Here is a 57671-nt window from a genome sequence, read left to right as displayed (position 1 = left end):
TCGAAGTCGGCCAGGACGTCGTCGCGGGTGCGCATGAGGCTGCCGGAGAAGGAGAGCGTCTCGTCGACCCGGCCGCGCAGGGCGAGGGTGTTGACGAAGAAGCCGGTCAGGCCGTGCAGACGGGCGTCCTCCCGGCCCGCCGTGACGGTGCCCAGGACCACGTCGTCGTCGCGGGTCCAGCGCGCCATGGCGATCCGGGCGGCGGTCATCAGGACCATGTAGAGGTTGGCGTTGTGCTCGCGCCCCACCCGGGTGAGCCGCGTCACCAGGCCGGAGGGCAGGCGGAAGGCGTGGCCGGCCCCCCGCATGCTCCGCGCCGGTGGACGGGGGCGGTCGGTGGGCATCTCCAGCGGCCGCGCGCCGTTCAGGCGCTTGCGCCAGTGGTCGAGCGAGCGCTCGTAGGCGTCCCCGCTGAGCCGGCCGCGCTGCCAGGCGGCGTAGTCGACGTACTGGAACGGGAGCGGCTCCAGGGTCGCGGCGAGGTCGGCGCCGGTCAGGCCGGGATGCTCGCACGCGCTCGTGTACAGGCGGTCGAGTTCGCTCTGGAGCGTGCCCAGCGACCAGCCGTCGGTGATGATGTGGTGCAGGACGGCGAGCAGGACGTGGCGGCGCGGTCCGGCCCGCAGCAGGCGCACGCGCAGCGGCGGCCCGGCCGCGAGGTCGAAGGGGGCGGCGTAGTGGTGGTCGACGAGGCGGGCGAGCTCGTCCTCCCCGCCGTGGACCTCCGTGACGGGGAGGGCGACCGGCGCGGGCGGGCCGACGACCTGGCGGCCCTCCCCGTCGACCTCGGTGAACGTGGTGCGCAGCGACTCGTGCCGGTGCACCAGGGCGGTCAGGGCCAGGCGGAGCGCCACGGTGTCGAGGTCGCCGCGCAGGTCCAGGGCGAAGCCGGAGTTGTAGTCGGCCCGGCCCGGCTCGATCCGGTCCAGGATCCACAGCCGCTGCTGGGCGAAGGACAGCACGGCGGGGGCGTCCCTGTCGACGACGGGAACCTCGTCGGTCCGTCTGCCCCGGTCGCGCAGCCTGCGCCGGACCTCTTCCCGCAGCCGGGCCCGATCGGGGTCCGTGCCGCTGGCGTCTCCGTGCGCGTCGTTCATGGTTCGTGCTCCTGCCGTGGTCGGAGTGTGTGGCTGGGAGGATGCGGGGACAGGGCGCCGGACGCGGACCGGACGGCCCGCGCCGCGAGGGGTCAGTCCGCCGGTTCGCTCATGAGCGCGTCCTCGACCGCTGCCGCGTAGGCCTGGACGGTCTGGTGGTCGAACAGGGCCCGGGTGGGCACGGTGACGCCGAGGGCCTCCCGGATCTCCCCGACGACCTGGATGCTCTTCACCGAGTCGCCGCCGACGTCGAAGAAGTTGTCGCCGCGCCCGACGCGGTCGAGCTTGAGCACGTCGGCCCAGACCTCGGCCACGAGTTCCTCGGTGGGGGTGCTCGGCTCGACGTACCGGCTCTCGGTGATCCGCGCCCAGTCCGGCTCGGGCAGCGCCCGGCGGTCGACCTTGCCGTTGGCGTTGAGCGGAAGCGACGCCAGGACGGTCAGGACCGAGGGGACCATGTACGCGGGCAGTGACCGGGCGAGCTCCTCGGTCACCGCCGCGGTGTCCACGGCGCCGGGCGCGGACTCGGTCAGGTATCCGGCCAGGACCCGGCCGCCGGAGGGCGGGGCGACCACGGCCGCCGCGGCCTGTGCGACGCCCGCGCCCGCCGCCAGTGCGCTCTCGATCTCGCCGAGCTCGATCCGGAACCCGCGGAGCTTGATCTGGCCGTCGGCGCGGCCGACGAAGTCGATCTGCCCGTCCGCCTGCCAGCGCACCAGGTCGCCGGTGCGGTAGAGGCGTCCGCCGGAGCCGAAGGGGTCGGCGACGAACCGCTCGGCGGTCAGTCCCGGCCGGCGGTCGTAGCCGCGTGCGACGCCGTCGCCGGCGATGTAGAGCTCGCCGACCGCGCCGACGGGGACCGGCCGCAGAGCCGCGTCGAGCACGTGCGTGCGGGTACCGTCCATCGGTCGGCCGATCGGGCAGTCGGCGTCCCGCGCCCGGTCCGGGCCGATCGGGGTGCACGTCGCGAAGGTGGTGGTCTCCGTCGGTCCGTAGACGTGCACGACCTCGGTGTCCTCGCAGGCCTCCAGCACACGGGTGAACGAGGCCGGGTCGGCGGCCTCGCCGCCGGTCCACACCTGTCGCAGCCCGGCGAAGCAGCCGGGGTCCTGCTGGGCGAAGAGGTTGAACAGGGCGGTGGTGAGGAACACCGCGCCCACCCCGTGCTCGGCCACGCCCTGCCGGACCATGTCGGAGGTGACACCGTGGTCGGGGGCCACCACGACGGTGCCGCCGTTGAGCAGGGGCACCCAGATCTCGTAGGTGGCCGCGTCGAAGGCGTGCGGGGAGTGGAACAGGATCCGATCGTGCGCCCCCGGCCACCGGCCGTCGCGCGTGAGGGCCACGATGTTGCGGTGGTCGACCACCACGCCCTTGGGCGTGCCCGTGGACCCGGAGGTGAACATGACGTAGGCGGCCGAGGAGGGCAGGGACCGCACCTGTGCGGCGGTGGCCGGGGTCCCGTCCGCCCGGTCGGCGCGATCCGCGCCGCCGGTGGCGGCGGGCGGGCCGGTGCGTTCCATGGCCACGGCGGTGATCCCGTCGGCGTCGTACCGGTGCACGGTGATCGGGGCGGCCCCGGTGAACAGGTCCAGGGCCTCCGGGTCGGCGATCGCGGTGTCCACGCCGTTGTCGGCGGCCAGGGCCGTGATCCGCTCGGCGGGGACGGTGTCGTGCAGCGGGACGTAGGCGGCCCCCGCCTTGAGGACCCCCAGCATGGCGGCGACCACACGCGGCGAGCGCGGCATCGACAGGAACACCCGGGACTCGTGGGTGGCCCCGTGGGCACGCAGGTGGTCGGCCACCTCCTCGGCCCGCCGGTCCAGTTCGGCGTAGCTCCACTCCGCGCCGTCGCCGATGAGCGCGGGGGCGTCGGGGCGCAGCCGCACCTGTTCGGCGAACAGTTCGGTCACCGTGCGTTCGGGCACGTCCAGTGCGGCGCCGTCGGTGAAGGCGGCGGTGGCGGAGGCGTCCGCGCCGCCCACGGCCCCCAGGGGGCGGTCCGGATCCTGGACCAGTGCGTTGAGGATCTCCGACAGGTCGTCGAGCAGCCGGTCGGCGGTGTCGGCGTCGAAGTGGTCGGGCTCGTAGCCGATGAGCAGACGGATCCGGTCGGTGGAGTACGCGCTGAGCGCGAGCGGGTAGTTGGTGGCTTCCTCGGCGTCCGTGTCCACCACCGTGATGCCGTGCTCCTGGGCGGCCCGTTCGTCCACGGGGTAGTTCTCGAACACCACCAGGCTGTCGAAGAGCTGGGTGTCACCCGGCAGCCCGGCCTCGCCCTGGATCCGCGACAGCGGCAGGTAGTCGTGCTGCCGAGCGGTGACCTGCTGTTCCTGGAGTGTGTGGAGCCAGGTGGTGACGGGTGTGTGGGGGGTGATGTGGATGCGGACGGGCAGGGTGTTGATGAAGATGCCGATGGTGTTTTCGACGTCGGGTTGGTCGGCGGGGCGTCCGGAGGTGGTGGCGCCGAAGACGATGTCGGTGTCGCCGGAGTGTGTGGAGAGCAGGAGGGCCCAGGCTCCCTGGACGAGGGCGTTCACGGTCAGGCCCTGCTCACGCGCGAACCGGTGCACGGCCGCGGAGCGCTCCTCGGACAGGTGCGTCTCGACACGGACCCTGGAACGGGCCGTCCGTACGTCCTCCGGTGCGCGGTCGTAGGGGAGCGGGGTGGGGGATTCGATGCCGGTGAGGGTGTCGCGCCAGTGGTGGAGTCCGGCTTGTTCGTCCTGCCGGGTGATCCAGGCGAGGTGGTCGCGGAAGGGCGGTCGGGTGGGGAGGGGTGTGCCGCGGTAGGCGGTGAAGACGTCGGACAGGACGAGCGGCAGGCTCCAGCCGTCCAGGAGCAGGTGGTGGAAGGTCCACACCAGCGCCACCCGGGCCGGGGCCAACCGCACCACGGTGATGCGCAACAGCGGTCCTGTCCCGAGGTCGATGCCGGTTCGCTGGTCCTGGGTGAGCAGGTCGGCCAGGGCGTGTTCCTGGTCGTCGGGGTCCAGGTCGCGCCAGTCCAGGACGGTGACGGGCAGGGCGGTGTGTTCGTGGACGAGTTGGACGGGGGTGTCGAGTGCGTCCCAGGCGGGGACGGAGCGGAGGGCGGGGGTGGAGTCGACCACGTGCTGCCAGGCGCGGGCGAGTCGTGCGGGGTCCTCGATCCCGTCCAGACGCACGGTGATCTGCTCCAGGTACGAGGAGCCCTCGTCCAGCAGGGAGTGGAAGAGCATGCCCTGTTGCATGGGGGTGAGGGGCAGGATGTCCTGCACTCCGGGTGCGGCGAGGCGGTCGACCGCGGCCTGGTCGAGGCGCACGAGCGGGAAGTCGGAGGGACTGGCGCCGCCGACGCCCTCCCCCCGACAGAACTCCACCAGGTCGGTCAGCGCCCCGGCCAGGCCGTCCGCCAGGTCCTGGACGGTGCCTTCGTCGTGCACCAGGTCGGAGTAGGCCAGGTCGAGGACCAGCCGCTCGTCGACCACCCGGCCCACCACGTCCAGCAGGTGCGCCCGGTCGGTACCGGGGGAGTCTGCGCCGCCCAGGGCCATGGCGGTGTAGGGCGCTCCGGTCTCCGTTCGGGTGTCGAAGCGGCCGAGGTAGTTGAAGCTGATGTGTGGTTCGGGGATGCGGTGTAGTGCGGTGCGCTGGTGGTCGTAGCCGAGGTGGCGCAGGGCGCCGTAGCCGAGGCCGTGGTTGGGCAGGGCGCGGAGCATGTCCTTGGTGGTTCTGATCCGGGTGGCCCAGTCGGGGGCGGTGTGCAGTGCGATGGGGAAGAGGGTGGTGAACCAGCCGATGGTGCGGGAGAGGTCGGTGTGGTCGAAGAGGTCTTCGCGGCCGTGGCCTTCGAGGTCGATGAGGAGGCGGTCGTGTCCGGTCCAGGAGGTCAGGACGTGTGCGAGGGCGGCGAGGAGGAGGTCGTTGACCTGGGTGCGGAAGACCGGTGGGATCTCGCGCAGAAGGGCTTGTGTGGTCTCGGTCGAGAGTTGTGCGGACACGGTGTGCTGTGAGGAGACGGGGCCGTTGTCCTGGCTGGGGTGGTCGCGGGGGATGTCGGCGGGCACGTCCGCGAGGGACGTCCAGTGGTCGGTTTCGTGGTCGAAGCGGCCTTCTCTGGTGGCTTCGGCCAAGCGGTCGGCCCAGGTGGGGAAGGGTGTGGTGCGGGGGCCGAGGTCGATGGGCTGTCCGCTGGTGGTCTGGTGGTAGGCGGTGGTGAGGTCTTCGAGGAGGACGCGCCAGGAGACGCCGTCGACGACGAGGTGGTGGGCGGTGATGAGCAGGCGTGGGGTGGTTGTTCCGGTGAAGAGCACCATGCGCACCACCGGCCCGGACACCAGGTCGATCTGCTCACGGAGGCGCTCGGTGTGCTCCTCCACCGCCGTCACGCCGGAGTCCGTGACCGTCGTCAGGACCGCTTCGACCCTCTCCTCAGGAAGGATCCGGGTTCCGTCGCCGGAGAGGCGCAGGCGGAGCATGTCGTGGTGCTCCAGCAGGGCCGCGGCCACCCGCGGCAGGGCGCCGGCGTCGAAGTCCGCCACCAGGTCCAGCAGCACCGACATGACGAACCCGTCCGGGCCCTCCGCACGCGAGTCCAGGAACCACCGCATGATCGGGGTCGGGGTCACCGGCCCGTGGACCGGTCCGGTCGGAGCGGGTGCCGCGCCGCTCTCGGGTTCGGCGACCTCGGCCAGGGCCGCGACAGAAGGGTGGGAGAAGACCTGTGTGGAGGTGAGCGTGACCCCGGCGCGGCGGGCGCGGGAGACCAGCTGGATGCTCAGGATCGAGTCGCCGCCCAGGGCGAAGAAGTCGTCGTGCACGCCGACGCGGTCCACACCGAGCACGGAGGCGAACACCTCGGCCAGTACCCGCTCCGACTCCGACCGCGGGGCCACGTACGCAGCGGCCATCGCCGCCCAGTCGGGTGCGGGCAGCGCCCGGTGGTCGGTCTTGCCGTTGGGCGTGAGCGGCATGGTCTCCACCGGCACGATGACCGCCGGGACCAAGTGCGCGGGCAGCGTCCGGACGAGCCGGTCCCGCACCTGGGCGGGGTCGGCCTGTCCCGCCACGTAGCCGACCAGGGCCGCGCCGCCGGGAGCGTCCCGGCGAACCGTGACCGCGGCCTGCCGGACCCCGGGCAGGGCGACCAGTGCCGACTCCACCTCGCCGGGTTCGATGCGCAGGCCCCGGATCTTGACCTGGGCGTCGGCGCGGCCGACGTACTCCAACTGGCCGTCGTGATTCCAGCGCACCAGGTCGCCGGTGCGGTAGAGGCGTCCGCCGGAGCCGAAGGGGTCGGCGACGAACCGCTCGGCGGTCAGTCCCGGCCGCCCCCAGTACCCGCGCGCCACACCCGCGCCACCGACGTGGAGCTCACCGACGACACCGGTCGGGACCGGCCGCAGGAGACGGTCGAGGACGTGCAGCCGCGCGCCCTGGACGGGACGGCCGATCGGCGGGGCGTGCCCCGGTGCCAGCGGGTCGCTGAGCGAGGCGGCGATGGTGATCTCCGTCGGCCCGTAGGCGTTCACCATGCGGCGGCCGGGCGCCCACCGGTGGACCAGTTCGGCGGGGCACGCCTCCGCGCCGACCACGAGCGTGCGCAGGTCCGGGAAGTCCCCGGGCGGCACGGAGGCCAGCACGGACGGCGGGATGATGGTCAGGTTGACGCCGTGGCGCAGCAGCGCCTCCGCCAGTTCCTCGCCGACCAGCGGGCCGGGCTCGGGCACCACCAGAGCGGCCCCCGCGCCGAAGGCCATCAGCACCTCCATCACCGAGGCGTCGAAGCTGGACGAGGCCAGTTGCAGGACCCGCCAGCCGGGTTCGGTGCCGAAGCGGTGGGCCATGGACGCGGCGAACGCGCCGATCCCCCGGTGGGTCACCATGGTGCCCTTGGGGGTCCCGGTCGACCCGGACGTGTAGATGACGTAGGCGAGGTCGTCCGGGCCGGGCGCGACGGCCGTGTCCGCCGCGGGCACCGGCCGCTCGGCCAGGTCGGCGAGCGTGAGGCGTGTCGGCACGGCGGCGTCCGGCCGCTCCTGTGCGCGCTCCGTGTCCTCCTCGGTGATCAGCAGGCGCACCCCGGAGTCGCGCACGATGAAGTCCTGGCGCTCGGCCGGGTATTCGGGGTCGACGGGCAGGTAGGCGGCACCGGCCTTGACGATCGCGAGGAGGGCGGTGATCAGGCCGGGTCCGCGCCGGAGCGAGGCACCGACGATCGAGCCGCGCCCGGCGCGGAGCCCGCGCAGGCGGGCGGCCAGGGCGTCGCTGCGCGCGTCCAGTTCGGCGTAGCTCCACTCCGCGCCGTCGCCGATGAGCGCGGGGGCGTCGGGGCGCAGCCGCACCTGTTCGGCGAAGAGGTCCACGAGTGTGCGTTCGTCCCGCGAGGGTCCGCCGTCTCCCCACGCGGTGACGACGTCGCGCTCGGCGCCGGTCTGCGGCGGCAACTGCCGCAGCGGCCTCGTGGGGGCGGTGACCAGGGACTCGACGTGGAAGGCGAGGCGGGCCAGTAGACGCTCGGCCGTCGCGGCGTCGAAGAGGTCGGGGTCGTAGCGGAGCTGGGTGTCGATCCGGTCGCCGTCGTAGGCGACCAGGGTCAGCGGGTAGTTGGTGGCCTCGTCGGCGGTGACGCCGAGGACCGTGATGCCGTGGTCCTGGGCGGCCCGTTCGTCCACGGGGTAGTTCTCGAACACCACCAGGCTGTTGAACAGGGGCGTGTCGCCGGGCAGGGGTGAGAGCGCCTGGAGCCGGGTGAGGGGCAGGTGCTCGTACTGGCGGGATTCCGTCAGTGTGTCCTGGAGGGTGTGGAGCCAGGTGGCGACGGGTGTGTGGGGGGTGATGTGGATGCGTACGGGCAGGGTGTTGATGAAGATGCCGATGGTGTTCTCGACGTCGGGTTGGTCGGCGGGGCGTCCGGAGGTGGTGGCGCCGAAGACGATGTCGGTGTCGCCGGAGTGTGTGGAGAGCAGGAGGGCCCAGGCTCCCTGGACGAGGGCGTTCACGGTCAGGCCCTGCTCACGCGCGAACCGGTGGACCCGATCGGTCAGGCCGGCGGACAGGGTGTGCCCGGTCCGGGCGGAGGAGCTGGTTCCGTGGACCTGCGCGGGTGCGCGGTCGTAGGGGAGCGGGGTGGGGGATTCGATGCCGGTGAGGGTCTCGCGCCAGTGGTGGAGTCCGGCTTGTTCGTCCTGCCGGGCGGTCCAGGCGAGGTGGTCGCGGAAGGGCGGTCGGGTGGGGAGGGGTGTGCCGCGGTAGGCGGTGAAGACGTCGGACAGGACGAGCGGCAGGCTCCAGCCGTCCAGGAGCAGGTGGTGGAAGGTCCACACCAGCGCCACCCGCGAGGGTGTGAGGCGGGCGACCGCGACGCGCATGAGGGGGCCGCGGGCGAGGTCGATGCCGGTTCGCTGGTCCTGGGTGAGCAGGTCGGCCAGGGCGTGTTCCTGGTCGTCGGGGTCCAGGTCGCGCCAGTCCAGGACGGTGACGGGCAGGGGGGTGTGTTCGTGGACGAGTTGGACGGGGGTGTCGAGTGCGTCCCAGGCGGGGACGGAGCGGAGGGCGGGGGTGGAGTCGACCACGTGCTGCCAGGCGCGGGCGAGTCGTGCGGGGTCCTCGATCCCGTCCAGGCGGATGGTGAGCTGTTCGAGGTAGGCCGCCCCGGAACCCTCCTCGGCCAGGGAGTGGAAGAGCATGCCCTGCTGCATGGGGGTCAGGGGCAGGATGTCCTGTACTCCGGGTGCGGCGAGGCGGTCGACCGCGGCCTGGTCGAGGCGGACGAGGGGGAAGTCGGAGGGTGTGGCGCCGCCGACACCCTCCCGACGGCAGAACTCCACCAGGTCACGCAGGGCGTCGACGAATCGCTCCGCGAGAGCGGCCATGGTCGCCGGGTCATGGGCCCGGTCGGAGAAGATCCAGTCGAAGACGAGGGCGTCGTCCTCGATCCGGCCCACCACGTCCAGCAGGTGGGCGCGTTCCTCCCGAGGGTCGTACTCGCCGCCCGCGTTCAAGCGCAGACCGGTGTACACGGTCTCTGTGCGGGTGTCGAAGCGGCCGAGGTAGTTGAAGCTGACCTCGGGAGCGGGGATCCGTTCCAGGTGGGCGCGCCGGTCGTCGTCGCCCAGGTGGCGTAGGGCGCCGAAGCCGAGGCCGCGGTCGGGGACGGCGCGGAGGGCCTCCTTGGTGGCCTTGATCTGGTGGGCCCAGTCGGGGACGCCGCCCACCGCGTGGGGGAAGAGGGTGGTGAACCAGCCGATGGTGCGGGAGAGGTCGGTGTGGTCGAAGAGGTCTTCGCGGCCGTGGCCTTCGAGGTCGATGAGCAGGCGGTCGTGTCCGGCCCAGGCGGTGAGGACCCGGCCCAGGGCGGCGAGGAGGAGGTCGTTGACCTGGGTGCGAAAGACCGGGGGGATTTCGCGCAGGAGGGCCTGGGTGGTCTCGGCCGGGAGGTGGGCGGAGACGGTGCGCTGGGAGGAGATGGGGCCGTTGCCCTGCCCGTCGAGGTCGCGGGGCAGGTCGGTGGCGACGTCGGCCAGGGCGGTCCAGTGATCGGCCTGGTCGTCGAAGCGGCCCTCGCGGACGGCCTCGGCGAGCCGGTCGGCCCAGACCGGGAAGGGGGTGGTGCGGGGGCCGAGGTCGATCGGTCGGCCCTCGCGGACCTGGCGGTAGGCGGTGGTGAGGTCTTCGAGGAGGACGCGCCAGGAGACGCCGTCGACGACGAGGTGGTGGGCGGTGATGAGCAGGCGGGGGGTGGTTCCTCCGGTGAAGAGCACCATGCGCACCACCGGCCCGGACGCCAGGTCCAGGGAGGCCTGCGCCGCGTGGACGCGTTCCGACAGCACCTCCTCGGCCCGCTCCCCGGGCAGGTCGGACAGGTCCACCGTCTCGATGGGCGGCTCGGTGCCGTCGGCCCCGGCGATACGGAAGGCCCCGGAGGCGTCCATCCGGAGGCGGAGCATGTCGTGGTGCTCCAGCAGGGCCGCGGCCACCCGCGGTAGGGCGCCGGCGTCGAAGTCCGCCACCAGGTCGAGCAGCACCGACATGTTGAAGTGCCCCGGTGCGACGGGGTGTGTCCGCAGGAACCACCGCATGATCGGGGTCGCGGTCACCGGCCCGTGGACCGGTCCGGTCGGAGCGGGTGCCGCGCCGCTCTCGGGTTCGGCGACCTCGGCCAGGGCCGCGACGGAAGGGTGGGAGAAGACCTGTTTGGACGTGAGGGCGATCCCGGCGCGGCGGGCGCGGGAGACCAGCTGGATGCTCAGGATCGAGTCGCCGCCCAGGGCGAAGAAGTCGTCGTGCACGCCGACGCGGTCCACACCGAGCACGGAGGCGAACACCTCGGCCAGTACCCGCTCCGTCTCCGACCGCGGGGCCGTGAAGCTCTCACCCCCGCTCTCGGCGGACGGCTCGGGCAGGGACCGCCGGTCCACCTTGCCGTTGGCGTTCAACGGCATCGCCTCCAGCGCCACCAGCACCTGGGGCACCATGTACGCCGGCAGCTCCCGGGCCAGTGCGGCCCGCACCTCCTCCGCCGCGTCCTCGGACAGGCGTCCCCGCTCGCCCACGACGTAGCCGACCAGACGTCGCACGCCCGACTCCGAACGGTGGACGAGCACCACCGCCTCGGCCACCTCGGGACGGCGCAGCAGCGCCGACTCGACTTCGCCGAGTTCGATCCGAAAGCCCCGCAGCTTGACCTGGGCGTCGGCGCGGCCGACGTACTCCAGTCGGCCGTCGCGGTTCCAGCGCACCAGGTCGCCCGTGCGGTAGAGGCGACCGCCCGACCCGAACGGGTCGGCGACGAACCGCTCGGCGGTCAGTCCCGGCCGCCCCCAGTACCCGCGCGCCACACCCGCGCCACCGATGTACAACTCGCCCACGGCACCCGCGGGGGTGCGTCGAAGCAGCCCGTCCAGGACGTGCAGCCGGGTGCCGTCGAGCGGACCGCCGATCGGTACCGGCTCCGGGACCGGTCCCGTGCCCTCCAACGGGAACCGGGTGACGTACGTGGTCGCCTCGGTCGGTCCGTAGACGTTGGCGACCAGGGTGTGCGGACACGCCCGGCGGACGCGCTCCAGAGCACCGGGGTTGGCGGCCTCGCCCCCGGTGAGCACCTCCCGGAGCCCGGCGAAGCAGCCGGGTGCCTGCGAGGCGTACAGGTTGAACAGCGAAGAGGTCACGAACGTGCCCGTGACACCGTGTCGCTCGACCACGGCGGCGAACCCCTCGGCGTCCAGGCGTTCGGGCGGGGCGACCACGACCGTCCCCCCGTTGAGCAGGGGTACCCAGATCTCGTAGGTGGCCGCGTCGAAGGCGTGCGAGGCGTGGAAGAGCACCCGGTCGTGCCCGCCACCGCGCCAGCGCCGGTCGCGCGCCAGCCGGACGATGTCGTCGTGCGTGACGGCCACGCCCTTGGGTACGCCCGTGGAGCCGGACGTGAACATCACGTAGGCCAGGTGCTCCGGAGCCACGTGGACCGCGTCGGCGTCGGCGTCCGCGGTGGAGGCGGTGCCACCGGGGTCGGACCCGTCCTCCGCCGGAACGGTTCCGGCCACGCCGTCGAGGCGCACGACGGGCAGGCCGAGGCGGTTCGGCAGGCGTTCGGCGGACACCGCGTCGGTGACCGCGCAGACAGCCCCGGTCTCCTCCGCCAGCCGCCCCACCCGCTCGGCCGGGTCGTCCGCGTGGACCGGGACGTAGGCGGCACCCGCGCGCAGTACCGCGAGCATCGCCGTCACCACGTGCGGTCCCCGTTCCAGGACCAGCAGGACCGGGGACTCGGCTCCCGCTCCGTGCACGCGCAGGCGCACGGCCAGGTCGGCCGAGGCCGCGTCGAGTTCGGCGTAGGACAGCTCCCCGGCCGGACCGGAGACCGCCACGCCCGCGGGATCGCGGGCGACCTGTTCGGCGAACACGTCCGGGACCGAGGCGGTGGCACCCACCGGGCCGTGCCCCTCCCAGGAGGTGAGGGCGCGCCGCTCCGACTCCGGGCGGACGTCGATCCGCGCCACCGGCAGGTCGGCGTCGGCCACCAGCAGGCCCGCGATCAGCCGCAGACCCTCGGCGAGCCCGGCGACCCGGTCCCCGTCGTACAGGTCGGTGTTGTACTCGACCGTGAGCCGCAGCCCCCCGTCCCGCTCCGTGAACTCGAAGACCAGGTCGAACAGGGAGGACGTTCGCGGCAGGTCCAGAGGGCGCGCGTCCAGTCCGGGCAGGCCGAGTTCCCCGGAGTGGGCGTTCTGGAGCACCATGAGGGCCTGGAAGAGCGGGGTCCGGCTCGGGTCGCGGTCGGTGGCCACCGCGTCCACGACCCGTTCGAAGGGCAGTTCGTGGTCGAGCGCGGCCAGGACGGTGCGGCGCACCTGGTCGAGGAGGGTCCCGACCGTGGCGGCGGGATCGATCCGGGATCTGACCACGACCGGATTGACGAAGAACCCGACCATGTCGTCGACCTGGTGGTGGTCGCGCCCGGCCGAGGCCACACCGAGGGTGACGTCCCGGCTGCCCGAGGCGCTGGACAGCAGCAGTTGCGTGAGCGCGGTGAGCGTGGTGAACAGGGTCGATCCGCTGCGCCGCCCCAGATCCTTGAGCGCCCCGGTCAGATCGGGGCCCAGGTCCAGCCGGTGCACCGCGCCCGCGGTCGTCCGCGTGGCGGGGCGGGGCCGGTCGGTGGGCACCTCCAGAGGGCGTGCCCCGTCGAGTTCGCGCGTCCAGTACGCCAGGCGGTCGCGCACCTCGTGCGCGCTCCAGCGGCCCTGTTCCCAGACCGCGAAGTCGGCGTAGTCGACCCGCTCCGATCCGGCCGCCCCGCTCGGTGCCCCGTCCGCCGCGGCCCGGTACAGCTCCGCCAGGTCCCGGCCGATGATGTCCACCGACCAGCCGTCACAGGCGATGTGGTGCGCGCTGAGCACGAGCACGTGCTCGTCCTCGTCGAGCCGGACCAGCAGGGCGCGGAAGGGGGTGCCGTCCACGAGGTCGAAGGGCCGCTCGACCTCGGCGGTGAGCACCGCGGCCAGCCGCTCGCCTCCCGGCCGGTCCGTGCCGCTCAGATCGCACCGCGCCAGCAGGTCGTGGCCGTCCCACGGCTCGCGGACCAGCTGCACGGGTCCGTCGTCGGTGGTGGCGTAGGTGGTGCGCAGGGCCTCGTGCCGGCGCTGTAGCGCGGTGAGGGCGTCCCGCAGCGCGCGGACCGAGAGCCGCCCGGTCAGCCGGTAGGCGCTGCCCGTGTAGTACTCGGTGCTGCCCGGGTCGTGCTGGTGGAGGAACCACAGGCGGCGCTGCGCCGCCGACAGGGGCAGGGGCCGGTCCCGGTCGGTGCGGGCGATCGGCCGCACGGTCCCCGCGGCGCCCACGCCCTGGGCCGCCAGCAGGGCCGGGGTCGGCAGAGTGAACACCGACCGGCGGTCCAGGGCCGTGCCCAGGCGGGCCTCGACGCGGGACAGGGCGCGGACGGCGAGGATCGAGTCGCCCCCCAGCGCGAAGAAGTCGTCGTGCGCACCGACCCGGTCCAGTCCCAGGGCGGAGGCGAACTCCTCGGCGACCACCCGTTCGGCGCCCTCGCGCGGGGCCACGTACTCCGGTCCCGCGACGGCCTCCTCCGGGACGGGCAGCAGGGCGCGGTCGATCTTGCCGTTGGGGGTGGTGGGCAGAGCCTCCAGCGCCACCACCGCGGACGGCACCATGTGGGCGGGCAGCGCCTCGGCCAGGGCCGCGCGCACCCGCTCCCCGACCGGCACGGGCCGGTGGGGGTCCCCGGCCACGTAGGCCACCAGGCGGCGCACGCCGGGGCGGTCCTCGCGCACCAGGACGGCGGCGTTGGCCACTCCCGGGACCCGGGTCGCGGCGGTCTCGACCTCGCCCGGCTCGATCCGGAAGCCGCGCAGTTTGACCTGGTCGTCGCTCCTGCCGCGGAACTCCAGGTCGCCGTCCGGGCGCACGCGCACGACGTCGCCGGACCGGTACATCCGCGACCCCGCGGGCCCGAACGGGTCGGCGACGAAGCGGGCCGCGGTGAGACCGGACCGGCCGTGGTAGCCGCGGGCCAGTCCGGCACCGGAGATGTAGAGCTCCCCGGTGCCGCCCGGCCCGACCGGGCGGAGCCGCTCGTCCAGAACGTGGACCGTGGTGCCGTCGACGGCCCGGCCGATCGGAGGCACCGCGTCACCGGACAGGGGCGCGCTCATCGTCGCGCACACGGTCGCCTCGGTGGGCCCGTAGCCGTTGTACATCCGGCGTCCGCGGGCCCACAGGTCCACGATCTCGCCCGGGCAGGACTCGCCCGCCACCATCACCGCCCGCAGGTCCGACAGGCCCTGCGGCGAGAGACCCGGCAGCACGGCCGGGGGCAGGGTCACGTGGCTGATCCGGTGGTCGCGCAGGGTCGCCACCAGCGCCTCGCCGAGCAGCAGGTGCCGGGGCAGGACGACCAGGGCGGCCCCGTTGAGCAGGGCCATGCACACCTCGAACACCGAGGCGTCGAAGCTCGGCGAGGCGAACTGCAGGACCCGGGACTCGGGGGCGACCTCCATGCGGACCCGTTGCGTGGCGGCCAGGTCGGCCACGCCCCGGTGGGTGACCAGCACGCCCTTGGGACGGCCGGTGGATCCGGAGGTGTAGATGACGTAGGCGACGTCGTCGGGCAGGGGACGGGTGTCGGGGAGCGGCTCGGCCCCCTCGACCTCCGAGGCGGTCAGGGCCCGGACCCCCCCGGGCAGCGACGCGGCCGAGGCGGCGTCGGTGAGGACCAGGTCCGTCCCGGAGTCGGAGAGCATGTACGCCAGGCGCTCGGCCGGGTAGGCGGGGTCCAGGGGGAGGTAGGCGGCTCCGGCCCGCATGGCGGCGAGGAGGCAGACGACCAGTTCGCGACCGCGGTCGAGGCACACCCCGACCGTGTCCCCGGGGCGGACGCCGTGCCGGGCGAGTCCGCGGGCCCGCCGCTCGACGAGGGCGGAGAGTTCCGCGTAGGTGAGCGTCTCATCCTCAGTCGACAGCGCGACCGCCTCGGGGCGCTGGGCGGACCGCTCGGCGAAGAGCGCCGGGAAGGTGCGGTCGGACGAGTCCTGGGGGGACAGCACGATCTACTCCTGGGGTTCTGGAGGGAGGAGGCCGGCCGGTGACAGGGGCCGCGGGGCGAGGGGGACCTCGGTGGCCGGAAGCGGCGCCAGGGCGCGGCGTCAGGCGCGGGAACGGACCGGCAGCGGGGTCCGGCGCAGGGCCCGGCCGTTGTACTGCATCGACGCGATCGAGTCGGGCTCATGCGGGTCGCGCAGGAACCGGCCGCTGAACGACATGCCGCCGGCATCGTCCATGGAAACGGAGAAGTGCAGGTCGGAGGTGGTCGTCATCGGTCCGGAGAAGCCGTTGGGCAGGCTGAACCAGAACTCGTCGGAGCCGAGCCGGGTGACGTCCACCGCCAGGTCGCCGTTGACGTAGCGGCCGGTGATCGCCTCAGCGGGGGCCGCCGATCGGTTACGGGGCGTCGGCTGCCGGTAGTGGCCCACGTCCAGGCCCAGCTCGCGCAGACCGGTGACCAGCTCCTCCCAGAAGCGCAGGCCGGACGTGCCGTTGGTGGTCAGGGCCAGGGCCGTGCGTCCGTCGGGGTCCACCCGGACGTTGCAGGTACCGCCGTCGAGCGTGCCGTCGTGGCCGTACCAGAGCCGGTCGCCGGCCAGGTGCAGGGCCCAGCCCGCGCCCCAGCCGTCGGCCAGCCCGAACGGGTCGGCGGCGGGGACGGAACGCCCCATCTCGTGCAGCGTCCGCGGGTCGGCGATGTCGATGTCCAGCGCCGCGTCGTCTGAGGTCATGAAGGCGCGGCCGAAGTTGACCAGGTCGGTGGCGCTTCCGGCCAGGCCGCCCGCCGGGGCCAGCGCGGGCTCGACGTAGAAGTCCACCGGCGTGACCGTCCGAGAGGGGAGGTCGACGGTGTGTCCGCTGACGGTCGCCGGGACGGCGTCGGGGTCGCGCGCGTCGTGCACGAAGGCCAGATCCAGTCCGGAGGGCAGGACCAGATGCGATTCCAGCGTCTCCCACCAGTCCTGTCCGGTGACGGCCTCGACCAGGTAGGCGGCCAGGGAGTAGGCGCTGTTGGAGTAGGAGAAGGCGGTGCCGGGGGTGCCGACCGGGCCTTGTTCGAGCAGGGAGGCGGCCTGGCGGTGCAGGGACGCGGAGCGGAGCGGGCCCTCGTCGTGGTCGGAGACCAGGCCTGCGGTGTGGCTGAGGAGCTGGCGCGCGGTCACCGCACCGGCCGGGCGCCCCGCGGCGGGCCGGCGGGCGGGGAGGTACTCGCTCACGGGAGTGTCGAGGTCGATCTCCTCGTCCTCGGCCAGCTGCATGACCAGGGCGGCGGTGAAGATCTTGGAGACCGATCCGTAGGCGAAGCGCGAACGGGGGGTGACGGGGCGCTCGGTGCCGGCCCGCTCGACTCCCGTGGTGAACTCGTGCAGCTCACCGTCCTTGTAGATGGACAGCTGGGCCCCGGGGGACAGGCAATCTCGGGCCAGGTCCTCGAACAGTCGCGAAACGTTTTCGATCACGTCATCTCCCGTCGTGTTTTACGAATGAGTGTTTACCTCGGGATGTTTGTCGCAGGGGGTGTAGTCAGCGATACCGGCGGACAGATACTTCCCCATACCCCGGGCACGCGTCAAGGGATGCGGTTGGCGCCTCACTGCACAGTTCGCGAGCTCCGAATCAAATTCGGATAATGCCGGTGTGATGGCGCTCGTCGCGCTTCGATGTGTGTCTCCGAGCGCCGAAGCTCGGCGTGCTCGACCTCACGCGCAAAAGTCGAAGTCGTGCTTAACGTGGCGCTGGAGAAATGGTTGATAAAGGGATGCCTGTGTGACTCACGTTGCGCATGTGAATCCAGGCAGCGTCCTGGCCTGCGATGACGTGTGGATGGCCGGGGGGCTCTGCCGGTGCGGCCACAGGTCGATGCCGCTCGGTCTCCGGTTCGGGGGCTCGTTTCGGATCCAGGTTTGGGAGCGCATCCATGGTCGCGTGGTATTCCGTGCTCCGGATACTGTCCGAGAGTGCCATAATGGAGGGTCAGGGCGTTGCGGAGATCGGCGCCCTGTCCTTGTGTCGCCCCGGGTTCGTTACTCTGTGAAAGGTTTCATGAGAGTAGGGTGAGGGTTTACCGCAGGATGTGGCCTGTATTGGCCAACCGTTGGTGAAGACACAAAAAAATCCGCCCGATATACGGGCGGAGTAGTGAAGATAAAAGGATGTACTTAATACGGTACGCGCCTCGCCGTCCTACTTGCGGTGGCGCACGTGGTGCACGACGAGAAGGACGATGCACAGGACCGTCAACAGTCCGAAACCCACACTGATCAGCGGATGGAAGCCGCCGAAGGACGTGACCGCGTTGGCCGTGGCGCCGAGGAGGATCAGCAGCCACAGTACGGCCCTCACCGCGAACCGGCCCCCTGCCGGAGCGTCGTCGCGACGCCCTCCGGCGTCGCCTGGGCTCTGCGCGAAGCGGTAGGGGTCGCTCATCTGCCATCTCCTGGGAATCGGAGCCTGCGGTCCGGTGGGGGTACGGTCGGGACGTCCTCGTCGGGACACTCACGACCCTAGGAGCGCCGGCCTCGGGGAGCCATCCCGCACGCTGAACAGCACTGGTACAGCAGGCTGTACTCTTTCGGGCCGCCCGCTCCGCCGAGCCCCCGTGCCGGTAGGGTTTCGCCGAGTCGGAGCCGGCCAGGAAGTGGACATGCCCCCCAAGGACAACGACGCCAAGCCACTGCGGGAACTCGTGGTGACCGGGGTCAACGCCGTGTTCCTGAGCCTGGAGCGCCTCGCCGGCGGACTGGTCACCGCCCTGATGGCGCTGTTCGCCCTCACCGCCCTCACCGTCGTCCTCCTCACCTGTCTCCTCGGCATCGGCCTGCTCTTCCTCCCCGCCGCCCTGCGGGTGGTCCGGGCGGTCGCCGACCGCGAACGCCACCGCCTCACGCGGTGGGGGCCGCCGGTGCCGTCCCCGGGCGGGGACGACGGACCGCGCACCGCCGTGGCGGCACTCGTCTCACTCGTCAGGGACGTGCGGGTCAGACGCGACCTCGCATGGCTGGCCTGCCACTCCACGCTGGGACTCGTCACGGGGCTCCTGGGAGTCCTGCTCCCGGTGATCGCGGTCAGGGACAGCACCTTTCCCCTGTGGTGGTGGCTGCTGCCGCCGGACACGGCCGGGGCCTCGATCGGCGTCCCGGTCCACGACTGGTACACGGCCCTGGCCGTGGGTCTGATGGGGGTCGCCTGGGGGGCGATCATGTTCGGGTTCGAGCCGGGTCTGGCCTGGCTCCAGTCGTGGCCGGGCCGCCGCCTGCTGGGGCCGCACTCCCGGATCGTCCTCAACGAGCGGATCGCCGAACTCACGGTCACGAGGGCCGCCGCCCTGCGGTCGCACACCTCCGAACTGCGCAGGATCGAACGCTCGCTGCACGACGGTGCGCAGAGCCGCCTGGTCTCGGTCATCATCCAGCTCGGATCCGCGCGCCGGATGCTGCAGACGGACCCGGCCCGGGCCGACTCGGCCCTGGAGCGCGCGCAGACCGCGGCGGAGGACGCGCTGGCCGAACTGCGCGGGCTCGTACGCGGCATCCTCCCCCCGGTGCTGGAGACCCACGACCTGGAGGGGGCGCTCAGCGCGCTCGCCGCGGGCTGCTCGGTCCCCTGCACGGTCGAGGCCGGAGACCTCGGCTCCGTCGCCTCGTCCATCGAGGCGACGGCCTACTTCGCCGTGGCCGAGGCGGTGACCAACATCACCCGGCACAGCGGGGCCGGGCGCGCCGGCATCCGGATCGACAGAGAAGGGGACACCTTGTACGTCCACATCCACGACGACGGCGGAGGCGGTGCCACCGAGAGCGGGGGGACCGGAATGTCGGGCATCCGGCGCCGGGTCGAGGCGCACGACGGCACCTTCGCTGTGGACAGTCCGGTGGGCGGGCCGACACGGATCCGGGTGGAGCTGCCGTGCGCATCGTGATCGCCGAGGACGACGCCCTGCTCCGCGAGGGGATGGCCGCTCTGCTCCGGGACGAGGGCTTCGAGATCGCCGCGGCCGTCGGGGAGGCCGACGCCCTGCTCCGGGCCGTGGCCGACCAGGAGCCCGACCTCGCCATCATCGACGTGCGGATGCCCCCCACCCACACCGACGAGGGCATCCGGGCGGCGGTGCGCGCCAGGGAGATCCGTGAGGGGCTGCCGGTCCTGGTCCTGTCCGCCTACGTCGAGCAGTCGTTCGCCACCGAGCTCATGGAGACCGGGACGTCGGGGATCGGCTACCTGCTCAAGGAGCGGGTGGGCCGGGTCGAGCGGTTCGTCGACACCCTGCGCCGGGTCGCGGACGGACAGACCGCCATCGACTCGGAGGTGGTCGCCCAGCTGTTCGCCCACAAGCGCACCGACGACGCGCTGTCCCGGCTCAGCCGCCGCGAGCGCGACGTCCTCGCCCTCATGGCCGAAGGGCTCGGCAACGGGGCGATCGCCGAGCGGATGACCGTCACGGACGGCGCGGTGCACAAGCACATCCGCAGCATCTTCGGCAAGCTCGGCCTGGCCCCGGACGACCGGTCGGACCGGCGGGTGGCCGCGGTCCTGCGCTACCTGAACGCCACGGCCCGCTGAGGCCGGCCCGCGCCCGGTGGTGGCCGGCCCGTGTGCGCACTCCGGGCGCGACGGACCGACCGAACCCATCCGACTCCGCGTCACCGGCCGTCGCCGCGTCCTCCTGAGGGCAGCCGGGCCACAAAGGCCGTTCGGCCGCCGCGGTCCGGCCGCTCACCGTGCGGCGCCCGCCGCGGTCGACCGGTGGCCGGACACAGCGAAGGGCATGTCCCGGATCTCTCCGGTCCATGCCCTGAACTGGCCAAACGTGGTGGGCGATACAGGACTCGAACCTGTGACCTCTACCGTGTCGAGGTAGCGCTCTAACCAACTGAGCTAATCGCCCGCGTGAAGCGTTGGAGGTGGAGACGGGATTTGAACCCGTGTAGACGGCTTTGCAGGCCGCTGCCTCGCCTCTCGGCCACTCCACCGAGTGCACGTGGAGTGACTGCTCACTCCCGCCTTCTCCGAGCGGACGACGGGATTCGAACCCGCGACCCTCACCTTGGCAAGGTGATGCTCTACCAGCTGAGCCACGTCCGCTTGCTGCCTGGCCGGGCCCCGTTTCCGTTGCCCCCGCCGTGCTGCTGATAAGAACTCTAGCGGAAAGTCCGCAGACGGCAAATCGGCGCTGGAAGCGACCGGTGCGCGGGTGCCGCGGAGCATTCCGGGCGCCCGCCTCCTCCGCGGACGGGCGCCCTGGTGGACAATGGGAGCACGCGCACGACGGGGAGACCGCATGAGCTGTAGCGACCACGCCTCCCGGGCCGGGGATCCGCCCGGCGCGCACAGGGAGTGGCCGCGGGCCCGCGAGGCCGCCGGGCGGCTCGGCGCGGAGCTCGCACCGGCCCCCCGTGACCTGCCGCTGGGCCGGGCCCTGGGCGGTGTCCTCGGGGCCGACGTCACCGCACTGGTCGGCCTGCCCGCCTTCGACGCCTCCGCCATGGACGGCTACGCGGTGGCCGGGCCCGGGCCCTGGCGGCTGGTCGGCAGGCAGCTCGCCGGAGCGCCGAGCACCCGTGAGGCCCTGCGGCCGGGGGAGGCCGTGGAGATCGCGACCGGCGCGCGGGTACCCAAGGGCACGGAGAGCGTCCTGCCCTACGAGCGCGCCGCGCTGGACGGCGGCGTCGTCGGGGGCGAGATCGAGCGCGGCCGGCACGTGCGCTGGGCGGGGGAGGAGACCGGCCCCGGGGAGACCGTCCTCACGCGTGGCGCCCGGGTGACGCCCGCCGTGCTCGGCCTGGCCGCCGGGCTGGGCCACGACACCCTTCCCGTGCTCCTGCCACGGGTGTCGGTCCTGGTGACCGGCGACGAGCTGACCACCTCAGGCCTGCCGGGCGAGGGGCGGGTGCGCGACGCCATCGGCCCCCTGGTGCCCGGGTTCCTCGGCTGGGCCGGCGCCGAACTGTGTGAGGAGCGCCATCTGGGCGACGACCGCGCGGCGCTGGCGGAGGCGGTCTCCGCCGGCGGGGCGGACGTGGTCGTGGTGTGCGGTTCCTCGTCCAAGGGACCCGCCGACCATCTGCGCGCGGTGCTGGAACAGGTCGGCGCGGACACCGTGGTGGACGGAGTCGCCTGCCGTCCCGGGCACCCCCAGGTCCTGGCGCGCCGGGGCGGCACCGCAGTGGTGGGCCTGCCCGGGAACCCGGGCGCCGCGCTGGTCGCGATCCTGACTCTGCTGGTGCCCCTGGTCAGCGCCCTCGCGGGCCGCCGGGACCCGACGCGGTCGGCGGGCGCGGTCGCGCTGGACGGCGACGTCGCCGCGCATGCGAGCGACACCCGCCTGCTGCCGGTACGCCTGGCCGGGGGACGCGCGCGGGCGGTCGGCCACGACCGCCCCGGCAGCCTGCGGGGCGCGGCCCTGGCCGACGCCTACGCGGTGGTCCCGCCCCGGTGGGACGGTGCCCCCGTCGAACTGCTGCTCCTGCCCTGAACGCACGCGCGGCGGCCCCGGGGAGTCCCCGGGGCCGCCGTCGAGCCGGTCGGACGGCTCACCCGTTCCTGGTCGGGCCCGTCGGCGCGGCACCCTCCCCGGCGGGTTCCCCGGTGCCGTCGGCCGCGGGTGCCGGCACCGCGGCCCCGGGTTCCGCGGCCGTGGACCCTTCGGCCTGCGACGCCGTGGGTTCGGACGCCACGGCCGGGTTGCCGTGGCCGCGCAGCAGCAGCCACGCCTGGACCGCGGCCGCCAGCACGATCACCACGGCGATCCCGCTGGTGAGGTGCATGCCGCTGGTGAACGCGTTCTGCGCGGCCGTCATCAGTTCGGCCCCGGCGGACCCGCTCAGCCCGGCTGCGGCGTCGGCCGCACCCCCCAGGGTCTCCCGAGCGGTGTCGGTCGCACCCGCGGGCACGCCCTCGACCCCGGTCAGGTTCGCCCGGTAGTAGGCGGTCAGCACGCTGCCGAGGACCGCGACGCCCAGGGCCCCGCCCAGTTCGTAGGCGGTCTCGGAGATCGCCGAGGCGGCCCCGGCGCGCCGGGGCGGGGCGGCGCTCATGATCGCGCCGTTGGTCAGCGTCTCGGCGAACCCGGCCCCGGCGGCGATGAGCGCGAAGCCCAGCGCCACCAGCACCACACCCGTGGTGGCGTCGTCGGCCGAGGTGAGCACCAGCACGGCGAAGCCGGACGCGGTGACCACCAGCGCCGAGGCGATGACCGCGGCCAGGCTCAGCCTGCGGGCGACCCGCACGGCCACGAAACTGGTCAGCACGGACAGGACCAGCCCCGGCACCAGGACGTACCCGGCGTGCATCGGCGACATGCCCAGGACCAGCTGCAGGTACTGCGTCAGGAAGAACAGCGACGACACCAGCGAGAACACGATCATCAGGTTGGTGGCGACCGCCACGCTGAACACGCGGGACCGGAACAGGTCCACGTCGATCAGCGGGTCGGCCAGCGTCGTCTGCCGACGCACGAACACGTATCCCAGCACCAGACCCAGCACCAGCGCCGCGAGCGGGACCAGGGTCGGCCCCTCGGTGGCCAGCTTCTTGACGCCGTACACGGAGGGCAGCATCGCGCCCAGCGACAGCGCCACGCTGGGCACGTCCAGCCGGCCCGGCGACGGGTCGCGCGACTCGCGTACCAGCAGCGGGACCAGGACCAGGATCAGCGCCATCACCGGCAGGTTGATCAGGAAGACCGATCCCCAGAAGAAGTGCTCCAGGAGCCAGCCGCCCAGGATCGGGCCGAGGGCGGCCCCGGCGGAGAAGCCGGACGCCCAGATGGCGATGGCCAGCAGCCGCTGGCGCGCGTCCAGAAACATGTTGCGCAGCAGGGACAGGGTGGAGGGCATCAGTGACGCGCCCGCCACACCGAGCATGGCGCGGGCGACGATGAGCACCTCGGGCGTGGGCGCGAGGGCGGCGAGCAGGGAGGCCGCGCCGAAGGCCGCCGAGCCCGCCATGAGCAGTCGTCGGCGGCCGACGCGGTCACCGAGCGAGCCCATGGTGACCAGCAGTCCGGCCAGGACGAAGCCGTAGATGTCGATGATCCACAGCAGCTGTCCGGAGGTGGGCCGCAGTTCCTCGCTCAGTTCGGGGACGGCGAACCCGAGCACGGTCATGTCGACCGAGATCAGGACGACGGGAAGGACCAGGACGGCGAGCGCGGCCCACTCGCGCGGTCCGGCGAGGGCCGGTCCGGCGCCCTGGGCGCCGCGCGCGTCGGTGGTGCCGTGCCCGGCCTTGGCGGTGCTCATCATTCCTCGTTTGCGTGTCGCTGGTGGGGCGGCGCCCGGTTCCGGGTGCGCCGGCCGCCGGGGCGGGAGGCCGCGGGCTCCGGTCCTGGCGGGGGACGGTACGGGAGATGGATCTCCGGCCATTGTGAACCGTCCAGACGGTACAGTACCGTCCGGCCGGTACAGTGTCAATCGTGAACGTTTCCACCACACGCGACCGCATCCTCGACGCGCTCCAGGACATCCTCATCGACGAGGGCCACTCCGGGGTGACCCTGGAGGCGGTGGCCCGCGCGGCCTCGGTCTCCAAGGGCGGGCTGCTCTACCACTTCCCGTCCAAGGCGGCCCTGATCACCGGCCTCATCGAGCGGCTCTCCGCCCTGGCCGAGGAGGAGTTCCGCGAGGCGGTGGAGAGCGGCGAGGGCGTCGTCCGCGTCTTCCTGCGCACCTCGCTGCCCCGCAGCGCGGAGGAGCGCGAGCTCTACTGGTCGGTCATCGCCGCCCTGCGCAGCAAGGAGGACATGCCGGAGGAGGCCGCCGAGCTCGTGCGGTACCTGTTCACCCGGTGGGGCGAGCTGCTGCACGAGGAGCTCACCGACCCCGTGCTCGCCGAGATCATCCTGCGGGCCGGGGACGGCCTGTACATGGCGGCCATCGCCGGGCTTCCCCAACCCGACCCCCAGCTCACCCAGGACGTCTTCGACCGCCTCGTCGAGGCCTCGGACAAGGTCCGCCGGCCGCGCTGACGCGTCGTCCGCGCCACCGGTCCGGGCGCCGACCGGTCCCGCGGGGCGGCGGCGCAGGTGTCCGCCCGCCGTCCCGGGGAAAGATCACGACCAGGAAACGGTACGCGCGGCGGCCGGGGTGCGGCCACTGGTTTTCCGTGGCCCCGGAAGGGCCCGGAAGACCTGTGCGCAGGGGTCTCCGTCGTGTGCGGGCGGTCCAGGGAAGGTGACCATGTGGTGCTTTTCACGTGTTGGGGATCGTGATTTACTTCCCAGTAACTTCTTGGTCGTGACGAGGGCCCGCGGTCGTCGGGTGCTGGCCCGACCGAGGAGGTGAAGTGTGCACTACCTCTAGGAGTAGGGCGTGCCGTGTCGATCAGGACTGAAGCTGTTCGCGAGACTGTTCCCACCTCGCTCGGGGACGTCGGCGGGGTGAGAACGCGCAGACGGGAAAGCGGGGGGCGGATGCACAGGCTCACCAACCAGGTACGGCCGTACGCCTGGGGTGCCCGCACGGCCATCCCGAGGCTGCTGGGAACGGAACCGGACGGCACACCCCAGGCCGAGCTGTGGCTGGGCGCCCACCACGGCGCGCCGAGCACCGCGCACTGCGAGGACGGGCCGCGGTCCCTGCCCCGGCTGATCGCCGACGACCCGGACCGGGTCCTGGGGCGCAGCGCCGCCGAGCGCTACGGCCCGCGGCTGCCCTTCCTGCTCAAGTACCTGGCCGCCGAGGCCCCGCTCTCCCTCCAGGTGCATCCGGACGCCGCCCGCGCCCGCGCGGGATTCGACGCCGAGGAGCGCCGGGGGATCCCCGTCGACGCGTCGCACCGCAACTACCGCGACCCCCACCACAAGCCCGAACTCCTGCTCGCGCTCGAGCCCTTCGAGGCCCTGTGCGGATTTCGCGAGCCGGCCGCGGCCCAGGCGGATCTGCGTGGCCTGACCTGCGAACTCGCGGCCCGGCTCCGCGCGGGTCTGGCCCTGCCCGACACCCACGACGCCCTGCGCGCGGCCCTCACCCTGCTGCTCACCCTGCCCGACGCCGACCGCGCCCGCCTGATCGGGGACTTCGTCGCGGAGTGGTCCTCCGCCGGGCCCCGGGGCGCGCACACCGACATCGTCGTCGACCTCGCCGACCGCTATCCCGGCGACCCCGGCGCCGTCGCGTCCCTGCTGCTGAACCGGATCACCCTCTGGCCGGGGCAGGCGCTGTACCTGCCCGCGGGCAACCTGCACGCCTACCTCCAGGGGACCGCGGTCGAGGTGATGGCCAGCTCCGACAACGTGCTCCGGGCGGGCCTGACCGCCAAGCACGTGGACGCCCCCGAGCTGTTGGACGTGGTGGACTTCGCCGTCCTGCCGATCCCCTACGCCCGTCCCGCGTTCCTGGACGGCCGACGGGAGTTCCGGCCCTCGGCCCCCGAGTTCGCGCTGCACGAGATCGGCCCGGGGCGCATCACCGCGCACCTGCCCGGGGAGGGGCCGTCGGTGGTGCTGGCCCTGCACGGCCAGGTGGAACTGGTCGCCGAGGTGGGGGAGGGGCTCGTCCTCCAGCGCGGGGAGTCGGTGTTCGTGCAGGCGGGGAGTGGCCCGATCAAGGTCGAGGGCCACGGGCACGTGGTCGCGGCCACGGTCGGAGAGTCCTAGCCTCCGATCCGGCCCGTCCGCACCGGAGAGCGTGCGTACGCAGATAGCCTGGGCCCCTCTGTTCCCATAGCACTGACAAGGGGTTGCACCATGGCGCTCGAGCGTCCCGAGATCGACTTCATCGACGGCCCGCCGCCCGCCGACCTGGTCGTCACCGACGAGAAGGTCGGTGAGGGCGAGCAGGCCGGGCACGGCAGCACCGTCGAGGTGCACTACGTGGGCGTCGCCCACTCCTCCGGCGAGGAGTTCGACGCCAGCTGGAACCGCGGCGAGCCGCTCCGCTTCCGCCTGGGCTCCGGCCAGGTCATCAGCGGCTGGGACCAGGGTGTCATGGGGATGCGCGTCGGCGGACGCCGCAAGCTGGTCATCCCGCCGCACCTGGCCTACGGCGACCGCGGCGCCGGCGGCGTCATCAAGCCGGGCGAGACCCTGGTGTTCGTCGTGGACCTGGTCGGCGTCAGCTAGCACCGGCCCCGCTCGTCGCCCGCCGTCCCGCTCGCTCTTCGAGCGGGACGGCGGGCGAAGTGCTCTCCAGGCGGTGGAGGGCGACGGGAGGGGGCTGCGCCGGAGGCGTCCGTTGAGGGTGGTAGGCCCGCTCTGCCGCGTAGCGGCCCCCGGGGCGGTGGAGGGCGACGGGAGGGCGGGGCTGCGCCGGAGGCGTCGGTTGAGGGTGGTAGCCCGTCACGCGCGAAGCGCTCCCCGGGCGGTGGAGGGCGACGGGAGGGCCCGTGCCGTGCTCCCACACACGGCACGGGCCCCTTCCTGCTCCCGCTTCCTACCCGAGGGTTGCGCCCACCGTCACGTGGCCCTTGAGCAGGTCGCGGGCGATCGTGCGGCGCTGGATCTCGTCGGTGCCCTCGAAGATGCGCAGCAGCCGCAGGTCCCGGTACCAGCGCTCGATCGGCAGCTCGCGGGTGTACCCCATGCCGCCGTGGATCTGCATCACCCGGTCGACGATCTCGTTGGCCTTCACACCGCCGAAGAGCTTGGCGATGGACTGCGCGTGCCGGGAGTCCCGGCCCTGCTCGACCTGCCAGGCGGCGTGCAGCACCAGCAGGCGCAGCGCCTCGATCTCCATCTGGGAGTCGGCGATCATCCACTGGATGGCCTGGCGGTCGGCGATCGGCGCGCCGAAGGTCTGCCGTGACTTGGCGTGCTCGATGGCCATGCCCAGCAGCCGCTCACAGCCGCCCAGCGCGCGGGCGGGCAGCAGGTAGCGGCCCTTGCCGATCCACTTCATCGCCAGCGTGAAGCCGTGGCCCTCCTCACCGAGGATGTTGGCGTGCGGCACGCGGACGTCCTGGAAGACCAGCGACGCCGGGCGGCGCTCACCCATGGTGTCGATCGGCTCGGAGGTCCAGCCCATGTCCCGGTCGACGAGGAAGCAGGTCACACCGCCGTTGGCGCCCTTGTCCTGGTCGGTCACGGCGAAGACCATCGCGAAGTCGGCCTCCTCACCGCTGGTGATGAAGGTCTTCTCCCCGTTGATGACCCACTCGTCGCCGTCGCGGACCGCGCGGGTGCGGATGGCCTTGGCGTCGGAGCCGGCGCCCGGCTCGGTGATGGCGAAGCAGGATCTGCGCTCACCGGCGATGGTGGGCAGTAGGTAGCGCTCCTTCTGCTCCTCGTTGGCGTAGTAGAGGATGTTGTCGGCCTCGCCGCCGAACTTGAAGGTCAGGAAGGTGCGGCCGAGTTCGGTCTCGATGATGGCCGCGGTGATGGGGTCCAGCCCCATGCCGCCGTACTCCGTGGGCGTCTCCACGCCCCAGAAGTCGGACTTGCGGGCCAGGGCCTGCAGGTTCCGGCGCTCGTCGCCGTTGAGCCCCGGGGGGTGCCCCTCCCGCTCGCGGCGCAGCACCTCGTTCTCCAGCGGCATCAGTTCCCGCTCCACGAAGGTCCGGACCCAGTCCCGGACGGCGCGCTGCTCTTCGCTCAATGAGAAATCGATCACGGCCTGCTCCCCAATAACCTAACACTGTTCGGTTACTCGAGCGTACGATGTCCACCGCCGCTGGTGCAAGAGGGGGCCGAATCCCGTTCGTGTCCCGGCGCCGCCGGGAGCGCGACCGAAGTGCCCCTGATGCGGACCGGCATGCGATGATCAGCGCGGACGCCGGACAGCCCGGAGCGTCCACCACAGTGGAGAAGGGGATCCTTCCGTGGCCCGACCCAAGACGCCGATCCTGAGCAAGCCCGCCATCCGCCAGGCGGCCCTGACCCTCATCGACAGGGACGGGCTCGAAGGGCTCTCCATGCGCAAACTCGCCCAGGAACTCGACGTGCAGGCGGCCTCCCTCTACAGCCACTACCGGACCAAGGAGGAGCTGCTCACCGAGATCGCAAACGACGTCACCACCCGCATCGACGTGTCCGGCTTCGAGAACGGGAACTGGCGCGAGGGCCTGGCCCAGTGGGCGCGCTCCTACCGCGACGCCCTGGCGCAGCACCCCAACCTGGTACCGGTGATCGCCTCCGGTCCCGGGCGGCGGGAGGAGGCCCTGCGCCGGGCCGACATCGTGCACGGCGGCCTGGTCAACGCCGGGTGGCCGCCCAAGTACGCCACCATGATCGGCGCCTCCACCAAGTACCTGGTGGTCGGAGCGGCCACCAACTCGTTCGCGCGCGGCTTCGACGACGACGTGCGCGTCTACCGCGACCGCTACCCGAACCTCTCCCAGGCCCACCGTCTGGCCGAGCACGCCACCGAGATCGACGACGCCAGCTTCGAACTCGCGCTCTCGGCCTTCCTGGACGGGCTCACCCGCGTCTACGACGAACTCCGCGCCCACGCCTGATCAGCGGCCCCCGGCCGATGCGGCTTCGCCCGGCCGGGTGCGGTGGGCGGTGCACCGGTGTCCAGGAGCGCGACCGCTCACGGGCCCGCCGCCCCGAGGGCGGGACACGGGCCCACTCGGCTCACACCCGCGCGGAGCGCAGCCGGAACGCGGTGACCTGGGCGATGACCAGGCCGCACGTCGCCGTCGCGTAGGCGCCCCACAGCAGGGGCAGCCCGCCGGCCCGCGCCAGCGGGAGCGCCGACAGCGCGAGTAGTCCGTAACAGACCGCGAACGCGTACATCGACGGCCGGGGACGCTTGATCCCCAACAGCCCCATCCCCGGCAGCGCCTGCAGCGCGTCGGCCACGACCACCGCGCACAGCACGGGCAGCAGCGCCACGGCGGTGGCGCCCACCCGTGGATCGGAGGTCAGCAGTCCCATGAGCGGCACGGCCGTCGTCCAGAGCACCGCGGCGCCGCCCGCCACGACCGGAACCGCCACCGCGTACCCCGCCAGCACCGCCCGGCGCACGCCGGGCCGGTCGCGCCGCGCGGCCGCCTTGGCGGCGAAGGGGACCAGCGACTGCCCGACGGCCGACGCCGGCAGGAAGGCGAACGTGGCCACGACCACGAGCAGCTGGTGCGCGGCGGCCTCCGGAGCACCGACCCGGGCGACCGCCAGGGCCAGCACGCTCATCGCCCCGAACTTGATCATCAGGGTCGCGCCGCTGGGCAGGCCGACCCGGGCGATCCGCCACAGGCCCCTCCTTCGTGGCGGCCCCCAGCCGACGCGGTGGCCCCGCAGGAGCGTGCGGCGGCGGGACGCGTACAGGCCCAGGGCGAGACCGACGGTGCCCTGGAACAGCATCGTGACGCCCGCGCCGGACAGGCCCAGCTCCGGGAACGGGCCCGCGCCCAGGACCAGGGCGGGCGTGAGTGTGACGGTCAGCGCGGTGGAGACCAGGCTCAGCGCCAGGACGGTGCGGGTGCGGCCGAGCCCGATGAGCACGATGTCCGCGGATGAGCGCACCGAGGCCACGGCCACGAACGCCCCCATGAGCAGCGGGGAGGGGCCGAGGGCGGCCAGGGTGGGCGCGGCCACGCCCAGGGGCGGTGCCCACAGGGGGATCGCGGCGACCAGGGAGCCGCCGAGCAGCCCCACGCACAGTGCGAGCCAGGTGCCGTCGCGCACGACGCCGGCGAGGGCGGCCGGGTCGCGGTCGTTCTCGGCGACGAAGGGCATGGCTCCGCGCAGGGACCCCTGCGCCACCATCAGCAACGGGTTGACGAGGGAGATGATGAGGGCGTGGGCCGCCAGGTCACCGGTGTCCGTCCGCCCGAGTACCGCCGCGGTGACCATGCCCCCCGCCGTGGTGGCGAGCATGGACAGGTACAGCGGGAGCGCCCTGCCCGCGATCCGGCCGGTCAGCCGGGCGAGGGAGGGTCGGGCCTCCGTGTGGCGCCCGACGGCCTCCGGTGCCGTGGCGGGCGTGGAGCGGACGACCGTCAACGGCTCCCCCCGACCGTCGTGCGCTCCTTCGGCCGGTACAAGCGGGACTCCTGGGTGTCGGGGGCTGCCTCCGTCGGGCATGCTAACGCACCGCTGCCGGGCGGCCGTGGGGATGGTTGGTAGCGTCGGCGCCAGAGGGCCGCGCGCACGCGCGCGGCCGGGTCGACGAGGCTGGAGGAGGCGCCGTCCATGGCTGACGCACGGGTGGTCTGGTCCAAGAAGGTTCCGGAGGTCTACGGCAAGCTCGACGAGATCGACAAGATCATCGCCGGGCACCTGGAACCGATCCTGCTCGAACTGGTGAAGCTGCGCTCCTCCGTCCTCAACGGCTGCGCGTTCTGCGTGGACCTGCACACGCGCCGGGCCCTGCAGGAGGGCGAGACCCAGCAGCGCCTCTTCCTGGTCCCGACGTGGGTCGAGGCGGAGGGGATCTTCACCGACGCCGAGCGGGCCGCTCTCGCTCTCACCGACGAGATGACCCGGATGGGCGAGCACGGGGTCTCCGACGAGGTCTACTGGGAGGCCGCCGAGCACTTCGACGAGGAGAAGCTCGCCGCGCTGATGGCCGCCATCGCGATGATCAACCTGTACAACCGGCTCGCGGTCACCTCGCACCTGCACCCGCGTCGGCGCTGAGAGCCGCGGGGTGTGCGCCGGGCTCCGGTGCACACCCCGCCGGGTGCGGCCCCTTCCGGGAGGAACCCCCCGAAAGCCTCGTACGGGCGGGGGACCGACTGCTAGCGTCGACCGTGTTCCAGGCCACACTCGCGAGGACGCCCCCAGGAGTGCGGATGAGTCCGACCACCCCCACCGTCGCCCACCTCCTCCAGCGCAACGCCGACACCTGGCCCGATCGGCCCGCGCTCTCCTGGCGTGAACCCGGGTCCGCCGACTGGACCGTACTGACCTGGTCGCAGGTGCGTGACAGCGTCGCCCGGCTGGCGGCGGCCTACGCGGCCCTGGGCGTGGCCCCGGGGGACCACGTCCTGCTCATGATGGGCAACCGGCCCGAGCACTGGCTCAGCGACCTCGCCCTGGTCCGTGCCGGAGCCGTCACCACCACCGTCTACTCCACCTCCGCGCCCGACCAGGTCCGCCACATCGCACGGCACTGCCGCGCCCGGCTCGCGGTCGTCGGCGACGCCGCGTCCGCCGGGGTCTGGGAGCGGCTGGTCGCCGACCCCGACACGCCCCTGGAACGGCTGGTCGTCGTGGACGGAGCCGACCCCGATCGCGCACACGTGCCGTACGCGGACCTGGTCGCCGAACCGGCCGCCGGGCCTGACGACCCGGCCATCGCGACCCGGCCCGACCCCGGCCCCGACGACCGGCTCACGGTCGTCTACACCTCCGGTACCACCGGCGATCCCAAGGGCGTCGTCCTGACCCACCGGCACGTGTTCGGCAACGCGACCGCGCTGGACCGGGTCGTCGACCTGCCCGACCACGCCGAGCACATCTGCTACCTGCCCCTCGCGCACATCGCCGAGCGCATGCTGGGCCTGTACCTGCCGTTGTTCCGGGCCTCGCACGTGTGGCTGTGCGCCGACCCCGAGCAACTGCCCGAGGTCCTGCGGCATGTGCGGCCGCCCCAGTTCTTCGGCGTCCCGCGCGTGTGGGAGAAGCTGGCCTCCGCCCTGCGCGCGGGCCTGGACCGGCTGCCCGGGGACCGGCGCGCCGCGCTCGAACGGGCCCGCGCCCTGGCCGCCGAGCACGTCGCCCGCCTCGAACGCGGGGAGGAGGTGCCCGACGACCTGGCGGAGGGCTTCGAGCGGGCGCGGGAACAGGTCCTGGCGCCCGTCCTGGCCGCGGTGGGCCTGGACCGGGTGGTCTGGGCGGCCAGCGCGTCCGCGCCCATGCCCCTGGACGTCGTCCGGTTCTGGGCCGGGATGGGTCTGGCCGTCATGGACGCCTGGGGACTGACCGAGTCCGCCGGCGTCGCCACCGTCAACAGCCCCGTCAGCGGGTTCCGTCTGGGGTCGGTCGGCCGTCCGCTCGACGGGGTGGAACTGCGCGTGGCCGACGACGGCGAGGTGCTCCTGCGCGGAGCGACGGTGTTCGAGGGGTACCTGCGGCCGGACGGGACGGTCGAGCCGGCCGCCGACGCCGAGGGCTGGTTCGCCACGGGCGACGTCGGCCGCCGCGACGACGACGGGTTCGTGTGGATCACCGACCGCAAGAAGGAGCTGATCATCACCTCCCACGGCAAGAACGTGGCTCCCTCACCGGTCGAGAACGCCCTCAAGGAGCATCCGCTCATCGGCCAGGCCTACGTCCACGGCGACGGCCGCCCCCACCTCGTGGCCCTGCTCGTCCTGGACCCGGAGGCCGCCCCGGCCTGGGCCGCCGCGCACGGCGCCGGCACCGCAGGCGACGGGCGGTCCCTGGCCGAGCATCCGGCCGTCCTCGCGGAGGTCGACCGCGCCGTCGCGGCGGCCAACGCGAGGCTCAGCCGCGCCGAACAGGTCAAACGCCACCGGCTGCTGGACCGGGAGTGGGGGCCCGGCACGGGTGAGCTGACACCCTCGCTCAAGCTCCGGCGGCGCGTGGTCCAGGACCGGTACCGCGACGAGTTGGCGGGGTTGTACGCGCCCTGAGCGCGGCGCGCGTGCGGGTCCCCGGCCTCCGGGACGGAGGCCGGAACCCGTGGAGCGGGCGGATCAGACGGTGTGCCTGCGGTCGCCCGCCTGCGTTCCCGGCTCGGTGCCCTCGGCGGGTACCGTCGGCTCGGGCTTGGCGTGAGCGGCGCGTCGGCCGCTGCGGTAGGCGGCCCGCTGGTCGTCGGTCATCCGGTCGGCGGCCGCCTCGTCCCGGGCCGCCGCCATCTCCCGGTCCGGCCAGCCGGCGGTCAGCGCGTAGATCACCAGGAGCTCGATGGCGATCGCGACCACCGACCACACGGGCAGGGCCACCAGGAAGGCCAGCTGGGCGAGGGCGTTCACCGCCGCCAGCACGATGCCGAAGACCCGTGCCCACATGCTGCCGGACAGGATCGCGGCGCCGGCGACCACCAGAACGACGCCCCATCCGCCGAGGAGGAGGCCCCACGCCCCGTACTCGAGGACGAGCAGTTCGCCGCTGGCCACGGTGTAGAAGCCGGGAGTCATGAGGGCGACGAGCCCCTGGATGATGTTCACGGCGCCGATCATCATCATCAGCGTCGCGGCGAAGAACTGCCAGCCGTTGGGTGATCCGGTTCGCATTGTGTGCTCCTCACCAGGCGTTCCGTCGGCCCTCGCGAGCCGGACAACGTCCTGTCGGATGCTCTTCGAGCGCGGTTCCGCGCTCCCCCACATCATCGAACGGCCGGACCCAACGGGGTTTCAGCGGTTGCCCCGGATCCGGTCAAGGATGCGGAGGCCGCCGACGAGGGCTCGTAACTCTGGAATTACGGATGTACAGAATGACGTAATCCCGGCTACGGTGTCGGTGTGAACGACGAACACGACACCCGGCTGGCGGACCTGGAGGCGCGGGTCGCCGAACTCGAACGCCGCGCGGCGGAGCGGCCCCGGCCCCCGGACACCGCGCCCGCGGCGGCGACCGGCGACGCCTTCTTCGCGCTCGACGCCCTGCGCGAGCACGCCACCGGACGCGGCGGGGTGGTCTTCGCCGGACTGGTCCGGGACGGGGAGGGGGCGAGCGCGGAGAGCGCACTGGAGTGGCAGCAGGGACTGCCCGTGGAACGGCTCGCCGAACTCGACTGGTCCCAGTGCGCGGCGGCCCTGGACGCCCTGGGCCACCCCGTCCGGCTCTCACTGCTGCACGCCGTCTGGTCGGGCACCCGCACCGTGGCCGAGTTGTCCGAACTGTCCGGCTTCGGTACGACAGGGCAGATCTACCACCACGTCCACCAGCTCAGTGCCGCGGGCTGGCTCACGACCATCAGACGCGGCCACTACGCCGTTCCACCCGAACGCGTCATCCCGCTGCTCACCGTCCTGCTGGCGGCGGGCGGTGCGAGCCGGTCCGCTCCCTGAGGAAGGAGGGACGCGAGGTGCGATCCCGACCCCTGGCCGTCACGGCCGCCTGCGCGGCCGCCCTGGTCGTCGTGCTCGGGCTGCTCGTACGGCCGCACACGCCCGCCCTGTCCACCGACGAGTCCGGTGACGCCGCGCTGCTCGACCGCGCCCGGCCGCTGTTCGCCGACGGTGTCCACGACCGGGTCAGCGTCGTCGAGATCGCGGGGGAGAGTACCCGCTTCGCCCACTTCGGCGCGGACGACGCCACCTCCTACGAGATCGGCTCGGTCTCCAAAGCCCTGAACGGACTCCTGCTCGCCGACATGATCGAGCGCGGCGAGGTGTCCGAGGACACCGAACTCGGCGCGCTCCTGGACCTGGACGGAGCTCCGGCGGCGTCGGTCACCCTCGCCGAGCTGGCGGGCCACCGCTCGGGGCTGCCCCGGCTCTCCCCGCGCCCGCGCGACGCGTTCGGGGCCTGGGCGGCCGCGATGACGGGCCGGGACCCCTACCGGTTCGACGTGGCCGCGCTGGTCGAACAGGTGGCCGCGGCCGACACCTCCGGGCGCGGCGAGGTCTCCTACTCCAACATGGGCGCGGCCGTCCTCGGACAGGCCCTCGCGGCCCGTGCCGGGACCGACTACGCCGACCTGCTGCGCGCACGGGTGCTCGACCCGCTGGACATGGACGCCACCGTGCTCCCCGCCTCCCCGGCCGAACTGCCCACCGAGGCGATCAGGGGCACCAACGGCAAGGGCCGCTCGGCCGACCCGTGGCTGGCCCGCGCCTACGCCCCCGCGGGCGGGGTGCGCTCCACCCCCGGCGACATGGCGCTGCTGGCGCGGTCCCTGCTGTTCGGCGACCCGCCGGGCGCCGAGGCGATGCGGCCGCGCTGGGACGACGGCGAGGGCGGCCGCGTCGGGCTGGGCTGGTTCGTCGACGACCACGGCGGGACCGACGTCACCTGGCACAACGGCGGTACCGGGGGGTTCTCGACCATGGTCGCCCTGGACCGCGAGGGCGGGCGCGCCGTGGTCGTCCTGGCCGACACCGCCACCGGCGTCGAGCCCCAGGCTCTCGGCCTGCTGCTGGGGGAGGCGTGATGAGCACGACCGTCCTCTACGCCGTCGGCGGCCTGCTGGTCCTCGTCGCGGCGACCATGTCCGCCGGGCTCCTGCTCCGGACGTGGCGCGACCGGGGCGGCCGACGCCTCCAGGACCGCTGGGACGCCCTCAACCGGTTCGGGAACGCCCTGCTGATGACCGTGGTCGCGCTGCTGGCGGTCTCCTGGACGGTCTTCCCCGAGGGGCTGTGGTACCTGCTGGTGGCCCTGCTCGCCGCCGCGGCCGCCGGCGCCGTGCTGCGCTGGCCCGACCTGCCCTGGCGATCCGGCCGGGAGAAGGCGGCCGCGCACCGGGCCTCGGCCCTGGGAACGCTCGCGTTCGCGGCGGCCGCGGTCGGCGTAGTCGTCGTCGCCCTGGTCTGAGCCGGGCTTCCCGGGGGCCGGCCCGCCGGGCGTGCCGGCCCCCGGTACCGGTCAGGCGAACGCGTCCACGCCGGTCAGTTCGGCGGAGAACCGCCACAGGCGGGCGGCCTGCTCGGGGTCCACGGCATGGTCGCCCACCCCGGCGCGGTCGGGATCCGTGCCCGCCGGGACGGCCACGTCCGCGTCCTCGCAGTACACCCCGCCCATTCCCGCCAGCCGGGGCGAGGTGGCCGCCCACACCTGGGTGGCCGCGCCCTGTGCGGGCGTCTTGAACGACGGATCGGCCACGGTGCCCTCCTCGTCGATCCAGCCGTTGTCGACCATCTCCTTCGTGCTCATGTGGCGCTGGAGCGGGGTGATGATCGCACCGGGGTGCAGGGAGAAGGCCCGCACGCCGGCCTCGGCGCCGCGCCGGTCGGCCTCGACGGCGAACAGGACGTTGGCGGACTTGGACTGGCCGTAGGCGTGCCACCGGTCGTACCCGCGCGCGAACCAGGGGTCGTCCCAGCGGATCCCCGTGATCCGGTGGCCGCTCGACGACACGGACACCACTCGGGCGCCCCCGCCGTCGGCGATGGCGGGCCAGAGGCGGTTGACCAGGGCGAAGTGGCCCAGGTGGTTGACGGCGAACTGGTACTCCCAACCCGGTCCCACCACCTGGCGGGGGCAGGCCATCACACCCGCGTTGGCGATGAGGACGTCGATGGACCGGCCGCTCGCCAGGAACCGGTCGGCGAAGGCCGCCACGCCGTCCAGGTCGGCCAGGTCCAGCGTCTCGACCTCCACCCCTTCGAGGCCGCCCAGGGCCTCGCGCGCGTTCTCGGGGCGCCGGGCCGGTACGACGACGCGTGCGCCCGCCCCGGCCAGGGCCCGGGTGGTCTCCAGGCCGATGCCGGAGTACCCGCCGGTCACGACCGCGAGCCGCCCGGTCAGGTCGATGCCCTCCAGGACCTCGCGGGCGGTGCTGCGCGCGCCGAATCCGGAACCGATCGGCTTCTGTGGTGTTGTCATGGGCGCCACGGTAGGACCTGGAGCGCGCTCCAGGTCAAGCGCGCAGTACCATCGGCTCGATCCGGCCCGGGACCGGGGCGGCCACCGAAGGGACGGCATGGGCGAGACCGGCAGCGGCACGGACGGCGAGGACGTCGGCGGGGGGACGGGACCGGCCGGCCGACGGCCCACGATGGCCGACGTCGCCGCACGCGTCGGGGTCTCCCGCCAGCTGGTGTCCCTGGTGATGAACGACAGCCCCGGGCCGAGCGCGCCGACCCGCCAGCGGATCCTGCAGGCCGCGGAGGAGCTCGGCTACCGGGCCGACAAGGCCGCCCGTATGCTGCGCCGGGCGCGCAGCCGTCAGGTGGGCGTGCTGTTCACCATGGAGCATCCGCTCGACGTCCACCTGGTCGAAGCGGTCTATCCGGCGGCGGCCGCGCTGGACTACGGCGTCGTCCTGAGCGCCCTGCTGGCCACCCGCGGGGAGCGCGAGGCGATCGACGACCTCCTGGGCCTGCGCTGCGAGGCCCTGATCCTCATCGGCCTGTCCGCCGCGGCGCCCTCGGACCTGGCCACGGTCGCCGAACGCGTCCCGGTCGTGGAGATCGGCCAGCGCACGGGGGCCGAGGGCACAGACAGCGTCCGCACCGCCGACGCCGACGGCGTGCGCAAGGCCGTCGACCACCTGGCCGGGCTGGGGCACCGCAGGATCGCGCACGTGGACGGCGGGGTCCTGCCGGGCGCGCCCGAGCGCGTCGGCGGCTATCTCGACGGGATGCGCGCCCACGGACTGGCGGCGCTGGCCGACGTGATCCCGGGCGACTACTCGGAGGAGGCCGGGGCACGGGCCGCGCGGGCACTGCTCGCGCGCGACGCCTTGCCCTCCGCCGTCATCACGGGCAACGACCAGTCCGCACTCGGCCTGGTGGAGACCCTCGTGCGCGCGAACGTGCGGGTGCCCCAGGACGTGTCGGTGGTCGGCTACGACGACAGCCGCACCGCCCGGCTGTCGTTCCTGGACCTGACGTCCGTGCGCCAGGACGCGGCTCTGATGGCCCGGCTGGCGGTGCGTGCGGCGGCCGAACGGCTCGACGACGGGCGCACGCGCAGCGCGCACCTGGTGCTGGAGCCCGAACTCGCGGTCCGGAGCAGCACGGCCGCCCCGCGCCCCGGTCTGGCCTGACCGGTCCCACCGCCGGGCAGGCGGCCGCGAGGGAGATCACAGCCCCAGGACTTGGGTTCGGCGGGGTCCGGGTGCCACCCTGGATTTAGCACGTGCCAACAACCTCCGTGTCCTGTCCGGGTCCCGCTCCGAGAAGCGCCCCGACCCCTCTCCTCTCCCGGCGTCCCCGCCTCCTCTTCGTTCGCGCTCCGCGCGAGAAAGGCACTGTCATGCCTCTGGCCCTGTTCGCCCTGGCTCTCGGGGCGTTCGCCATCGGTACCACCGAGTTCGTGATCATGGGCCTGCTGCCCGAGGTGGCCCAGGACCTGGACGTCCCCATCTCCACGGCCGGCTACCTCATCTCCGCCTACGCGGGGGGTGTGGTGATCGGCGCGCCCCTGCTCACCGCGCTGGGCACACGGCTGCCGCGCAAGACCGTCCTGCTGCTGTTCATGGGCGTCTTCCTGGTCGGCAACCTCGCCACCGTCGTCGCCGACTCCTACGGCGCCGTGTTCGCCGCACGGGTGCTGGCCGGCCTCCCGCACGGCGCCTTCCTGGGGGTGGGCGCGCTGGTGGCCGCCTACATGGCCGGACCGGACCGCCGGGCCACCGCCGTGGCGCGGATGTTCATGGGACTGACCATCGCCAACATCGTCGGCGTACCCGCCGGGACCTTCCTCGGGCAGTTCATGGGCTGGCGCGCGGCGTTCCTGGCCGTGGTGGGCATCAGCGCGCTGGCGATCGTCGCGATCGCGGCGTTCGTGCCCCGACTGCCCGCGCCCCCCGGCGGCGGGCTGCGGCGCGAGATGGCCGCGCTCGGCGATCGCCAGGTCCTGCTGGGCCTGCTCACAGCGGTGTTCGGGTTCGCCGGCGTGTTCGCCGTCTACAGCTACATCTCCCCGATGATGACCGAACTGGCCGGGATGTCCCCGGCGGGCGTCCCCCTGATCCTGGCGCTCTTCGGCACCGGGATGACCCTGGGATCGCTCGTCGTGGGCCCGCTGGCCGACCGGGCGCTGCGGCCCACCATCTTCGGGGCGCTGGCCTGCCTGGCCGTGGTGCTGGTGGTGTTCTCCTTCACCGTGCACACCCCCTGGACCGCCGCGGTCACCGTCGTGGTGCTGGGGGCGGTCGGATTCGGCGTGGCCACCCCGCTGCAGGTCCTGGTGATGAACAAGGCCGACCGGGCGCCGACGATGGCCTCGGCCTCCAACCACTCCGCCTTCAACCTCGCCAACGCCGGGGGCGCGTGGCTGGGCGGCGTCGGGATCGGCCTCGGCCTGGGCCTGACCTCGCCCGCGCTGATCGGCGCGGTCCTGGCCGTGGCCGGTCTGGGGATCGCCGTCACGGCGGCCCTGCTGGACCGGCCCGCCGCCGGGGCGGACGGTACCGACGCACCGCTGGCGGAGGCCGTCGCCGAGTGAGGCCCCGCCGCGGCCGGGGGCGGAACCGGACTCAGGCCCGGCCCCCGCCCCCGACGCGACGGGCGAGGATCCCGGCGAGGGTCCGGCACCCCCGGCGCAGGTCGGTGGGGTGGGCCGTCCCGTAGCCGAGGATGAGCCCGTGCACGGACGGCGTGCCCTGGCTGGTCCGGGCGAGGTCGTCGACCAGGAGCCCGTGCTCGGCGGCCTCGGCCACCACGGGCGCGACGGCCTCCGCCGGCAGCGGGAGGGCCACGTGCAGGCCCGCGGTGTCCCCGGTCAGGTAGGGCCCCAGGAACTCCTTGACGACGCCGCGGCGCCGGGCGTACTCCCGGCGCATCCGGCGCAGGTGCCGGTCGAGGTCCCCGCGCTCCAGGAGCAGGGCGGTGGCCGCCTGGGCCGGACCGCTGGTGCGGTCCGACAGGCTCCGGCGCACCTCCGCCACCCGCCGCAGCAGGCCCGGTTCGGCGACCAGCCACCCCACCCCCAGGTCCGGGGACAGGGTCTTGGACAGGGTGCCGAGGAGCACCACGCGACCGGGGTCGAGCCCGTACAGGGCGGGCAGCGGGGCGACGTCGTAGCGGAACTCGGAGTCGTAGTCGTCCTCGATCACCACGGCACCCGTCTCCCGCGCCCAGGTCAGCAGGTGCTCGCGGCGGGGGATGGGGAGCCGTCCTCCCAGCGGGTACTGGTGCGCGGGCGTGGTGTAGACGACCGACAGGTCCCGTGGCAGTTCCGCCACCACGATGCCGTCGTGGTCGACGCGGCAGGGAACCGTCCGCGCCCCGCGCGCCCCGAGCACGGCCGTGGCCCGGGGGTACCCGGGATCCTCCACACCCGCCCGCGTCCCCGGCCCGAGCAGGGTGGCCCCGACCAGGTCCAGCCCGTTGCCGGTACTGCGCGTGACCAGGACGTTCTCCGGCCCCACCCGGATGCCGCGGGCGCGGCGCAGGTGGTCGGCCAGCAGCGCGCGCAGCCGGGGCAGGCCGTGCGGGTCGGGGTCGTCGTCCGGTGGCTGCTCGGCCGCGTGCCGCCAGGCCCGGCGCCAGGCGGCGAGGTCGTGGTCGCGGACCCAGGGCGCGCCCGGACGCAGGTCGACCAGACCGCGTCGGCGCGCCTCGTGCCGGGACCACCCGTAGGAGGTCGCCGACGCGGGGGACGCGGTGGCCGCCGCGGTCCGCGGCCCCGTGTGTCCCGCGGATCGGCGCCCGGGCAGGGACTCGTGTTCGGCCACGAACGTGCCCGACCCGTGACGGCCGTCGAGCCAGCCCTCGGCGTAGAGCTGTTGGTAGGCCTCGGTGACCACGGTCCGGCTCACTCCCAGTTCCGTCGCGAGGGCACGGGAGGAGGGCAGGCGGGCCCCGGCGGTGAGGATCCCCTCCGCCATGGCCGCGCGCAGCTGGTCGGAGAGCTGGACGGCGAGCGCGACCCCGGCGCCGCGGTCCAGGCGCACGGGCGGCTCGGTCGTGTGGCGGGTCAAAGTGGTCTTCCGTTTTCGTCGAGAAGTGGCCATGGGCGTAATAGCCACTTCTTCCTAGGCTGACACACATGCTCTCCACGACAGAACGCACCCGGCTCGGGCGCGCCAAGCACAAGGCACGGACCGACCGCCAGGAACTCTACGACCTCCTCGACACGGGAATGGTCTGCCACCTCGGCGTCATCGCCCGCGGCGCCCCCATGGTGGTCCCCACCTGTTACGGACGTGTCGGTGACACCCTCTACGTGCACGGCTCCACGGGCGCGCGGTCCCTGCGCGCCCCGGGGGAGGTGTGCGTCACCGTCACCCACCTGGACGGGATCGTCCTGGCCCGCTCCGCCTTCCACCACTCCGTCAACCACCGCTCGGCGATGATCTACGGGACACCGCGAGAGGTCACCGGTGAGGCGGAGCGCCTGGCGGCGCTGCGGGCCCTGACCGAGCAGCTCGTGCCCGGCCAGTGGGACGCCGTGCGCGCGCCCACCGCCAAGGAGCTCGCCGCCACGCGCGTCCTGGCACTGTCGCTGGAGGAGGCCTCGGTCAAGGTCCGCACCGGACCGCCCGCGGACGACGACGAGGACTACGCCCTGCCGACCTGGGCCGGTGTGCTCCCGGTCCGCCAGGTGTTCGGCGAGCCCGAGCCCGACCCCGCCCTGGCCGAGGGGACCGGGATCCCCGCCCACATCGCCGGTCGCAGGTCATAGCGGGTCGCGACCGCCCGGTTCTGCTCGAGTAGGTCGATGGCACGCTCCACCGCGGTCGCCCCGCCGCACGGGAGTCGGTTCCGGCCCGGTCGGACGCGCACTCCGGCGTGCGCGCCCACCGTTGCGCGGCCGTCAGGCGTAGCGCTCGTCGACACCGATGGCGCCGACTCCGGTGCTGAAGACGGAACACCTCCCCTGGGACTGGCCGGAGGCCCCGGGCCGCAGGGTGACCCAGTTGCCGTTCACGTCCGGGGCCCAGCCGCAGACGACCACGGCGCGGAACTTCATGGTGCGGTTGGTTTCATTGGTGCAGAAGGCGATGCCCACGTGGTCGTCGTTGTGATGGCGGAACGTGTCGCAGTCCAGCACCAGGGCGGATGCCTGGGCGGGGGTCAGGAGGGTGGCCAGGACGACTGCCGCGGTCCCGGCCGCGGCGGTGCGGCCAAGGCGGGAGAGGAGGGACATGTGTTTTCCTTCCACGAAAGGTGAACCTGCTGTGGCACGGCCACTACTAAGAGTGCCTGTCGCTGGTGTTTCCTTGCGGAGGTTCGGCAACCCCGAGGTCCGTGTTTTTCCGCACCTGGCCAGCCAGGTTTTCCCGGGCGGTGGAGGCGCTGCTGGCGCTGCGCACGACGGTGCCGGAGCACCAGCCGGGGAAGGGTGGGTAGACCGTGCTCGCCGACACCGAGGGCCGCGTCCTCTGCGTGATCGGACCCGTTCGGAGAACAGTGCCTAGCGCGGCTCGGCCGTGGCGGGTCGGTCGAAGCCGTGCCGCCAGGTGGCCACGAGCACGAACGAGACCACGACCAGCAGTGACCAGGCCCCGAGCTTGGACACGTGCACCATTTCCCAGGCCTGTTCCTGATGGGGGTAGGACCAGGCCCCGAGCAGGGTGGACACGTTCTCCGCGATCCACAGGAACAGGCCGATGAGCAGGAAGGACAGTGACAGCGGCATCCGGTACCGCTCCTGCCCGACCGTGTAGTGGACCCAGGTGCGCCAGGTGGCCGCGATGAGCGCGGCCGCCAGCCACACCCGCACGTCCGGCAGCCAGTGGTGGGTGAAGAAGTTGGCGTAGACCAGGACGGCCACCGCGGTCGTGGCCACGGGCCGGTAGCCGGCCAGCCGCAGGTCGAGCAGCCGCCAGGCGCGCACGACGTAGGAGCCGACCGCCGCGTACATGAACCCGCTGTAGAGCGGTACGCCGCCGATCTTGGTCCAGGCGTCGCCGGGATAGGACCACGAGCCGACGTGGACCTTGAACAGCTCCAGCGCCAGGCCCACGGCGTGGAAGCCGAGGATGGCCAGCACCTCGCGGCCCGTCTCCAACCGCAGGAGCCAGAAGGCCGCGGTCAGGGCGACGCCGTAGATCAGCAGGGCGTCGTAGCGGGGGATCGGCAGGGGCACGACGGAGCTCAGCGCGAGTCCGGCGAAGATGCCGACGGCGAAGGCGCACGCACGTGCCTGCGCCCAGCCGAACCGGAGGAGTTGGCCCGCGCCGTGGCGCACGAGCGGCCGAGGGGCGGTTCGGGTGGAGGTCATGGGAGGTGGGATGTCCGGCGACCTCCCCGGGTTCGCCCCCGGGGCGCCCTCAGGTGTGCGGCGTGGACGGGACGCCGGGGCCGTGGCCGTGCGCGTGCGCACCGGCCACGTCCCAGTCCGGGAAGGGGTCGGCCAGGTCCGTCCAGGTCCCGGCGAGCTCCTCGTCGGTGAGCAGGCAGGCGCGCAGGGACTCGGCCAGGGCGTCGCCGCGCAGCCCCGTGCCGATGAACACCAGTTCCTGGCGCGGGTCCACGGGCTCCGAGCCCTCGTCGTCGGGCAGGCCCAGCAGGGGTGCGTCCGCGGGGTCCCACGCGCCGGAGGGCTCGAACCGCGCGACGGGGCCGGCCTGCGACCACATTCCGGTGACGCGGTGGCGCGTGGCCAGCCAGAAGAAGCCCTTCGAGCGCAGGAGCGTGCCGAACTCGCCGGAGTCCAGGCGTTCGCAGACCAGCGACCACAGGCGTTCCGGGTGGAAGGGGCGGTCGGAGCGGAAGACCGTGCTGGAGATGCCGTACTCCTCGGTCTCGGGCACGTGGTCGCCGTTGAGCTCGGCCGCCCAGCCGGGCGCGCGGGAGGCGCGCTCCAGGTCGAACAGCCCGGTGCCCACGATCTCCCCGACGTCCGTGCGGCCGTGCTCGGAGCGCAGGACCCGGGCCAGGGGGTTGAGCCTGCGCAGCGCGGCCTCGACCTCGTCGGCCTCCCGGGCTGTGACCAGGTCCGTCTTGTTCAGCAGCAGGACGTCGGCGAACTCGACCTGGTCGATGAGCAGGTCGCTGACGGTGCGTTCGTCGTCCTCGTAGGCGTCGAGCCCGCGCGAGAGCAGGTCGTCGCCCTGGCGCAGTTCGCGCAGGAAACCGGCGGCGTCGACCACCGACACCATGGTGTCGAGGCGGGCCCGGTCCATCAGGCGGGTTCCGTCCGGGCCGGGAAAGGTGAAGGTGGCCGCCACGGGCATGGGCTCGGAGATCCCGCTGGACTCGATGAGCAGGTAGTCGAACCTCCCCTCGTCGGCGAGGCGGCCGACCTCCTCCAGCAGGTCGTCGCGCAGGGTGCAGCAGATGCAGCCGTTGGTCATCTCGACCAGGCGTTCGTCGGTCCGCGAGAGCGAGCCGCCGTCACGGACGAGCCCGGCGTCGACGTTCACCTCGCTCATGTCGTTGACGATCACCGCCACGCGCAGCCCGTCCCGGTTGCCCAGGACGTGGTTGAGCAGGGTGGTCTTGCCCGCTCCGAGGAAGCCGGAGAGCACGGTGACGGGTAGGGCCCTGTCCGCCGTGACCGATGTGGGAATGGTTTTCATTTCTGCATCGTAGCCGGTCTGCCGTTCCGATCGGTCGGCCGCATTGCGGACTCGGGTTGGGCCGGTATTCCCGCGTCGGCGCGGGGAGGCGTCGGTGTGTCCGGCCTGCGTGGGTGTGCCGGAAGGGCGCGGGCCTCCCGGGGCCCACTCCGTACCTCGCGGCGTCTTCGCAGTTCACAGTCGTTATGTCGGCTTCGCGTCGATGCGGTCACGGAGTGTGTCCATAGCGGGGGCCGCATCGTGGGTGTTGGCGCCGATCGGTGGTGGTGTGCACACAGATCGCGGGGATCTTCCGGAATCGGTTGTGCGCCCCGCTGGGCGACCCTAGTGTGACCCTCGGTTCACGGAGCGTCCGTCACCGCAGGCCAGCGGGGTGGACGGCGCGCGTGGACGCGCACGCGCAACCCTCTTCCTCCCTTGCCCCGTCGTCGGCCACACGTCAGGTCGGCTACGCGGCGTGGGTACGCGACTACCATGAGGAGACACAGCGGATGTCGATCGACGTAGGTCCCGACGCCCGGAACGACCAGCGGCGGAGTCTGGCGACCGCGGCCGCCCGGAACCTGGCGACCACCACCAAGTCCGCACCGCAGATGCAGGGGAAGAGCTCCCGCTGGCTGCAGAGGATGCTGCCCTGGGTACAGACCGAGGGCGGCGCCTACCGCGTCAACCGGCGCCTCAGCTACACCATCGGTGACGGACGTATCCAGTTCAACCAGACCGGCGCCAACGTCGAGGTCATTCCCCAGGAGCTCGGCGAGCTGGCGCTGCTGTCCGGATACAACGACGCGGGCGTGCTCGGTCAGCTGGCCGGCCGCTTCACCCAGCGCGAGTTCCAGCCCGGTGACGTGCTCGCGCACGAGGGCAGGCCCGCCGACCACCTCTACCTCCTCGCGCACGGCCGGGTCCACAAGACCACCGAGGGCCCCTACGGGGACCCCGCCCGGATCGGCGTCCTGGCCGACGGCGAGCAGTTCGGCGACCACGGCCTGCTCAACCCGGACGCGACCTGGGACTGCACCGTCAAGGCGGTCACCTCCGGCCTCCTGCTCGAACTGCCCCGCCAGGAGTTCACCGCCGTCATGGACGGCTCTCCCTCCCTGCGCGCCCACATCGAGCGCTTCCTCGCCCGGCCGGTCGACGGACAGAACAAGGCCGGAGAGGCCGACATCGCCCTGCTCTCCGGCCACGTCGGCGAACCCGCCCTGCCCGGCACCTTCGTCGACTACGAGCTCCGCCCCCGCGAGTACGAGCTGAGTGTGGCCCAGACGGTCCTGCGCGTGCACACCAGGGTCGCCGACCTCTACAACAAGCCGATGAACCAGACCGAGCAGCAGTTGCGGCTGACCATCGAGGCCCTGCGCGAGCGCCAGGAGAACGAGCTCGTCAACAACCGCGAGTTCGGGCTGCTGTACAACTGCGACTACAGCCAGCGGATCCACACCGACAACGGCGCGCCCAGCCCCGACTGCCTGGACGACCTGCTGAGCATGCGCCGCAACACGCAGTACATGTTCGCCCACCCCAGCGCCATCGCCGCCTTCGGCAAGGAGTGCAACAAGCGGGGCATCACCATGGGCACCGTCGAGGTCGGCGGCCACCACCTGCCCGCGTGGCGCGGCGTCCCCCTCCTGCCCTGCGGCAAGATCCCGGTCTCCGAGCACCACACGTCGTCGATCATCGCCATCCGTACGGGCGAGGACAACGAGGGCGTCATCGGCCTGCACCAGACCGGCCTGCCCGATGAGGTCGAGCCCGGCCTCAACGCGCGCTTCATGGGCATCGACGACCAGGCGATCATCTCCTACCTGGTCAGCACCTACTACTCCGCGGCCGTGCTCGTCCCCGACGCCATCGGCATCCTGGAGGACGTCGAGGTCCGCCCGCGTGCCTGAGCCCTGCCCGAGACTGCCAGTGAAGGAGGGCTGAGACGGTGTCACTGCTGTCGCGGATGTCCGCCTCCGCCGCCACGCACGACGTGGCGGCCCTGGTGGACGCCCTGATGTCGAACCCGGTGCGCCCGGGGCCGCCGGACCTGCTGGTGCCGGGCGCACCGTCGGCCCGGGTGCCCGAGCCGCCGAAGCCGGTCGCGCCCGCCCGGGCGAACGCGGTCACGGCCGCACCCCGGCTTCCCACCGGACCCACGGGTCTGGGGACCGCGGCGGCCCGGGCCCTGCTGCCCGACCGCCCGGTCGCGCCGCGGACCTTGGTGCCCGCGGCGGTCCCGACGGGGGTGGGCGGCCGGCGGCTGCCCGGGTCCCCCTCGGGCCCCGGGGCCGCCGCCGTGCGCGTCCTGGGCCACCGCGCCCCGCCCCGCCGGGACGCGGACGCCGCCGACGACAACGCGGTTCCGGCGCTGTACTGCCCGCCGGCCGTACGCGACGACCGCGCCCTGGGAGAGGAGGTCGACGAGCGGCTGGTCGCGTGGGCCGAGGAGGTGGGCATCTACCCCGGCAAGCTCGACATGATCCGCAGGGCGGAGTTCGGCCGGCTGATCATGCTCGCCCACCCCGAGACCGACGACCCCGAACGGCTGCTGGCGGCGGCCAGGTGCGCGCTGGCGGAGTGGTCCGTCGACGACCACTACGTCGACGGTGAGGTGGAGGAGTTCCGGCCGGAACTCCTCGGCCAGCGGCTGGCGATCGCCCACTCGGTCATCGACCAGGCACACATCTCGCGCGAGTACGCACCGGAGCTGGAGAGGGTGGTGCAGGCCGATCCGGTCATGCGCGCCCTGCGCTCGGCCCTGGGCAAGCTCGCCGACCACGCCACGTGGACACAGGTGCGCCGGCTGCGCCACGAGCTGGCCATCATGTTCGTCGCCTACAACCAGGAGGGCGTCTGGGGCAACACCGGCCGGCGGCCACCGGTGTGGGAGTTCCTGATGCACCGGCACGAGAACAGCTTCGTGCCCTGCATGGTGCTCATCGACGCGGTCGCCGGATACGAGCTCCCCATGGAGGAGTTCGCCGACCCCCGGGTACGGCGCGTGTTCACCATGGCCGGCTCGGCCACCGTGATCGTCAACGACCTGTACTCGATGGGCAAGGAGGGCCCCGACGACACCAGCCTGCCCAGGCTGATCGCCGAAGAGGACGGGTGCACGATGCGCGAGGCGGTCGAGCGCACCGTACGGATCCACGACGAGATGATGCACGCCGTCGAGTCCGAGGCGGCCGCGCTCGCCCTCTCCGGCTCGCCGCAGCTGGGCCGCTTCCTGGCCGGGCTGTGGGCCTGGTGCGGCGGCAGCCGCGAGTGGCACGCCACCAGCGGCCGCTACCACGGCGACCGGACCGCCTGAGCCGACCCCGACCCCGACCCCACCGCACCCTCCACTTCCCCCCGCCCGGTCCGCCCACGCGGTCCGGTCGGCCGTCCTGCCCGAGACCACCAGCAAGGAGCATTCCGTATGACCATGACCTCCTCCCACGCCACCGCCAAGGTCCTGCGCACCCAGTACCAGGAATCCGTCGCGGAGTACTGGAACACCGAGAAGGACCCCGTCAACATCAAACTCGGCGAGGTCGACGGCCTCTTCCACCACCACTACGGGATCGGCGACTACGACCCCTCGGTCCTGGAGGGCCCGGCGGAGACACGCGACCAGCGGATCATCGAGGAGATGCACCGCCTGGAGACGGCGCAGGCCGACGTCCTCCTGGACCACCTGGGGGCGGTCACCCCCGATGACCGGATCATGGACACCGGGTCCGGCCGGGGCGGAACCAGCTTCATGGCCAACCAGCGCTTCGGCTGCCACGTCGACGGCGTGACCATCTCCGAGAAGCAGGTGGCGTTCGCCAACGAGCAGGCCGAGCAGCGGGGCGTGTCCGACAAGGTCCGCTTCCACTTCCGCAACATGCTCGACACCGGCTTCGCGTCGGGCTCCCTGCGGGCCAGCTGGAACAACGAGTCCACCATGTACGTGGACCTGTTCGAGCTGTTCGCCGAGCACGCCCGCCTGCTGGAGTACGGTGGCCGCTACGTCACCATCACCGGCTGCTACAACGACGTGACCGGTGGCCGTTCCAAGGCCGTCAGCCGGATCGACGAGCACTACACGTGCAACATCCACGCCAGGAGCCAGTACTTCAAGGCGATGACGGCGAACAACCTCGTCCCGATCTCCGTCGTCGACCTCACCGGGCCGACCATCCCGTACTGGGAGCTGCGGGCGCGGTCGTCCGTGGCCACCGGCATCGAGGAGCCGTTCCTGACCGCCTACAAGGAGGGCAGCTTCCACTACCTGCTCATCGCGGCCGACCGGGTCTGAGGACCCCCGGGGCGCCCCGTGGCGCGGGTCGAACGGCCGACCGCCCCGCGGAGCGCCCGCTCCGGCGCCCGCCCGGCCACGCCAGGCCGGGCGGGCGCGGCCCGGCCCCGTGGCCACCCGACGGAAGGACGCCATGCCCACCAGCCACACCACCGGTCCGTCCACCGCCACCGACGAAGGAGTCCCCGGCGAACCGATCATGCTCGAACTGGTCGACGAGTCCGGAACGACCATCGGGACCGCCGAGAAGCTGTCGGCGCACGTGTCGCCGGGCCGGCTGCACCGGGCGTTCTCCGTGTTCCTGCTCGACGACCGGGGCCGTCTGCTGCTCCAGCGCCGGGCCCTGGGCAAGTACCACTCGCCCGGGGTGTGGTCCAACACCTGCTGCGGCCACCCCTACCCCGGCGAGCCGCCCTTCCTGGCGGCGGCCCGGCGCACCACCGAGGAACTGGGGGTCGCTCCCGTGCTCATGCGTGAGGCCGGCACCGTGCGCTACAACCACCCCGACCCGCATTCGGGCCTGGTCGAGCAGGAGTACAACCACCTGTTCGTGGGGTCGGTGGGCGGCGAGCCGCGCCCCGACCCCGAAGAGGTCGCCGAGATCGCGTTCGCCGACCCCTGGGAGCTGGCGGTCCTGCCAGGGGACAGCCCCTTCTCGGCCTGGTTCCCGACGGTCCTGGAGGCCGTGCTGCCCGCCGTGCGGGAGCTGGCCCCCGACGCGGGCTGGTAGCCCACCCGGCTCACCCGATGAGGCCGCGGCGGTAGGCCTCGCCGACCGCCGCGGCCCGGTCGCGGACGCCCGGCTTGTCGTACACGTGCTGCAGGTGCGTCTTGATGCCGGCACGGTGGTCGCCGCGACCCCGGACAGGACGGGCATGCGCAGGTCCATGAGGACCACGTCGACTCCGAGCCGGTCCGCCCGGTCGAGCACCTCGTGGCCGTCGGCGGCCTCGCCGACCACGTCGATGTCGGTCTCGGCGGTGAAGGCTCCGCGCAGACCGTCGCGCACCACGGGGTGGTCGTCGGCGATGAGGACCCGGATCACGACGTGCCCGCGACCACCGGGACGGCGGCGCTGACCTGGTGGTCCCGTCCCCGCGGATCGCCCACCCGGCCACGGGATCGGCGGCCCGTCGCGTAGGCGACAGGCCTGGTGAGGCTTCTGTGGGAGCGCACAGGGGAAGGTCCCTAGGTGCACTGATCCGAAGGGGGGGTCATGGTCTCTCGGGATGGAAGCGAACCCGACTGGATCCCAGGGCTCGATGACGACTCGGACCTGGCGGGAGTGGCCGAACGGGTGCAGGAGCTGGTGCGGGCCCAACTGAGGCTGCGCTCGCTGCTGGGGGCAGTGCTCGCGCTCGGCCAGGACCTGGAGTTGGACGCGGTCCTGCGCCGCGTGGTGGCCGCCGCGATGGATCTCGTGGGCGCCCGGTACGGAGCCCTCGGTGTGTTGGACGACGGCGGTGAACTGGCCCAGTTCATCCCCCTCGGGTTGGAACAGAGAGAGCTCCGGGCCCTCACGGGAGTGGACCACCCCCATGGCAAGGGTCTGCTCGGCCGCATGATCCACCAGAGCGAACCGCTGTGCGTCGCCGACATCGGCGCCCACCCCGACTCGGTGGGTTTCCCGTCGGGGCATCCGCCGATGCGGACCCTGCTCGGAGCGGCCATCAAGGTTCGTGAGCGCACCTACGGCAACATCTACCTCTCCACCCGCTGGGACGGGCGGCCCTTCGACCGCCATGACGAGGCGGTGCTCCTGGCACTGGCCGGGGCCGCTGGCGTCGCCATCGACAACGCACGCCTGTTCGAGGAAGTGCGCTCGGGCGCTGAGCGGTTCCAGCGCCTCCTGCTGCCCCGGATACCCGACCTCTCCCCGTTCGGCGTCGCCACCAGCTATCGTCCCGCCCATGCCGGACAGCGCCATCTCGGTGGGGACTGGTATGATGCCCTCCTGCTGCCGGACGGCGCCTGCGCCATGGTCATCGGGGACGTGATCGGCCACGACCTCCTGGCCGCGGCCACCATGGCCCAGACCCGGAACATGCTTCGCGCCCTTCTCTACGATCGGCGTACACCGCCGAGTGAGGTGCTGGCAGTACTCGACCGAACCCTCGAGGCGACGACGGACGAGGCGATGACAACGGTCTGCCTGGCCCGCCTCGAACCTGTCGGTCAGAGCTGGGAGCTGCACTGGAGTACAGGGGGACATCTGCCCCCGCTGCTGGTGGAACCAGGTGGGAGTGCGCGCTACCTGGACGGGAATCCCGGTCTTCCGCTCGGTGTCGAGCCTGAGTCCGCACGTCCGGACCACCGGTACCCGGTGCCGCCGTCGGCCACGGTGGTCCTTTTCACCGACGGTCTGGTGGAGCATCCGCGCCACTCGCTCGACCGGGGGCTGGGAATCGTGGCGAAGGTCGCCTCCGCCCATGCCGACAGTCCACCCGAGGAGTTGTGCCGCGCGCTCGTCGCCGACGCGCCCGGTGACGGCCATGATGACATGGCGGTGCTCGCCGTGCGCGTCCCCGACCGGTGACCACGGACGGGGCCGAGGCGGCGGATCGTGGCGCGGACGTCGTCCCCAGCATCGGTCGCGGGCCCGGCTCAGATCCCATCGGCGGAGTCGGGCGTGTAGTCGATGGGCACGTGCCCCTTACCGCAGTCCTGGACGAGATCCCATCCTCCGGGGGAGTGTGTATCCGGCCAGTGACGGCGATCGTGATCTCGTATGCGTCGACGTCGAGTCGGGCCCGGGCGGTGTCGCGGTCCACCTCCTCCCAGCGGATGGTGGGCGCCGGACGGCTTCCGGAAGCTCCGCGGCCATGACGGGTCGGACTCCGCGAGCTCGAGCCCCGGCCGGGTCAGGGCGGCCCAAGCGTCCGCTTCTTGGAGGGCCTGGCGTGGTACCGGGCTCAGGTCCATACACGTCACCTCGGGTGGACCCGGCGAGCGCGCGTCGGCACCGGGGCCCGTCGGCGGTCGGCGTCCTGCCCTTCGGTATTCGCACACGTCCACGCGAGCCGACACCTGACCGGGGTGTGCTTCCGTCGTGTGCGCCCTGTTCGAGAGGATCGGCGAAGGAGGGACACGAACAGACGTGGCCCTCGATCGACCGCGACGGAGTAGCCGACCATGGAACCCGCGTTCATCCTCGCCGCGTTCATCGGTGGATTCGCCGCCCTGGCGCTTCGGCTGCCGCCCCTGGTGGGGTTCCTGGCGGCGGGATTCGTCCTCAACGTGCTCGGCTACCGCGCCACCCCCGAACTCGAGGCCTTCGCCGACGTCGGCGTCGTCCTGCTGCTGTTCACCATCGGGCTCAAACTGGACGCCCGCTCCCTGCTGCGCCGGGAAGTGTGGGGGACCGCGACCGCGCACATGGCGGTCTCCGTGCTGCTGGCCTCGGTGCTGATCGGTGTGCTGCGGTTCGCGGGCCTGGCGCTGCTGGAGGGCACGGGCTGGCGGACGCTGCTCCTGCTCGGCTTCGCGCTGTCCTTCTCCAGCACGGTCTTCGCGGTCAAGGTCCTGGCGGCGCGCAGCGAGTCCGGGTCGCTCTACGGGCGGCTGGCGATCGGTGTGCTCATCACGCAGGACGTCTTCGCGGTCGTGTTCCTGTCCACCACCTCCGGGTCCCCGCCGAGCCCCTGGGCGCTGCTCCTGGTCCTGCTGGTGCCCGCCGCGCCGCTGCTGCGCGCGGCGCTCGACCGCGTCGGACGAGGGGACATGCAGGTGCTCTTCGGCGTCGTCGCCGCCCTGGGCATCGGCTACACGCTGTTCGACCTGGTGGGGATCAAGGGGGACCTGGGCGCCCTGGTCCTCGGCCTGCTGCTGGCCCCCTCCGTGCACGCCGCGCCCCTGGCCAAGTCGCTGCTGTCGGTCAAGGACCTGCTGCTCGTCGGCTTCTTCCTCAGCATCGGCCTCACGGGGCCGCCGGACGCCGGGGCGCTGGCCGTGGCGCTGCTCCTGCTGCTGCTGGTGCCGGTCAAGGGCGCGCTGTTCACCGCGCTGTTCCTGTGGGCCCGGCTGCGCGCCCGTACGTCCCTGCTGGCGGGCCTGACCCTGAGCAACTACTCCGAGTTCGGACTCATCGTCGGCGCGCTGGCCGCTTCGCAGGGATGGCTCTCCGACCGGTGGCTGGTCGTCCTGGCCCTGGCGGTGGCGCTGAGCTTCGCGGTGTCCGCGCCGCTGAACGCCGCCGGCGAGTCCGTCTACCGCGCCATCGGGCCCTGGTTGGTCCGCCGGGAGCGGGCCGACCTGCTGCCGAGCGACCGCCCCATCGAGATCGGTGACGCCCGCGCGGTGGTCCTGGGCATGGGCCGGGTCGGCTGCGGTGCCTACGACCGGCTCGTCGGGGTCCACGGGATCCCGGCGGCCGGGGTCGAACACGACCCGGCGACCGTGGCCCGGCTCCGGGAGGAGGGGTACCGGGTGGTGGAGGGCGACGCCACCGACTCCGACTTCTGGGCCCGGCTCAGCCTCGATCCGGAGGTGGAGCTCATCATCCTGGCCATGCCGCACCAACGAGGGAACCTGGCGGCGCTGGACCAGTTGAGCGAGGACGGGGTCAGCGCCACGATCGCGGGCGTGGTCAACCACGAGGACGAGATCGCCGAACTGCGCAGGCGGGGCGCCCACGAGGTCTACCACCTGTACGGCGAGGCCGGCCGCGCCCTCGCCGACGACGCCGTCGCCCACCCCGGCCCCTGAGGGGTCTCCGGCCGGGCGGCCCCGGGCCTGTGCCGGTGGCCGCCGGGTACGCGGACGGCTTCGCCGGCGCCCCACCTGTGACCCGGGGATCTTCCCCGATGAGTGCTCCGCGGCGGGGGCGTGCAGACCGCCCTTCCGCACCGGGGCCCGCCCGTCCCCGCGCGGACGGCGCGCGGCCGATCGCGGGAAGGGCACGGAAAGAGAATACCGAGCGGAAATGCGTCGGTAGAGTCTCACATTCCTCCTTCCCCCACAGATGAAAAGCACCCGATCGAGACCGCGCCCGAAAGGACCTCGGGAGCGCGCATCAGTCATGCGCGGATATTCCAGAGACGCCGATGCCGACATCCCAGGAGAAACGAGGAACTCCACATGCACGTCAAGGCGCGCCGGAGGAGAGCGACGCTACCGAGATTCGTCATCGTCAACACCGCCCTGGCGGCGGCGGTGTGGTTGCTGTGGGCACTCGTGTGGGGCCCCCGCTTCGTCGACGCCCTCGACGCCAACTGGCCCGTCGCGCTCACCATGGTCTTCGGCTCCCTCATCGGAGGGGGCACCAGCGAGGGCGGCGGGGCCGTGTCCTTCCCCGTCATGACCAAGGTGCTGGACGTGCCCGCCGACGAGGCGCGCGTGTTCACCTTCGCGATCCAGTCGGTCGGCATGACGGCGGCGTCGATCTCCATCCTCGCCTGCCGCGTTCCCATCGAGAAACGCGTGGTCGTCCACGGCTCGGCGGCCGGTGTCGTGGGCGTCGTCCTCAGTTCGGTGTTCCTCGCCCCCCTCGTCCCGCTCCACCTGGTCCGCGTCCTGTTCACCATGCTCCTGGTCTCGCTCGCGATCGCCCTCCTCCTGCAGTTGTTCCAGCGCGAATACCGGAGGAACCGCTCCATTCCCATGTGGAGTCACCGTGAGCGCGCCCTGGTCATCGGTACCGGCCTCGCGGGGGGCGTTCTGAGCGGCGTCGCCGGTGTCGGTGAGAACTGCGTGATGTTCCTCCTCCTGGTCCTTCTGTTCCGGGTATCGGAGAAAGTGAGTACGCCGACGACGGTCATCATGATGACCGTCGTCTCGATCGCCGCCTTCCTCACACACGTGTTCGTCATCGGCGACTTCACCGGAGCCGTGGTCGACTACTGGATCGCGGCCTCGCCCGTGGTGGCGGTCGGCGCCCCGCTCGGCGCCTGGATCTGCACCCGGCTCACGCCCCTCACCATCAGGGCCGTCCTCTTCGTCCTGATCGGGAGCGAACTGGTGAGCACACTCCTGTTCGTCGGCTTCACCGCCGCCACGGCGGCGGTCAGCCTGGTCTCGCTCGCCGTCTTCACCGTGGTGTGCCTTCTGCTGATCCGGAGTACCCGCTACAACGCGGCCGAGGGCGCGCCGCCGACGAGCGGGGCCGGTCCGCGTGAGCCGGTCCGCGCCCCGGACCCCGTGTAGGCGCCGCAGGGGGCCGTTCCGGTGCCGACCCCGCGACCGGACCGTTCTCGCGGCCCGTCCGCGACCCGGGTACGGAGGCCGTACGCGCCGCCGTGCCCGGGTTCGGGAAAATACCGCCGTTACCCCCCTGGGACGGTGCGGCTCCAGGCGGTAGCGTGCACGACTGGGAGCGCTCCCAGAATGTGGATCACGGGGGTGTCGGGGGGACCGCGAAAATCCCGAGCGAAGGAAGGTTCATGTCCCGCACACGCACATCCATCGGAGCCGTGCTCGGCTCCGCCACCGCCCTGGCGGTCGCGGCGGCGCTGCTCGGCACGTCGGCCGCGTCAGCCGCCGAACCGGAGTTCTACGTCAGTCCCGACACCTCGGCGGCCGTCTGGGTCCGCGAGAACCCGGACGACCCCCGTGCCGGGGTGATCTCCGACCGCATCGCCTCGGTCGCCCAGGCGACCTGGTTCACCCAGCACAACCCGGACGAGGTCCGCGCCGACGTCGACGCGGTGGTGGGCGCCGCCGACGCCCAGGGACAGACGCCGATCCTCGTCGTGTACAACATCCCCGGGCGCGACTGCGGCAACCACAGCGGTGGCGGAGCACCCAGCCACGAGGCCTACCGGGCCTGGGTGGACGAGGTCGCCGCCGGACTGCAGGGCCGCCCCGCGACGATCGTCCTGGAGCCGGACGCGCTGCCGCTCGTGAGCGCGTGCAGCGACCCCTCCCAACTCCTGGCGTCGATGGCCCACGCGGGCCAGGCCCTGATGGAGGGCTCCTCCCAGGCCCGGGTGTACTTCGACATCGGCCATTCGGCCTGGTTGGACCCCCAGGAGGCCGCCGACCTGCTCAACGGCGCGGACATCGGGCACAGCGCCCACGGGATCGCCACCAACACCTCCAACTACAACTGGACCGACGACGAGGTCGCCTTCGCCGAGTCCGTCATCGCCGCCACCGGCGTGTCCGGTCTGGGAGCCGTGATCGACACCAGCCGCAACGGCAACGGGCCCGCGCCCGACGGCGAGTGGTGCGACCCGCCCGGGCGGATGATCGGCCGTCCCAGCACGACCGGCACCGGGCATCCGCTGGTCGACGCCTTCATCTGGACCAAGCTGCCGGGCGAGGCCGACGGCTGCATCGCGCCCGCCGGCCAGTTCGTCCCCCAGGCCGCCTACGACATGGCCGTGGACGCGCCCCAGCCCCCGGTGGACCCCACCGACCCGGGAGAGGACCCCACCGACCCCGGTGAGGAGCCGACCGACCCGCCCGCAGACGGCGACTGCTCCGCGGAGTACACCGTGGTCTCCCACTGGGAGGGCGGCTTCCAGGCGACCGTGACGGTCACCGCGGACGCCCCCGTCACCGGCTGGACCGTGACCTGGACCTACGCCGACGACCGGCGCGTGGACCAGGGCTGGAACGCCGAGATCACCTCCGAAGGGGCACGGGTCACCGCTTCCGACCTGGGCTGGAACGGCGCGCTGGGCGCCGGCGAGAGCGCGGAGTTCGGTTTCACGGGAACCGGCTCGGGTACCCAGGGGGCGCCGGACCTGGTGTGCGCCGGGGGCTGAGCGGCCCCGCACGCGTGGCACGGGTGGGACGGGCGCGGAGCGCGTCCCACCCCGCCGTCGAAATCCCTTCCACCCGCCTCCAGGGCCAGGAGGGCTGATCCGCGCGCCCGGGCCGGCGCCCGGGCGCGCCACGGCCTTCGCCCGCACGTGAACCACGGCCTTTAGCCGGAACAAACGCCCTCTGCTCCATGATGGCCGTACACACCACTCCATCCTCGCTCATCGGGAGTGAAAGCCGCGTCCCGTGTCGTACCGACATGAACATGACCGGTCACGCTGCGGGGCGATGAAGTGGAGGTCGCATGCGAGCAGAGCTCAGCCGGATCGACGCCGAGGACGTTCTGGAACTCCGGCTCGACTCCGGCCACGGGGACCAGGGGGCCGGTCTGGCCCTGCGCAGACGGGGGGACGGGGAAGCCGCGATCCGCGTCACCGACCTGGAGAGAGAGGGCGCACGCGTACGGGCGCCCCTGGCCGGCCTGCCCATCTCGGAGGGAGTCTGGGACGTGCTGTGGATCGACGGGGAGGGCCGTTCGGCCCCGCTCGCCACACGCGACACCGGTCTCAGCCTCGCCGACCGGCTCACCTACCTCCGGGGTCGGCACGAGCGCGAACTGCGCACGTTCCGGGACCGGGACGGTCGGCTGCGGTTGCGCTCGGCCGCCGCCACCCCCTACGCGGAGGTGGGCTGGGTCGACGTCGACACCGGCACCGGAGCGGTCAGTGTCTCGGGCGTCCTCGCCTACGCCCCCGATGACCAGGGAGCCGACACCGCCGAGGTCGTCGCCCGGCAGCGGGGCCTGGACGGCCGGCTGGCCGTTCCGGCCGAACTCGACGGCGCACGGTTCCACTGCGTCATCCCACTGGCACCGATCGCCGACGCGCACGAGCACGAGCGTCGGCACAACGAGTGGGACCTGTGGCTCCGGACACCCGGTGGCGGCCGGGGCCTGCGGTTGGCCATGCACGCCGACGACATCGTCGGCAAGAAGCGCAAGATCGTCTACCCCGAGGCGGTGGTGGACGCGGGGGAACGGGCCGGGGGAGCCGCCGCGGTGCGGATCCGTCCCTACTACACGGTCAAGGACGAACTCTCGCTCCTGGCGGTCGAGCACGCCGGCGGTGGCCGTTGAAGATCGCCTTCCTCATCGCCAACGGCTACGGGATGGGCGGGACCGTTCGTACCGTCTACAACCTCGCCGAGGGTCTGGCGGCTCGCCACGAGGTGGAGATCGTCAGCCTGGTCCGGCGCAGGGAGGAACCGTTCTTCGACGTCCCCGAGGGCGTGGTGCTGCGCGCCCTGACCCGGACCGGGAGCGAGGGGAAGGGGGAGCCGCCCACCCGTCTCGAGCGCGTCGCCGACCGGGTGTCGCGGCGCCGCACGGCCTCGCTCGTCGGTGGGGCCGAGGCGCGCCGGGAGGACTTCTACGCCCCCGCGGCGACGCGTGCGCTGCGCCGCTTCCTGAAGGGGACCGACGCCGACGTCGTCATCGGCACCCGGCCCGGCATCAACCTCCTGCTGGCCCGCTGGGCGCCCCGGCGGGTCCTGGCCATCGGGCAGGAGCACGTCAACCTGGCGGACCACTCCGACGAGCTGCGCGCGCTCATCGCGCGCCGCTAC

General features: G+C 72.9%; 38 protein-coding genes, 3 tRNA genes and 1 pseudogene (2 of these 42 only partly in view). 25 read left to right on the top strand and 17 right to left on the bottom strand.

Annotated elements, in window-relative coordinates; all coding sequences use genetic code 11:
- The 4 genes from M1P99_RS03465 to M1P99_RS03450 form a co-directional block, all read right to left on the bottom strand.
- Positions 1-1097, bottom strand: partial view of a non-ribosomal peptide synthetase gene (locus tag M1P99_RS03465; RefSeq protein ID WP_304451229.1) — the 5' end (the start) only. The gene continues 6739 nt to the left of window position 1, outside the view; 1097 of the gene's 7836 nt are visible here — the first part of the coding sequence; the start codon lies at positions 1095-1097; its stop codon lies off the left edge, out of view.
- Positions 1098-1189: 92 nt separating this feature from the next.
- Entirely contained in the window at positions 1190-15142 is a 13953-nt protein-coding gene (locus M1P99_RS03460; RefSeq protein WP_304451228.1) for a non-ribosomal peptide synthetase, read from the bottom strand.
- A 99-nt stretch (positions 15143-15241) separates the two neighbouring features.
- Positions 15242-16600, bottom strand: a complete 1359-nt coding sequence (locus M1P99_RS03455; RefSeq protein WP_304451227.1) for a serine hydrolase — start codon at positions 16598-16600, stop codon at positions 15242-15244.
- 724 nt (positions 16601-17324) lie between these two features.
- Positions 17325-17567 (bottom strand): hypothetical protein, encoded by a 243-nt coding sequence (locus tag M1P99_RS03450; protein WP_304451226.1) that lies wholly within the window; start codon positions 17565-17567, stop codon positions 17325-17327.
- Positions 17568-17784: 217 nt separating this feature from the next.
- Here M1P99_RS03450 and M1P99_RS03445 point away from each other — a divergent pair, with 217 nt between their 5' ends.
- A complete protein-coding gene (locus M1P99_RS03445; protein WP_304451225.1) occupies positions 17785-19059 on the top strand; it encodes a sensor histidine kinase in 1275 nt (424 codons plus the stop codon).
- Positions 19047-19700 (top strand): response regulator transcription factor, encoded by a 654-nt coding sequence (locus M1P99_RS03440; RefSeq protein ID WP_304451224.1) that lies wholly within the window; start codon positions 19047-19049, stop codon positions 19698-19700. The genes M1P99_RS03445 and M1P99_RS03440 overlap by 13 nt, the downstream gene beginning before the upstream one ends.
- Positions 19701-19948: 248 nt before the next feature.
- On the opposite strand, the gene M1P99_RS03435 is transcribed toward M1P99_RS03440, so the two are convergent.
- From M1P99_RS03435 to M1P99_RS03425, 3 genes are all read right to left on the bottom strand, one after another.
- A tRNA-Val gene (locus tag M1P99_RS03435) sits at positions 19949-20025 on the bottom strand.
- A gap of 11 nt (positions 20026-20036) precedes the next feature.
- Positions 20037-20110, bottom strand: a tRNA-Cys gene (locus M1P99_RS03430).
- Positions 20111-20149: 39 nt separating this feature from the next.
- A tRNA-Gly gene (locus tag M1P99_RS03425) sits at positions 20150-20222 on the bottom strand.
- A 196-nt stretch (positions 20223-20418) separates the two neighbouring features.
- On the opposite strand from M1P99_RS03425, the gene M1P99_RS03420 reads away from it, so the two are divergent.
- Complete coding sequence (locus tag M1P99_RS03420; protein WP_304451223.1) at positions 20419-21612, top strand: molybdopterin molybdotransferase MoeA; 1194 nt, start codon at positions 20419-20421, stop codon at positions 21610-21612.
- Between the two features lie 58 nt (positions 21613-21670).
- Here the strand turns inward: M1P99_RS03420 and M1P99_RS03415 are convergent, their stop codons facing one another.
- Positions 21671-23380, bottom strand: coding sequence for an MFS transporter (locus M1P99_RS03415; RefSeq protein WP_304451222.1), 1710 nt, complete (start codon positions 23378-23380; stop codon positions 21671-21673).
- 173 nt (positions 23381-23553) lie between these two features.
- On the opposite strand from M1P99_RS03415, the gene M1P99_RS03410 reads away from it, so the two are divergent.
- From M1P99_RS03410 to M1P99_RS03400, 3 genes are all read left to right on the top strand, one after another.
- Positions 23554-24105, top strand: coding sequence for a TetR/AcrR family transcriptional regulator (locus M1P99_RS03410; protein WP_179827382.1), 552 nt, complete (start codon positions 23554-23556; stop codon positions 24103-24105).
- A 444-nt stretch (positions 24106-24549) separates the two neighbouring features.
- Positions 24550-25734, top strand: coding sequence for a mannose-6-phosphate isomerase, class I (gene manA, locus M1P99_RS03405; protein WP_304451221.1), 1185 nt, complete (start codon positions 24550-24552; stop codon positions 25732-25734).
- 90 nt (positions 25735-25824) lie between these two features.
- Positions 25825-26199 carry an FKBP-type peptidyl-prolyl cis-trans isomerase gene (locus M1P99_RS03400; protein WP_304451220.1) on the top strand — a complete coding sequence of 125 codons (375 nt, stop codon included), beginning with the start codon at positions 25825-25827 and terminating at the stop codon, positions 26197-26199.
- Positions 26200-26509: 310 nt separating this feature from the next.
- Here the strand turns inward: M1P99_RS03400 and M1P99_RS03395 are convergent, their stop codons facing one another.
- Complete coding sequence (locus M1P99_RS03395) at positions 26510-27685, bottom strand: acyl-CoA dehydrogenase family protein (RefSeq protein ID WP_304451219.1); 1176 nt, start codon at positions 27683-27685, stop codon at positions 26510-26512.
- 208 nt (positions 27686-27893) lie between these two features.
- On the opposite strand from M1P99_RS03395, the gene M1P99_RS03390 reads away from it, so the two are divergent.
- Positions 27894-28529, top strand: coding sequence for a TetR/AcrR family transcriptional regulator (locus tag M1P99_RS03390; RefSeq protein ID WP_304451218.1), 636 nt, complete (start codon positions 27894-27896; stop codon positions 28527-28529).
- A gap of 121 nt (positions 28530-28650) precedes the next feature.
- Here M1P99_RS03390 and M1P99_RS03385 read toward each other — a convergent pair whose 3' ends face one another.
- Positions 28651-30021 carry an MATE family efflux transporter gene (locus M1P99_RS03385; RefSeq protein ID WP_304451217.1) on the bottom strand — a complete coding sequence of 457 codons (1371 nt, stop codon included), beginning with the start codon at positions 30019-30021 and terminating at the stop codon, positions 28651-28653.
- Positions 30022-30210: 189 nt separating this feature from the next.
- Here M1P99_RS03385 and M1P99_RS03380 point away from each other — a divergent pair, with 189 nt between their 5' ends.
- Together M1P99_RS03380 and M1P99_RS03375 are read left to right on the top strand one after the other, a co-directional pair.
- On the top strand, positions 30211-30657 hold the full coding sequence (locus M1P99_RS03380; protein WP_304451216.1) for a carboxymuconolactone decarboxylase family protein: 447 nt from the start codon (positions 30211-30213) through the stop codon (positions 30655-30657).
- Positions 30658-30812: 155 nt separating this feature from the next.
- Positions 30813-32618, top strand: a complete 1806-nt coding sequence (locus M1P99_RS03375) for a long-chain fatty acid--CoA ligase (RefSeq protein WP_304451215.1) — start codon at positions 30813-30815, stop codon at positions 32616-32618.
- 63 nt (positions 32619-32681) lie between these two features.
- Here M1P99_RS03375 and M1P99_RS03370 read toward each other — a convergent pair whose 3' ends face one another.
- Positions 32682-33224, bottom strand: coding sequence for a hypothetical protein (locus M1P99_RS03370; RefSeq protein ID WP_304451214.1), 543 nt, complete (start codon positions 33222-33224; stop codon positions 32682-32684).
- A gap of 228 nt (positions 33225-33452) precedes the next feature.
- On the opposite strand from M1P99_RS03370, the gene M1P99_RS03365 reads away from it, so the two are divergent.
- The 3 genes from M1P99_RS03365 to M1P99_RS03355 are packed head-to-tail and all read left to right on the top strand — an operon-like array spanning position 33453 to position 35469.
- A complete protein-coding gene (locus M1P99_RS03365; protein ID WP_304451213.1) occupies positions 33453-34001 on the top strand; it encodes a helix-turn-helix transcriptional regulator in 549 nt (182 codons plus the stop codon).
- 17 nt (positions 34002-34018) lie between these two features.
- Entirely contained in the window at positions 34019-35086 is a 1068-nt protein-coding gene (locus tag M1P99_RS03360) for a serine hydrolase (RefSeq protein ID WP_304451212.1), read from the top strand.
- Positions 35086-35469, top strand: coding sequence for a hypothetical protein (locus M1P99_RS03355; protein ID WP_304451211.1), 384 nt, complete (start codon positions 35086-35088; stop codon positions 35467-35469). Before M1P99_RS03360 ends, M1P99_RS03355 begins: the two co-directional genes overlap by 1 nt.
- Before the next feature lie 51 nt (positions 35470-35520).
- Here M1P99_RS03355 and M1P99_RS03350 read toward each other — a convergent pair whose 3' ends face one another.
- Positions 35521-36480: an SDR family NAD(P)-dependent oxidoreductase gene (locus tag M1P99_RS03350; RefSeq protein WP_304451210.1), complete on the bottom strand. Its 960-nt coding sequence runs from the start codon at positions 36478-36480 to the stop codon at positions 35521-35523.
- A 172-nt stretch (positions 36481-36652) separates the two neighbouring features.
- Between M1P99_RS03350 and M1P99_RS03345 the strand changes: the two genes are divergently transcribed.
- Together M1P99_RS03345 and M1P99_RS03340 are read left to right on the top strand one after the other, a co-directional pair.
- Positions 36653-37645: a LacI family DNA-binding transcriptional regulator gene (locus M1P99_RS03345; protein ID WP_304455557.1), complete on the top strand. Its 993-nt coding sequence runs from the start codon at positions 36653-36655 to the stop codon at positions 37643-37645.
- 209 nt (positions 37646-37854) lie between these two features.
- Positions 37855-39048 carry an MFS transporter gene (locus M1P99_RS03340; protein WP_304451209.1) on the top strand — a complete coding sequence of 398 codons (1194 nt, stop codon included), beginning with the start codon at positions 37855-37857 and terminating at the stop codon, positions 39046-39048.
- A gap of 31 nt (positions 39049-39079) precedes the next feature.
- On the opposite strand, the gene M1P99_RS03335 is transcribed toward M1P99_RS03340, so the two are convergent.
- On the bottom strand, positions 39080-40525 hold the full coding sequence (locus M1P99_RS03335) for a PLP-dependent aminotransferase family protein (RefSeq protein ID WP_304451208.1): 1446 nt from the start codon (positions 40523-40525) through the stop codon (positions 39080-39082).
- A gap of 68 nt (positions 40526-40593) precedes the next feature.
- Between M1P99_RS03335 and M1P99_RS03330 the strand changes: the two genes are divergently transcribed.
- Positions 40594-41229: a pyridoxamine 5'-phosphate oxidase family protein gene (locus M1P99_RS03330; protein ID WP_304451207.1), complete on the top strand. Its 636-nt coding sequence runs from the start codon at positions 40594-40596 to the stop codon at positions 41227-41229.
- A gap of 132 nt (positions 41230-41361) precedes the next feature.
- Here M1P99_RS03330 and M1P99_RS03325 read toward each other — a convergent pair whose 3' ends face one another.
- From M1P99_RS03325 to M1P99_RS03315, 3 genes are all read right to left on the bottom strand, one after another.
- Positions 41362-41694, bottom strand: a complete 333-nt coding sequence (locus M1P99_RS03325; protein ID WP_304451206.1) for a hypothetical protein — start codon at positions 41692-41694, stop codon at positions 41362-41364.
- A 267-nt stretch (positions 41695-41961) separates the two neighbouring features.
- Positions 41962-42771 carry a DUF817 domain-containing protein gene (locus tag M1P99_RS03320; RefSeq protein ID WP_304451205.1) on the bottom strand — a complete coding sequence of 270 codons (810 nt, stop codon included), beginning with the start codon at positions 42769-42771 and terminating at the stop codon, positions 41962-41964.
- 49 nt (positions 42772-42820) lie between these two features.
- Positions 42821-44071: a GTP-binding protein gene (locus tag M1P99_RS03315; protein ID WP_304451204.1), complete on the bottom strand. Its 1251-nt coding sequence runs from the start codon at positions 44069-44071 to the stop codon at positions 42821-42823.
- Positions 44072-44562: 491 nt separating this feature from the next.
- On the opposite strand from M1P99_RS03315, the gene M1P99_RS03310 reads away from it, so the two are divergent.
- From M1P99_RS03310 to idi, 4 genes are all read left to right on the top strand, one after another.
- Positions 44563-45966: a family 2B encapsulin nanocompartment shell protein gene (locus M1P99_RS03310; RefSeq protein ID WP_304451203.1), complete on the top strand. Its 1404-nt coding sequence runs from the start codon at positions 44563-44565 to the stop codon at positions 45964-45966.
- A gap of 38 nt (positions 45967-46004) precedes the next feature.
- On the top strand, positions 46005-47372 hold the full coding sequence (locus tag M1P99_RS03305; RefSeq protein ID WP_304451202.1) for a family 2 encapsulin nanocompartment cargo protein terpene cyclase: 1368 nt from the start codon (positions 46005-46007) through the stop codon (positions 47370-47372).
- 108 nt (positions 47373-47480) lie between these two features.
- Positions 47481-48344 carry a geranyl diphosphate 2-C-methyltransferase gene (locus tag M1P99_RS03300; protein ID WP_304451201.1) on the top strand — a complete coding sequence of 288 codons (864 nt, stop codon included), beginning with the start codon at positions 47481-47483 and terminating at the stop codon, positions 48342-48344.
- Positions 48345-48477: 133 nt separating this feature from the next.
- Positions 48478-49074, top strand: coding sequence for an isopentenyl-diphosphate Delta-isomerase (gene idi, locus M1P99_RS03295; protein ID WP_304451200.1), 597 nt, complete (start codon positions 48478-48480; stop codon positions 49072-49074).
- 177 nt (positions 49075-49251) lie between these two features.
- On the opposite strand, the pseudogene M1P99_RS28610 reads toward idi, so the two are convergent.
- A pseudogene (locus M1P99_RS28610) lies at positions 49252-49353 on the bottom strand (DNA-binding response regulator); the annotation flags it as partial.
- Positions 49354-49560: 207 nt separating this feature from the next.
- Between M1P99_RS28610 and M1P99_RS03285 the strand changes: the two are divergent.
- From M1P99_RS03285 to M1P99_RS03260, 6 genes are all read left to right on the top strand, one after another.
- Positions 49561-50880, top strand: a complete 1320-nt coding sequence (locus M1P99_RS03285; protein ID WP_304451199.1) for a PP2C family protein-serine/threonine phosphatase — start codon at positions 49561-49563, stop codon at positions 50878-50880.
- A 596-nt stretch (positions 50881-51476) separates the two neighbouring features.
- On the top strand, positions 51477-53048 hold the full coding sequence (locus M1P99_RS03280) for a cation:proton antiporter family protein (protein WP_304451198.1): 1572 nt from the start codon (positions 51477-51479) through the stop codon (positions 53046-53048).
- 372 nt (positions 53049-53420) lie between these two features.
- Positions 53421-54485, top strand: coding sequence for a sulfite exporter TauE/SafE family protein (locus tag M1P99_RS03275; protein WP_304451197.1), 1065 nt, complete (start codon positions 53421-53423; stop codon positions 54483-54485).
- Positions 54486-54721: 236 nt separating this feature from the next.
- On the top strand, positions 54722-56050 hold the full coding sequence (locus M1P99_RS03270) for a glycoside hydrolase family 6 protein (RefSeq protein ID WP_304451196.1): 1329 nt from the start codon (positions 54722-54724) through the stop codon (positions 56048-56050).
- Between the two features lie 302 nt (positions 56051-56352).
- Positions 56353-57183: a hypothetical protein gene (locus M1P99_RS03265; RefSeq protein WP_304451195.1), complete on the top strand. Its 831-nt coding sequence runs from the start codon at positions 56353-56355 to the stop codon at positions 57181-57183.
- On the top strand, positions 57180-57671 hold the beginning of the coding sequence (locus M1P99_RS03260; protein WP_304451194.1) for a glycosyltransferase family 4 protein. It continues 696 nt past the right edge of the window; the window shows 492 of its 1188 coding nt (coding positions 1-492); its start codon is at positions 57180-57182; the stop codon falls past the right edge of the window. The genes M1P99_RS03265 and M1P99_RS03260 overlap by 4 nt, the downstream gene beginning before the upstream one ends.

This window comes from Nocardiopsis sp. YSL2 (genome assembly GCF_030555055.1).
In the GTDB taxonomy this organism is placed as follows: domain Bacteria; phylum Actinomycetota; class Actinomycetes; order Streptosporangiales; family Streptosporangiaceae; genus Nocardiopsis.
The sequence above is the reverse complement of the archived record's forward strand: the minus strand, read 5'-3'. Positions and strand labels throughout refer to the sequence as shown.

Excerpts from the sequence above, each read along its gene's own strand:
- M1P99_RS03450 (WP_304451226.1), bottom strand. The coding sequence starts at position 17,567 with ATGAGCGACCCCTACCGCTTCGCGCAGAGCCCAGGCGACGCCGGAGGG.
- M1P99_RS03445 (WP_304451225.1), top strand. The coding sequence starts at position 17,785 with ATGCCCCCCAAGGACAACGACGCCAAGCCACTGCGGGAACTCGTGGTG.
- M1P99_RS03420 (WP_304451223.1), top strand. The coding sequence starts at position 20,419 with ATGAGCTGTAGCGACCACGCCTCCCGGGCCGGGGATCCGCCCGGCGCG.
- M1P99_RS03415 (WP_304451222.1), bottom strand. The coding sequence starts at position 23,380 with ATGAGCACCGCCAAGGCCGGGCACGGCACCACCGACGCGCGCGGCGCC.
- manA (WP_304451221.1), top strand. The coding sequence starts at position 24,550 with ATGCACAGGCTCACCAACCAGGTACGGCCGTACGCCTGGGGTGCCCGC.
- M1P99_RS03400 (WP_304451220.1), top strand. The coding sequence starts at position 25,825 with ATGGCGCTCGAGCGTCCCGAGATCGACTTCATCGACGGCCCGCCGCCC.
- M1P99_RS03380 (WP_304451216.1), top strand. The coding sequence starts at position 30,211 with ATGGCTGACGCACGGGTGGTCTGGTCCAAGAAGGTTCCGGAGGTCTAC.
- M1P99_RS03375 (WP_304451215.1), top strand. The coding sequence starts at position 30,813 with ATGAGTCCGACCACCCCCACCGTCGCCCACCTCCTCCAGCGCAACGCC.
- M1P99_RS03370 (WP_304451214.1), bottom strand. The coding sequence starts at position 33,224 with ATGCGAACCGGATCACCCAACGGCTGGCAGTTCTTCGCCGCGACGCTG.
- M1P99_RS03355 (WP_304451211.1), top strand. The coding sequence starts at position 35,086 with ATGAGCACGACCGTCCTCTACGCCGTCGGCGGCCTGCTGGTCCTCGTC.
- M1P99_RS03350 (WP_304451210.1), bottom strand. The coding sequence starts at position 36,480 with ATGACAACACCACAGAAGCCGATCGGTTCCGGATTCGGCGCGCGCAGC.
- M1P99_RS03345 (WP_304455557.1), top strand. The coding sequence starts at position 36,653 with ATGGCCGACGTCGCCGCACGCGTCGGGGTCTCCCGCCAGCTGGTGTCC.
- M1P99_RS03340 (WP_304451209.1), top strand. The coding sequence starts at position 37,855 with ATGCCTCTGGCCCTGTTCGCCCTGGCTCTCGGGGCGTTCGCCATCGGT.
- M1P99_RS03330 (WP_304451207.1), top strand. The coding sequence starts at position 40,594 with ATGCTCTCCACGACAGAACGCACCCGGCTCGGGCGCGCCAAGCACAAG.
- M1P99_RS03325 (WP_304451206.1), bottom strand. The coding sequence starts at position 41,694 with ATGTCCCTCCTCTCCCGCCTTGGCCGCACCGCCGCGGCCGGGACCGCG.
- M1P99_RS03320 (WP_304451205.1), bottom strand. The coding sequence starts at position 42,771 with ATGACCTCCACCCGAACCGCCCCTCGGCCGCTCGTGCGCCACGGCGCG.
- M1P99_RS03315 (WP_304451204.1), bottom strand. The coding sequence starts at position 44,071 with ATGAAAACCATTCCCACATCGGTCACGGCGGACAGGGCCCTACCCGTC.
- M1P99_RS03310 (WP_304451203.1), top strand. The coding sequence starts at position 44,563 with ATGTCGATCGACGTAGGTCCCGACGCCCGGAACGACCAGCGGCGGAGT.
- M1P99_RS03300 (WP_304451201.1), top strand. The coding sequence starts at position 47,481 with ATGACCATGACCTCCTCCCACGCCACCGCCAAGGTCCTGCGCACCCAG.
- idi (WP_304451200.1), top strand. The coding sequence starts at position 48,478 with ATGCCCACCAGCCACACCACCGGTCCGTCCACCGCCACCGACGAAGGA.
- M1P99_RS03285 (WP_304451199.1), top strand. The coding sequence starts at position 49,561 with ATGGTCTCTCGGGATGGAAGCGAACCCGACTGGATCCCAGGGCTCGAT.
- M1P99_RS03280 (WP_304451198.1), top strand. The coding sequence starts at position 51,477 with ATGGAACCCGCGTTCATCCTCGCCGCGTTCATCGGTGGATTCGCCGCC.
- M1P99_RS03275 (WP_304451197.1), top strand. The coding sequence starts at position 53,421 with ATGCACGTCAAGGCGCGCCGGAGGAGAGCGACGCTACCGAGATTCGTC.
- M1P99_RS03270 (WP_304451196.1), top strand. The coding sequence starts at position 54,722 with ATGTCCCGCACACGCACATCCATCGGAGCCGTGCTCGGCTCCGCCACC.
- M1P99_RS03265 (WP_304451195.1), top strand. The coding sequence starts at position 56,353 with ATGCGAGCAGAGCTCAGCCGGATCGACGCCGAGGACGTTCTGGAACTC.